We start from the raw sequence: 57,671 nt of genomic DNA, 5'->3' as shown, positions 1-57,671 counted from the left end.
AAATCAGGCTATTACAAAATCGTTTCTGAAGATTATTTCAGAAGTATGTATCCTCAAATCACAAAGAGCGAAACTAGCGAGAACTACAAGCTAAAGTTGACAGGCTCACCTTACAGGAAGGTAAAAATGGTTTTGGGGGGAACAATGACCAGCCGAAGCACCTCTAACCTGCTGGTTGGCGCACAATACAAGCGACTTGGCCAGATCTTCACCCACTTCGACGGTGCCGTCAATGCAGGCAGGTTTTACCAATCGGCCAAGGCCAGTGCCAGGCTCTACTTTCCAACGTATATCCCCTTCTACCTGGAGCCTAAATATGTTTTCAACAAGTGGGACTTCATCAATTCTACTGAAATACTTTTGAAAGACAAGGCTCCCACTATAGTCAATCAGGTAGACAGAAATTTCACATTCAACGTCAGCACACCCCTGGGCACTCACCACAAGCTGACATTCAGCCCAGGCTTGTTCTATACCCGAGATAATTTTGCGGCCATACCCGAAGTAAATACAAGCGATGTACTCGATGAGCTACGGTTAAAAGGATTTGCGGGGAAAATAAAGGTGAGCCAGAGCAATCTCAACTTCTATCAGTATCCAACCAAAGGCGAGGCCTTCGAAGCCTCTGTTGGCGGATACCATGGCTCAGAAAAATATTTTCCGGGAAGCACCTCCGAGCTTGCTTACAGAGAGGCCAGCCACTCCTGGCTGACAGCGAAGATTTCCTACGAAAAATACTACAGGTTGCTTAACTGGTATGGCATAGGCTACCAGGCAGTTGGCCATTTTTCAACATTCCCTCTCCTGAGTAGCTACCGGGGAACTCAAATTGCTGGTGGTGGCTATTATCCATTTCAGGACAGCCGCACACTCATTTTGGAAAACTTCAGATCCAATAAGTTTGCCGCTGGCGGTCTAAAACAGATGTTTTTTGTTCGTGACAACCTTCATTTCAGGATGGAGGGGCATTTTTTTGCACCATTGCAATTGCTTGAGAAATTACCAAATGAAACGCCTGCCTATCAGCAGAACACGAGCAAGTTATTTTTCGCTGCGTCAGCAGGAGTGGTCTTTCAAAGCCCAATAGGTCCCATTGCATTCGCCGCTAACTACTATGATGACGAAGAACAAAAATGGGGAGTCCTGTTTCATTTGGGCTACTTACTGTTCAATCAGCGAGCCTTTGATTAATTCAATAATTTTTTTTATTAGCTTCGAAAAAGCTTACTTTTATTGGAAAAATTACTATCGACCTTACCATGAAAATAACACCGGCAGCATATCTTGCCCTGTTTTTTATAGCAAGTGCGTGGCAGCTTAAAGCTAATGCTAGTTTTTTATCAACAGCAGGGTTTTATCAGCAGAAGGATTCCTTAGTTAAAGTATCCGGAAAAGTTGTGGATGATAAAACCGGAGAACCTATTGTCGCCTCTGTTTTCTATGAAAAGCTCCCCTATTATGATGATATGGGATCAAATAAGAGCAAGCAGCAAGATGGCTCCTTTGAGCTATTCCTATTCAATAACACTTCTTATACCATGAAAATTAAGGCAAATGGGTATGATGCTGTTGATAGGGAATTCAAGGTTGCACTGCAGGCAGGCGATTCTGCCTTTAATTTGGAGTTCCGCCTTACCCCTGACAGGGCAAATCAAATGATTACTCTCGAAAATCTTATTTTTGAAAGAGGCAGATCAAAGATCAGTTCAAGCTCCTTTGAAGAGTTGGATCGCTTAGTGGACTGGCTCAACGAGCGGCCCAACATGGTTATTCAGCTTGAAGGCCACACCGACTTTGAGGGTAGCGATGCTGCTAATATGGAGCTTTCGTTGGAAAGAGTAAATGCTGTAAAAGATTATCTAATTTCTAAAAACATAAAAAAGAACAGAGTGCAAACAAAGGCTTTCGGGGGCACTCAACCACTTACGCTTGAAAGAACTGATGAAGATAAACGAAGGAATCGCCGTGTTGAGGTACGAGTCATTCGAGAATAATTTATCCCTAATCCTAAACCTTATTGAATCGGCTTGATATGAAAAGAATTCTACTAGTATTATGTTCTTTTGCAATTGGCATAAACCTGAAAGCACAGGAATCTGTTAGTTGGGCCAGTAGAGTCATTGAAGTTTCGTCAGAGATGTCCCCACTGGAATACTCAGCAATGCAGGTGCTTCACAAGCCCAATGTGTTGCCCAATGGAGGCGATAACCCCAATGCCTGGACCCCAAACAAGGCCGACAGAACTGAATTTATCACTGTAGCTTTCGAGAAGCCCATAAGAGCACAGCAAATTGCTATTGCAGAGTCGCAAAATCCGGGTGCCATTTCACAGGTATATGCCTACGATGCGTCGTTCAACGAGTTTTTGTTGTTTGAATTGACGCCAAGAGCCATTCCTATCGAGAGCAGGCTGCTAAACCTTTTCTTCGAAAGAACGAGTTATGAAATTGCGGGCATCAGACTAGTAATTGATGGTCGTTCTATTAAAGGGCCTAATAGTATTGACGCCATCGGAATAAGCGACTCAAACATCCCCATTACAGTATTGGTCAACATTGCTCAGAATGTAAACCAAAACCTGGAAACGGTTGAGAAACTGGGAGAAAACGTAAACAGCACCTACGTAGAACATAGTCCTATTATATCCCCTGATGGAAAATACCTCTTTTTTAGCCGTCAATACCACCCTCAAAACGTTGGAGGCGTGGATGATGCTGAAGACATCTGGTATTCGGAATGGAATGAGGAAAAGCAAGAATGGAATATTGCTAAGAATGCAGGCCCTCCGTTAAATACAAAAGGCCCAAACTTTGTTTCTTCAATTACTCAGGAAAATGGAGAGATGATACTGTTATTGGGCAACCAATATGGTAAAAAAGGAAAAATGTTTGCCGGCGCTTCAATGAGCAAGCTTGTCAATGGTGAATGGGCTGAACCTGAAAACATCGAGATTGAGAATGACTACAACTACAATTCCAGAGTAGACTATTCGCTTTCAGCAGACGGTAAAGCAATGGTTATCTCATCAGAGAGGGACGACACCTACGGCGGGCGAGATCTCTATGTCTCATTCAAAAAAGGGAATGGCACCTGGTCAGAGCCCAAGAACCTTGGTGGTGATATCAACAACGCTTCAGATGAGCAGGCCCCTTTCCTCACCAACGACAATAAAACACTCTACTTCTCTACAAAAGGCATAAGTGGATACGGTGGTGCCGACATCTTTGTAACTACAAGGCTGGATGACACATGGCAAAACTGGTCGGAGCCCGAAAACCTTGGTGCGGGTATTAACACGGCAAGTGACGATATCTATTTCAATATGCCCACTTCAGGCAAGCACGCCTATTTCTCCAGAGGGGCTGAAAATGAGGATACTGATATTTACAGGTTCGAAATTCAGGAGTTTTTCATCGAGTCCGACAAACTTTTGGCTACCTCTGAGTTAGACGGTGTTAAGAATAAGAACCTCAAGATTAACCCACGGGACGTTGTCATTGCTCTGAACGGTAGGGTGCTTGACGAAAAAACCCAAAAGCCAGTTATTGCCACCATCATGATAGAAAGGCTTCCTGACGGCGTCGACATCGGTGCAGTAAGGACCAATCCTGAAACAGGTGAGTTTCACTTTAGCCTAAGGGGCGGTGCCCACTATGGTGTAATTACTGAGGCTGCCGGTTATATTTCTCTCGATAGAAACCTTGACCTTAATCAGCCAAACCCTGAAGAAAAAACAAGGCAACTTGATCTTTATATGGTTAAGCTGGAAAAAGGTGCGGAAATATCGTTCAACAACATCTTTTTCGATCTTGAAAAATACGAGCTGAAGACCGCTTCTTACCCCGAGCTCGAACGAGTAAAAGAAATGCTTGAAGCACAAAAAATAGGAAAGATTGAAATTTCCGGACACACCGACACCTCAGGCCCGGAAGATTACAATCAGCGACTATCCGAACTTCGTGCCAGGGCGGTTTATAATTACTTTATAAACAATGGCATTGATAAGGCACGGTTGACGGTTATAGGCTATGGTGAAACGAAGCCCAAAGTACCCAACGACACGAGAGAGAACCGTGAGAAGAACAGAAGGGTAGAGTTTAAGATCATGGAGTAAATCAGTTTTTTGCCCGACTTTAAAAAAATCAGAAATGCCCGGCTTCGTCCGGGCATTTTTATTTAACACCTCCCGCAAACTCTGGCGAAAGCCGCAATGGTGAAAAACATCTTTGCTGGGATCCAGTCTGAAGTCTGCCTCTCCACAAACCCGCTTCTGGAAGCGCTTCAAATCCTATCAAGACCTCGGATCAATCTGTATTTCTCGGGATTGAATGTTTCGTTTGTGGTTAAATAAAAAAGCAAAACTGGTTCAATGCGTCTCGCCCGGCCGGGTTAGGCTTGGACCTTTTGCTTTTTTATGACCGCTCGGAATATTGGGGTTGAAGGGTAATCCCCCAGATTTTTCGCTTGATCCAAGACTTCGTCGTTTTAAAAAATGCGGCCATAGACACACATTGTCCTGATAGAGAAGGGCGAAATTTTCTAATGAAGGGGGCTTAAGAGGCAGTAAGGGGGATCGACTAAAGCAGGGGGTGCTCAGCTTTGCAAGGGCAGGTTACTTGCTAGCAAGCAATTCGCTTTGTCCCCGGAAGTAATCTCTTACGTTCGAAATACGATCAGACGGGTAAAGAAAATACGACTTGTCTACGAGGGCAACAGCCTTTAGGACGTCTTTGGCATTCCAGGCAACAATAGCACGGTTGTAGTAGTTAAGTCCAGCCAGTTCCTTCTTGGTTAACTCGTCGTTCAGGATGTAGCTTTTCTGCCCATCAGTGGTGTTTGAAGAAATGCCCGATAAGTTCTGGCGCTGTGCACTGAGGTATTCTTTTTCCTTCTCGGAAATTTCAATCTCCGAAGAGATGAATCCTGCAATAGGGTCGGTAGACTCAAACAAGAAGCTTCTTTCGCCCGCATTAACCTTCAAGTAAATGTGATAGTCTGTTTCTACCAGATTCACTTTATAGCCCAAATCCGTGAGGTACAAGTAGTAGAGCGATGTAGCGGTGAGACAATCGTATTGTCCTGTCTCGAATTGGCTCGCCAGACTAACATACTGCTCATAACTTTTCAGTTCCTTTCTGTGAACCCTGTAGAAGAAGAATTTCAAGAATTGCTCTTCGCTCCTGTACTTACTCTGTTGGTTTTGATAGAAAGCAAGGTTGGCCTGATAGGTATTCAAGGCCGATTTTGCTCGCTCATGGTCAACTGACTGATCAGCTACCAGCAATAAACTCAAAGTTGGTTGACTGGAAGTGTTAACGAGGACCGCTTTTTCGAGCTCAGAATGAAAACGCAAATCAGACATATTGACCTCCTGCCCGAAGCTTAAAAAAGCCTTTACAGTTAGAAAAATCAATATGTAAAACCTGTTTATCATATGCCGCTTGCTTACTAGCGCTATCTCCTTTATGAAGTTGCGTAACATAAAGTTAACATTAAATTAATATAACGTATGCCTCTCGTAGTCTTTTTCGACGAATTCGTGCCTGTAGCGGGTATATGTGCTTTGATCTGGTGCCACACATCACTCAATGTTACCCTAATGTTACCACAAACAGTTTTTGATTATCTTCAGGTAGATAATGAGGCTTATTTGTGGTAATTTGTTAGTAAGGATTAACAACACCCGAAATTGATAGACGAGAAACAACAAACAAAGACACCTGACGCTGATCTGTCCGAGCTCTTTTTGCGACAGTCACAGAAGGCCCTTTTGCTCAGGCAGGAAAGCTACCGGCCGAGAATTGAGCGGCTCAAAAAAGTCAAGGCCTGGATTCTTGCCAACACGGCGAAAATTCGTGACGCCGTATACAGCGACTTCAAAAAGCCTGGGTTTGAAGCCGACCTCTCCGAAACCTTTGTTGTGTTGGCAGACATCAATCTCGCCCTGAAAAGCCTTAAAAAATGGACGAGACCAGCATCGGTGCCCGCTGGGCTTACTTATTTTGGTTCGTCGGCTTTTGTGCACTATGAGCCGAAAGGCGTTTGCCTGATTATCTCTCCCTGGAATTATCCTTTCAATTTATGCATGGGGCCGTTGGTTTCAGCTATTGCTGCAGGCAACACCGCTATCATAAAGCCATCTGAACTGACTCCCAACACTTCGCAGCTTATTGCGCAAATGGTAGGCGAGCTGTTTCCGCAAGAGGAGGTAGCCGTGTATCAGGGTGGGCCCGAAATAACCAAGCGACTACTTCAGCTTCCCTTTAACCACATTTTCTTTACAGGAAGCTCGGCAGTAGGCAGAATAGTGATGGAGGCAGCAGCCAAAAACCTAAGCTCCATTACCCTGGAACTTGGGGGCAAGTCGCCCGTCATCATCGACAAAACGGCAAACTTGAAAGATGCTGCTGAAAAAATCGTCTGGGGAAAGCTTCTTAATTGTGGCCAGACGTGTGTTTCACCTGACTACCTCTTCATTCACGAGAGTGTGAAAGAGCCGTTTTTGGAACACCTGAAATATTTTCTGGAGACGCTGTTCAAACAGCCAGGCGAAAATTTTAAAGAATCGCCTAACTACGCCCGAATCATCAATAAAAAGCACTATCAGCGACTCTGTCAGGCTTTGAGCACGGCCATTGAAGACGGTGCCAGCCTTGTTTACGGTGGCGACGTTGATGAAACCGAAAACTTCATTTCTCCCACAGTTCTCGACAATGTGCCTCTTCACACCACACTAATGAGAGAAGAAATTTTCGGCCCTATACTTCCGGTTAATACGTTTAAAAACCACGACGAGGTCATCCAATACATAAACGGACAGCCCAAGGCCTTATCGCTTTATCTATTTTCGAACGATAAGCGCATTCAAAAAAAATATCGACTGGAAACCTCGTCAGGAACAGCATGTGTGAATGACGTGGTAGTCCAATTTCAGCAGCCGCACCTTCCCTTTGGTGGAGTGAACGAAAGTGGCATCGGTAAGTCTCATGGACATTTTGGGTTTCTGGCCTTTTCAAATGAAAAAGCCTGGTTGAAACAAAGGGTCGGTTTCACCTCTGCCAAATTGCTTTACCCGCCTTATACTGCCGCAAAAAAACGGATTCTCAATATCCTTATGAAGTATTTCTGAAATGAAGCTTACAGAAAGACAGTGCAACATTTTGGAGGAAGTGGCCAACACTTTCATCGCTCCCGACACCACCAGTGGCGAGCACAAAGGTTTTTGGACCTCGAAAGGAGCTGACAGGGTTGCCCCAGGCAAAATTGCAGAGGTGATTGCCTCCCAGCCCCGGCCAGCACGTGAGGAATTTATCCAACTGCTGAAAATATTGGACAGCAACCTGCTCGGCATGACCTGGGCGGGGCCTATGAAGAAGTTTCTGGATCTGACTTTTCAACAAAGAGAAAAACTTTTCATCACCTGGTCCAATAGCCCTGTAAAAAAGCTCCGGAAGGCATTTTCGTCTCTCAAAAAACTTTCAACTTTCATCTATTTCAGCTCCACCGAAGATGGTTACCACCCCGACTTCAAGGCAATTCAGTATCCGGGCCCACTGTTGGGCGATGCGGACAAACTCCCCCGACTTTTTGAATTGCAGATTGAAAACGATAGTGTCTTAACCTGCGAAGTACTCGTGATCGGTAGCGGTGCGGGGGGTGGTGTGATAGCAGGTGAGCTGGCAGGCTCAGGCAAAGACGTTATTATCGCCGACAAAGGCCCTTACCTGCACGGCGCTGACTTCACTCAGGAAGAAGGAAAGATGATTGAGACGTTGTATGACGGAAAGGGCGCTATCACGTCTTCCGACGGGCAGGTGAGCATTTTTGCTGGTAGCTGCGTAGGTGGCGGCACCACAGTCAACTGGGCTGGTAGCTTCAGAACACCTGACTATGTTCTTCAGGAATGGGCCAGCGAACATGGTGTACCTTTTCTAACCTCCCAATCGTTTCAGGACAGCTTAAATGCTGTAGCAGCAGAAATAGGTGTTAACACCAATTACTCCCTTCACAACCTGCAAAATCAACTTCTGTTGGACGGCTCCAGGAAACTAGGTCAGCAAGTTGAACTCATTCCAAGAAATGAACGAAAGCCTGGCGAAGCAGATTTTCAAAAGCTCGGCTTCAGCAGCCTGGGCGACAGGTATGGGATCAAACAAGGCACTGCTCAAACGTATATTCGAAAAGCGACAACTGCTGGTGCCCGCCTTCTTTCTCAGTGCCAAATTGAAAAGATAGCCATTAAAAATGGAAGAGCAACTGGTGCCGAAGCGGTTTGCTATTCACCAAAGGGCCACAAGAAAAAGGTTTTTATACAAGCAGAAAAAATCGTCATAGCCGCTGGGGCTATTCAGACACCAGCGTTGCTGAAAAGAAGTGGGCTCAAGCATGACCACATAGGAAAACACCTCCACCTTCACCCCACCGTAGGTGTTAGTGCCAAGTACACTCAAAAATCAGAAGCCTGGTTTGGGCCAATGATGTCTGTTGTCAATGATCAATTCGCCCGGTCGGACGGCAACTACGGCTTCAAGCTTGAGACACCGCCCACTCACCCCGGCCTCATTGCCATGTCTCTTCCCTGGTCAGGTGCCCGCCAATTCAAAGAAGACATGTTGAAGGCATCGCACATTGCTTCTTTCATAGCCATTGTACGAGACAAGTTTCCCGGATACATCACTATCGACAAGGAAGGCCAACCCATTGTGCATTACAAACTTCACGGATTCGATTTGAAGCACCTCATTAACGGCATGGAAGAAGCGAGCCGACTCCATTTTGCCAATGACTGCGAGCAGATCATCTATCCGCATTTCGGTAATCATCGCTTTAATAATACAGGCAAAAGAGCCGATCTTGAGAAATTTATCCACAACCTGCCGGTCTGGGGTTGGCGCCCAAATCAATTTTCGCTGTACAGTGCACATCAAATGGGCACCTGCCGAATGGGGGAAGATAAAAAGACGCACCCAACAGCACCTGATGGCAGCCTTTATGAAGTGCCCAACATCTACATTGGCGATGGGTCAGCTTTCCCGTCGGCCAGTGGTGTGAACCCCATGCTGAGCATTATGGGTCTTGCCCATCACACTGCCCAGGGACTAAAATAGATGAGTGCAAAAGCAATTCCATTTTTATAATTTCGTTCATCCAATTGTGACCAAAACTATATGCGCCGTCTTTTAACATACGCTGTCGTACTTGTTGCCCTTACCCTTACCTTCTGCTCTGAAGGCGACAAAACCCAAAAGGCCCTTCAGGGAAAATGGAAAGCTAACTGGACGACAAGCAAAGAAGCCTTCCCCGATGTTGGCGATGACATCGCCTTGACCATGGAAGGGTGGATTGAATTCAATGCTGACGAAGTAACTATCACGGCCTATGGTTACCCTGGCTGCATATTTTCAGCCGACACACTTAAGCACTCGCAAAAATGGGCTTTGAGGAACGATACGCTGGAGCTGTTGAATGAAGGCGACAAACACGGCATTGCCTACTTAATGAAAGAGAAGTCCGATGACCATATCCAGTTGGTACTGATGGGTGACATCTTTCTGGATCTCACCAGATAATCAATTGTGCAGAATGATCTTTAAGCTCTTATCCAGCTTCTGATCAAAAATTCTGTATCCTTCTACGCCTTGCGCTAAGGGGAGCCTGTGAGAGATAATTGCCGACAGGTCAATTTGCTGATCGCCAAGCAAAGGAAGCAGTTTTGACATGTAGTGCCTGGCAGGGCACCTTCCGGTTTTATAGGTGATGTTCTTGTTGTAAGCATCAACCGGCGAAAAGGTGAAGTTACTGGCCGTATGCACGCCCACAGATGAAATAATTCCGCCGGGGCGCACCACATCGAAAGCTAGTTGCTGCGCAGAAGGATTCCCAACAACTTCCATCACAGCGTCAGCACCAATTCCATTGGTTTGCTCAAGAATAAACTGCTTAGCATCAGTTTTTGACAAGTCCACCGCTACGGCGCCATACCTTTGAGCGATTGCCAGGCGCTCGGGCACGCTGTCCACGGCCCAAATTTCATCTGCCCCCTGTATTTTTGCTGCCAGAATAGCCATCAGCCCGACAGGGCCACATCCCAGCACCACATATCTTCCACCTGGCCTGACGCCTGCGTTTTCAGCACAGAAATAACCTGTACTGAAGATATCGCCGGTGAGCAGTACCTGTTCTTCGCTAAGACCTTTAGGAGATTTAACCAGCGTACTATCGGCAAGTGGCACTCTAACGTACTCAGCCTGAGCACCATGCAGGCCATGGCCATGCTCCACCCAACCATAAAGCTGTCCTTGCTGACATCTGCATGTAAGACCGATTTTGCAGAAATAACATACACCACAACTCGTCGTGAAAGGGCTTACCACCCTGTCGCCCTTTTTAAGACCAGTGACAGCACGTCCAATCTCCACCACCTCCCCGAAAAACTCATGGCCCATGACAGTTCCGTAGTCCAGCCCCTTTTCATGTTCCCGATAGACATGCAAATCAGAGCCACAAATAGCGGTCAGCGCTACTTTTACAATCACATCTGTTGGTTGAATGATCGTTGGATCCGCTACCGTTTCAAAGCTCAGCTTCTCCTTTCCCTGAAATGTGATGGCTTTCATCAGACTCTTAGTTAAGCTTTTCCTTCAAATATTGAGCAGTGTGGTTACCCTTCAGCTTTACCATGTCTTCCGGCAAGCCGGCAAACCCAATGGTACCCCCATCAATTCCGCCCTCCGGGCCAATATCTATGATCCAATCGGCATTTTTCACAATCTCCATGTTGTGCTCGATAATCAACACTGAATTCCCCTGGTTCACTAAAGCATTGAGAGCATCGAGTAGTTTTTTGATGTCATGAAAGTGAAGGCCAGTGGTGGGTTCGTCAAAAATGAAGAGAATGTGCTCGCTACTGCCGGCATTTCGCTTTCCAATGAAAGAAGCCAGCTTCACTCGCTGTGCTTCACCGCCAGACAGTGAGTTAGAAGACTGACCGAGCTTCACATAGCCAAGTCCAACTTCAAACAACGGCTTCATTTTGTTGATAATGCCCGGCTTGTCTGAGAAAAAGCTTATGCTTTCTTCCACAGTCAGGTCAAGCACTTCGGCAATGTCCTTGTCTTTATATTTTACTTCCAGCACCTCGTCTTTGAAGCGCTTGCCATGGCAGGTATCACACAACAGTCGGATATCTGCCATAAACTGCATTTCAATTTTTACTTCGCCCTCACCCTGGCAGGTTTCGCAACGGCCTCCTTCCACATTGAAAGAGAAGCTAGCAGGTTTCAGACCTCTTTGCTTAGCCAGCGGTTGCTCGGAGAACAGTTGTCGGATCACGTCGTACGCTTTCACGTAAGTCACCGGGTTGGATCGTGACGACTTGCCGATGGGGTTCTGGTCTACGAACTCTATTTGTGTGATCCGTTTGTAATCTCCTTCCAGCTTATCAAACTTGCCGGTGGCCTCATTCACGGTTCCGAGTATCTTCCCTATCGCCGGGTAAAGAATCCTTTTTACCAAAGTCGACTTGCCTGAGCCACTCACCCCAGTCACCACAGTCATCACGCCTAGTGGCAGCTCCATCTTCACGTTCTTGAGGTTATTCTCTCTGGCTCCGGAAATCAATACCGACTCATTCCACTTTCGTCTCTTCTTGGGCACCTCAATCACATCTCTGCCGTTCAGAAAGCGGGCGGTATGAGACACATCTTCCGTAAGTATCTGAGCCCAGTCGCCCTGAAACACAAGCTCGCCTCCATGGCTGCCAGCTCCGGGCCCAATATCAATGATCTGGTCGGCGGCTTTCATCACCTCCTCCTCGTGTTCTACTACTATTACCGAATTGCCCAGATTACGAAGGGTTAACAGTACATCAATAAGCCTTGAGGTGTCTCTGGGGTGCAGGCCAATGCTCGGTTCATCCAAAATATACATGGAACCCACTAGTGCACTGCCGAGTGACGTGGCCAGCTTTATTCGTTGAAATTCGCCCCCCGAAAGTGTGCTGGTTAATCGGTTGAGAGTCAAATAACCGAGGCCTACCTGATCCAGGTAAGTCAGCCTGTTGATTATCTCTGTTAATATGCGCTTGCTCACCTTTCTGTCGTGATCAGAAAGTGCAAGGCCTTGCAAAACTTGCAACACCTGTGAAACCGGCATTAGCACGAGGTCGGTGATAGAGTGGCCGTCGATTCTCACATAGGCCGCATCTTTTCGCAACCTTGTGCCCCTACAGTCAGGACACACAGTTCTGCCTCTGTATCTGCTGAGCATCACCCTGTACTGAATCTTGTGAGTCTGGCCCTCCAGGTATTTAAAAAAAGCATGAAGGCCTTCAAAGTATTTGTTGCCGGTCCACAGCAACTGGTACTGCTCGGGCGTGAGCTCGTTAACGGCCCTATGGATGGGGTAGTCAAACCTAATTCCGTTTTTCAAAAGGGGTTGTGCCCAGGCTTGCATGGTTTCGCCACGCCACGGGGCCACCGCCCCTTCATACACAGACAGGCTCTTGTCTGGAATTACCAGATCTTCGTCGATGCCAAGGATTTTCCCAAACCCTTCGCAGGTTCTACAGGCTCCGTATGGGTTATTGAAGCTGAACAGATTAACACTCGGTTCTTCAAATCGAATACCATCAAGTTCGAACTTATCTGAAAATTCACGTCTCCCGACTCCTATCACATCCACATAGCAGGTGCCCTCTCCCTCGAAAAAAGCTGTTTGTATAGAATCTGAAAGCCTGTACTGGTTATCTTCATCTTCGGGCTGTGCCGATGCCCGGTCGATAAGTATTTCAAGTTTCTCGGGTTTTTCTAAACCTTCCTTTTTCTCAACCAAATCCTCAATTTGAAGTATCTCTCCATCGAGAACTAATCGGGTGTAGCCTTTACTAAGTAAAATCCGAAACTCATCGTCCAGCGTCCTCTCAGCTTTCAAACGCAGCGGGCAAGTGACTACCAGCTTCGCCCCAGCCTTGTGACTATATATCCAGTCCACCACGTCGGTAACCGAATCTCTTCTAACCACCTCACCACTAACCGGCGAATAGGTCACACCTATCCTGGCAAACAACAGCTTCATGTAGTCGTAAATCTCCGTTGTTGTCCCAACCGTCGACCGTGGGTTGCGGGTGTTCACTTTTTGTTCGATAGCAATCGCCGGGGAAACTCCTTTTATGTACTCCACCTCAGGCTTCTCCATCCGACCTAAAAACTGTCTGGCATAGGAGCTAAGGCTTTCTACGTATTTTCTTTGACCTTCGGCAAAAAGGGTGTCAAATGCCAGAGAAGACTTGCCCGAGCCCGACAGGCCGGTGATCACCACGAGCTTGTTTCTCGGGATGGCGACGCTAACATTCTTCAGGTTATTTACTTTGGCACCCTTTATGATGATATACTTACGTGGGTCAAGGTCATCAAAGGCCACTGCCTTGTCATTCAATATGCTTACTTCCATTTATTCCTGGGGGTATTACAACGCAAACTTAAGTCTATAATGGTGAATTGCAGTTCAATTGTTTCATTTAAGGTAAACCAAGATAAACGAAGCTTATCCACACATTATTATCTATACAAAACTTTTGTGCAAAAAATTTTTATGTGCGGAAATGAATGACTAAAATTCACATCTTAACATAGAAATAATAGTGCACGAAGCACATAGAATTAACCACTTTAAACCTCTAACTGTTACAATATGGCATAAACCTCTACGTTACTAAAAGTGAAGTTTGATGAGCAAGAATGAAATTAGTGACAGCCAATTAGTAACGCTGTACAGAAACGGGGACGAAGAAGCCTTTAGTACACTGTTAAACAGGCACAAGAACAGAGTTTATACAACGATTTATTTAATTGTAAAAGACCGTTATGTGGCTGAAGATTTATTGCAGGATTCATTTATAAAGGCCGTTAAGACGATTAAGTCTGGCCGGTATAATGAAGAAGGAAAGTTCCTGCCATGGATACTTCGAATAGCCCATAATTTGGCCATAGATTATTTTCGAAAGGAGAAGCGCTACCCTGTGGTGGTGATGGAGGATGGCTCCAAGGTATTCAACACCCTTGAGTTTGCTGAAGACCCGATCGAGAATAAACAGATTAAGATGGAAACCCATCAAATGCTCCGGCAGTTGATACAGGAGTTGCCCGAAGCTCAGAAGGAAGTATTGATTATGCGTCATTACATGCAAATGAGCTTTCAGGACATTGCTGATTCGACAGGTGTTAGTATCAACACCGCTCTGGGCAGAATGCGGTATGCTCTCATTAATCTGAGGAAGAGAATGCAGCAAACAAGTATAGCCTATGACAAAAACATTTACAGAAAATGACCTGATACGGTATGTATATGGAGAGACTTCAGAAATAGAAAATAACGAAATCGAAAGTGCTTTGCTATGCGATAGCGAAGTGCAGGAGCAGTTTGCTCAGCTGATTGAGATCACTCAGCAGCTTAGCTGCGTCGACTATTTTCCTTCTGAAAACTCGGTGAAAAATATCCTTGATAAAGCCAAAGAACTAAATTTGCAGTCTATCGCTAAATAGTGAGAGACTGATGACACGCAAGGAGCGCTACGAGGCTTTTATAAATTTCTTTACTGAGCACTTTCCTGAGCCAGAAACGGAGTTGCACTATGGCAACCCCTTTGAATTACTGGTGGCAGTGGTTCTGAGTGCCCAGTGCACAGATAAAAGGATCAATCTGGTAACGCCTGCTCTTTTCAAGGATTTCCCGACGCCTGCTCACTTGGCGGCTACCACTTTCGACGAGCTTTTTCCGTATATCAGAAGTGTGTCTTACCCCAATAACAAGACCAAGCACCTGATTGGATTGGGCAAAAAGCTGGTGGAAAACTTCAATTCCGAAGTTCCGGGCACAATTGAGGATCTTCAAACCCTGCCTGGTGTGGGGAGAAAAACTGCCAACGTAATTGCTTCGGTGATATACAATCAGCCTACAATGGCCGTAGACACCCATGTTTTTCGGGTATCGAAACGGCTTGGGTTGGTAACCAAAACCGCCAATACACCACTGGAGGTAGAAAAACAGCTTGTAAAATACATCCCCGAGGAGCATATACCCAAAGCCCACCATTGGCTGATCCTGCACGGCAGGTATACATGCCTGGCACGAACTCCGAAATGTGACGAATGCGCCATCACGTCCTTTTGCCGCTACTATGAAAACTCGCTGAAGCAGCGTTAATCCATGCGGGTGATCCTTCTTCATCAGTACTATAAAACGCCAGAAGAAGGCGGAGGCATTCGTTCGTGGTACTTGTGCCGGGCCTTAAAGGAAGCTGGTCATGAGGTGGAGGTAGTGACTGCCTGGAATAAAAAAGAGAGCAAAACGGTGTTGATCGACGGCTACCCCGTTCACTATCTTTCGATCCATTACTCTAACGACCTGGGTTTTTTTAGGCGGATTTGGTCCTTCACTGCCTTCTTTATTGCTGCCTACAAGAAAGTGAACTCATTATCCCGGCCGGACTTCATTTATGCTATCAGCACCCCTTTGAGCATTGGTGCGCTGGCCAAGTGGATCCGATGGAGAAAAAGCATTCCGTATTTCTTTGAAGTCGGCGACCTTTGGCCCGATGTGCCAGCACAAATGGGGTATTTGCTCAATCCGCTATTGATTCGAATCCTTAAGAGCCTGGAGCTTTCCATCTACAAATCAGCGAAAGGCATTGTGGCCATGAGTCCTGCGATGGTAGACTGTTTTAATGACCTGGGCTATGGCAGTAAAACCACTTGTGTTACCAATTTTTCTGACCTTTCTCTTTCCAACACCCCCTCGCATGAGAGAGAACCGACAGATCTTTTTACTGTCGCCTACGTGGGCACTTTGGGCAAAGCAAACCACCTCAGCTACCTGATCGATTTGGCTGAAGAAGCTCAAAAAAGGGGCTTGAGGAATTTCCGGTGCATTCTTATGGGAGAAGGTGCGGAGGAGCCCTTGCTTAAAAAAAGGATCGCCGAAAAAGGGCTTTTTAATGTTTCGCTTTTGCCGCACTCCAGCAAGGAGGCCGCTATAAGTGTGCTCAAAACTGCTTCGATGGCCTATTTATCTTTTGGACCATATGACAAGTTATGGACGGGCAGTCCGAACAAGTACTTCGATGCCCTGGCGATTGGAAAACCCATCCTCTGCAACTTCGGCGGATGGATCGGTGATGAAATCACAGACAAAAAATGCGGAGTTGTTTACAGCCCTTTTAATCCCCAATCGTTTTTTGACAAGCACTGGCCATCACTTCAAGCGGAAGATACACTTGAAAGCATGGGTCAAAATGCGCTAACCCTTGCGAAAAGGAGCTACAGTCTTAACAAACAAATCCCAAAGTGGCTAACGTTCCTTGGCCGTTAATGCGGATTAGGCCTGTATTTAGACAGCGTGAAAATCTTCTTCGGATCATCTTCCTCCATTAGTTGCTGCAGGGTGACCTTCGGGTTGTTCTCCATGTAAGACCTTACAATTTCCCAACCCACCCAGGCGCCTATACGTCCGGGACATTTCTCTCCTATCTCATACACATTTGGCCGCTCGCCCATGAACTTGTTGATGAGTTTTGGCTCAGTTTCATACAACAGCTGGTTTTGCACAAAATTTGCCCAAACCACGTCCTCATTCTTGTGCACTTCTCTCAGCTCTTCCTCAGAAAACCCTATGATAATAGAATCGGGTACACACGGCACCATTCGCTCTGTAAAATAGTACGTCTTACCAGCGGTGATCATCTCATTCAGCAGCGTATTATCGCCGTAGTCAACCTTGTTGTAATAGTCGGACAAAAAGAAAAAAGAAGCCGGCACGATATAATCAGGCTTAAAGCGGCGGGCAATATAGGCTGGTACATTGTTGGGTTTGTACTTCGAGTCGTCGCCGATGAAGAAGTCCAGCCCGATGACCAGCAGACTGTCCGAAAAATAGATGTCCCGATAAAAACCCGTGATCATGGTTTGCACCTTCGGCGTTTTAGCGGTTGGGTAGTAATACTTGAGGTGCTGAAACGCAGAAGCGTACTGCGACTCCAGCCAACTTATGTCCACAAATTTTCCGTCTACTTCCATTTGCAATGAATCGAGGTGGGGAATTAGCTTGATCATTTGATTGGCCAACACGCTGTCGGACGGATACTGATTGGCATCCAAAAAGTAGTCAGCTAACGTCGGATTGTCTTCAAGAAACGCCCTCACCTCACCAGAAGTAGTCGACTTAAAAAGTGGAACTTCCTTCCTTTCAATAGAAACCTCCATGGGTATCGCCGCTATTTCGGGATTGATCTCACATTCCTTGTTTTCGCAAGCAGCGAAGGCAAAGAAAATGAGTAGAAATGCATAATTTCGATTCATAGTATCAACTTTGGACTAAAACTATAGATTATCCCACTTTGAAAAAACTGGGATACATTGAATTAAACTATTTTTCAGCAAGGTCAGCGACTTTGCCCCTTTGCGTAAAGAAACGATCATTTATGAAAAGAATTTTTATCCTTTCCATTTTTTGCCTCATTTCTGGTGTTGCCTTTTCGCAGGTAAAAATCGGGCTCAGGTTTTCTCCCTCTTATAATATTAACAGGGTATCCAGCCTGTCCGATACTTTGATTCTGTCGCCACAGCAAGCGAGTTTCAAAATGGTGCTGGGTGTGGTGACAGAGATTGCCTTTACGGATACCTACAGTTTCACGACAGGGCTTGCTTTTGCACCAAAAAGTGTTGGGATCAATTTTGCCGGAGAAGACGGCGGCTCATATGCCAATGCCACCGAAGAATATAAAATACAATATCTCCAGATTCCTGCATTGCTGAAATTGTACACGGATGACTACCTGCCGGGCAGTAGAATTTACTTTCATGTGGGGGCCATGATCGACGTCAAGATATTTGACTCGCCTGAAAACAACGACTACTTTTTTGTGGAAAAGTTTCTGCCAGTGGATGCGTCGGCAGTGCTGGGTGTTGGTACAGAAGTGGAACTTGGAATATCCACTATTGTGTTTGGGGGCTTGAGCTACAACCGGGGGCTGACCAACATGGCCTCAAAAACAATCGCTCTTGACGCAAAACCTATTGTCAAGAGCGATTACTTCCAATTGGAGCTCGGTTTAAAGTTTTAAACCAGCTCTATTTCTTCTCCTGTAGAATTAACAAAGTGGAAATCCGTCAGTCCTAGTGATGAGTCCTCAATAAGGTGAACCCACTTGTAGTACTTCATGAACCACTGTACTCTCTTGGAGTAAATCCCTTTGGTGAAATAGGCATAAAGATACGGATGAAGGCTAATGGTTAGCTTCTTCTCGTTTTGCTTGCCAAAGATGTGTTCTATGTTTTTCTCAATCTGATCGGCCACTATTACTGAGGCAGTGATTTTGCCGGTACCATTACAAGTAGGGCAAACCTCTCTCGTGCTGATATTCATCTCTGGCCTTACCCGCTGCCGGGTGATCTGCATCAGACCAAATTTTGAAAGAGGAAGCACAGTATACTTGGAGCGGTCGGTGCTCATCTCCTGCTTCATCCTCTCATAAACCTTCTTCCGGTTATCCTGCTTTTTGAGGTCAATGAAATCGATCACAATGATACCACCCATGTCCCGCAGCCGGAGCTGCCTGGCTATTTCCGATGCGGCGTCCATGTTCACACGCAAGGCCGTCGACTCCTGGTCTTCTTCGGCATTCGACTTGTTGCCGCTGTTAACGTCAATTACGTGAAGCGCTTCGGTGTGCTCAATGATTAAATAGCCTCCCCCGGCTACACTTACAGAGCGGCCAAACGACATCTTGAGCTGTTTTTCTACGTGGAAATGCTCAAATATTTTAACCTTACCGGTGTATTGTCTGAGGATTTTTTCTTTGTCGGGTGCTATTTTGTTAACGTAGGCACGGACGTCGGCAAAGGTTTTTTTGTCATCGATGTGGATGGCATCGAACGACTCGTTGAGGACATCTCTCAGAATAGAGTTAGTCCTGCTCATTTCGCCGATGATCTTGTCCTTCGATTGGGCTGTCTTCAGGTTCTTCATCCCTTCCTCCCAAATGGAAACAAGGTTTCTTAAGTCCTTGTCGAGCTCAGCAACATCTTTGCCCTGAGCGACAGTCCTGATGATAACACCAAAGTTTTCGGATTTTATGGACGACACCAAACGAACAAGTCGTTTGCGCTCATCGCTGCTGTCAATTTTCTTAGAAACATTGACAGTATTTGAGAATGGTACAAGAACTAAGTACCGTCCCGCAAGGGACAATTCACAAGAAAGCCGGGGGCCCTTTGTGGAGATTGGTTCTTTTACAACCTGTACAAGTATCTTTTGACCCTTGGTAAGTACCTGGCTGATTTTGCCAAGCTTATCAATATCTTTTTCGGGTTTAAAGCCTGCCAGCTTGTGGCTTATATTTTTGTTTGTAAGTACAAGTCGTGTGAACTTATTCAACGACTGCACTTGCGGGCCTAAATCGAGATAGTGCAAAAACGCATCTTTCTCGTAGCCGACATCAATAAAAGCAGCATTTAGGCCCTGTACGATTTTCTTTACAGTGCCTAAATATATATCTCCAACATTAAATTGATGATCATCACTTTCCTGATGATACTCTACCAATCGCTTGTCTCTTAGTAAGGCAATCCGGGATCCCTGTGGAGTCGAATTTATTATTAATTCATTGCTCACACTGATTCCGTTTTAAAAAGTAAATTACTTCTTCTTGTGCCTGTTCTTTCTGAGTCTTTTCTTTCTCTTGTGAGTAGCGATCTTATGTCTCTTTCTTTTCTTTCCGCAAGGCATATGCGAATGTCTTTATTTGTTAAACAATTTTTTTAATTCAACTCCTGAAGGTAAGAGTCAACTGCGGCGCTTACTGCCGGATCGTTTTCCGTTACCTTCGCTTTGATAAGCCAGGCTTTAGCTTTCTGCTTGTCGCCTAACTCCTTATAACTTACACCAAGATAAAACATGGCCTGGATGTTCTCAGGGTCAATTGTCAAGAGCTTTTCAAGTCTCTCTACCGCCTTATCGTACTGTGCCGACTGCATCGAAAGAATACCCATGTTGTAAAGGGCCTCTTTGTTGTCAGGGTCCTTATCCAGAATTTCTCTCAACATCAAAATTCCCTGCATGGGATTCGGTGAAGAGATGTAGGTCATGGCTATTTTTGACTTAGCACTCAAATTGTCCGGATTGGCTTTTAAAACCTCCCCAAGCAATTCCTGAACCTTACTTCCGAGCTTTTTGGCCCTGGCATCATCCGCCGCAAAACCGAACGCTTCGTAATAATAATTACCCGCTTTCTCCTTTGCCTCTATTGACGGATCGACCTCCGCAAGGAGGTCAGCGTACTTGGCAACACTGTCCAATTGTTGTACCAAAAGGAAGGTGTTCGCCAAAGAGTCTGCAAAGATAGCTGAATTGTTTGGATTTTTTAACTGCTCCTTGAAATATTGTATCTTTTGCTGGTCAGAATCAGACAGTTCTACTTCGTGGGCTCCTGGTATTTCTTCAGCTCCTGCATTTTCTTCCTGCGTAGCTGACGGTACTTCAGCCATATCACTGTCATTGTCTACGACTACCTTGGGAAGACTGAAAAGAACGATGATCAGCCCAACCCCTAATATGGTTAAGACAATTTGTTGTTTTGACATGAAGTTTGTTTGCTGGAAATAGGACTTCCTATTTCAGTTTGTTGCTGCTTTTTACCTTCTCAATAAAAACCTTCGACGGCTTAAAGCTAGGCACATAGTGCTCATCGATGACGATAGCCGTGTTCTTAGAAATATTTCTGGCAATCTTCTTGGCTCTTTTCTTGTTTACAAAACTTCCGAAACCACGAACGTAAATATTACTGCCATCTGCCATCGAACTTTTTACCACAGTGAAAAAAGCTTCTACGCTAGTTTGCACATCTGCTTTATCAATCCCCGTTTTCTCTGCAATTTCGTTTATTACGTCTGCTTTAGTCACCTCTTCTATATTTTAATTATGCTTTGCTACTCGATTTTTTTAATGGGCACAAATTTAAATGAGCGGGGTAGAAATAAAAAAGAAAGAGTTAAATAAAAGCGCTTATTTTGTGCCCTCAACGAAAGTATTTCTCTCATCGTGGCCGAAAGTAATCAGGCATTTTCAAACATTTTAATAAGATGGTACGAAAGGCATAAAAGGGATCTTCCGTGGCGTGAAACGAAAGACCCGTATGCCATCTGGCTTTCGGAGATCATACTTCAGCAAACACGTGTTGCTCAGGGCCTTCCTTATTTTCAGAAATTTATTAGCAGGTTTCCCACCGTCGGCTCGCTGGCTGAAGCAAGCCAGGAAGAAGTGCTGGCCTTATGGCAGGGGCTAGGCTATTACTCAAGAGCAAGAAACCTCCATGCATGTGCTCAAATGGTGGCTTTGCAGTACAATGGCAATTTCCCTGCCAGCTATAAGGAGCTTCTGAAACTGAAAGGCATAGGCGCCTACACAGCCGCTGCGATTGCCTCCTTTGCCTTTAACGAAGCAGTGCCTGTAGTCGATGGAAATGTTTACCGGGTGGTTTCCAGGGTATTTGGGTTACACGACGATATTTCTAATGCTTCCACTAGAAAGGTATTTGAGGGGCGGCTCGCCTCACTTATTCCATCCGATGCGCCGGGTGAATTCAACCAGGCCATTATGGAGTTTGGAGCACTTCATTGCACACCATCTGCTCCCGACTGCAAAAATTGTATTTTCAATCACTCGTGTTTCGCATTCAAAAACAACGAGGTGGCCAACTTACCAGTAAAGACAAAAAAAGTGAAGGTGCTCAACCGGTATTTTAACTACTTTGTTTTTCAATTCGGTGAGGAGGTCCTTATGGGGTCAAGAAAAGATAAAGATATCTGGCTCGGCCTTCACGACTTCTTCATCCGGGAAAAAGAGGAATTGTTGGATGAGGATGCTGCGCTGGGGGAAGTCAAGCGTTTGATTTCGCCGGAAAGTTGGGAACTAATAGATATTTCAGCGACTTATAAACATGTGTTGACTCATCGCATCATTTATGCCCGTTTTTTCAGGGTGAGGGTTTTGATGCATGAAGACTTTAGGCTATTGAGCGAAAGGCTGGGGTTGAATGCAATCAGTATTAGTGACACGGCTGGTATCTCTAAACCAGTCTTAATCACCAATTATTTGAATGATACCTTATTTTAAATTATTTTTAATATCCCTATCTATCAAAACATCACAAAAAACAAATCTTTATGTCAGGAGTAAATAAAGTGATTCTGCTTGGAAACCTTGGAAAAGACCCGGAAATACGGCACCTCGAGAACGGACGGGCCGTGACAAACTTCACTTTGGCTACCAGTGAGGTTTACAAAAACAAGGAAGGAAACAAAGTCACCAACACTGAGTGGCACAACGTTGTTTTATGGACTCCGTTGGCAGAAGTAGCTGAAAAGTATCTGAAAAAGGGCAGCCAGGTGTATATTGAGGGGAAAATCACAACCCGCTCTTACGACGATAAAGACGGAAACAAGCGATACATTACTGAAGTGGTGGGAAGGGAAATGACCCTTGTTGGAGGAAGGCCAGACGGCGGCGGAGGCTCATCAGAACCCCAAAGCAGTGGCTCCACCCAACCAGCTCCGGTGGCAGCAGAGCCAACCGATCTGGATGATTTGCCGTTTTAGCACTATATTGCAGCTTTTATCCATCAATGGAAGACCCATACCCCAGTATATACTTGACATTAATTGGAGACTTAGGTATCACTTATGTCTCCTTTTACATTTTTAGCGGCGTTCTATTTGCGTTGCTGCTCTACCTTTCTGCCCTTATTTCGGGGTCGGAAGTAGCTTTCTTTTCCCTGAATCACGGTGATCTTGCCACGTGCCGCACGTCTGCCAACTCTCAGGACAAGCGAATTATGAGCCTGCTCCAGGGGCCGCAGCGCCTTTTGGCCACCATTTTGATCATGAACAACCTGGTCAACATCACCATTGTGACATTGGCGACCTATGTCACCTGGGAGATAGTGGGTTCGAAATCAGCCGACGGATACATTGTGGCTGTGCTGACTGTAATCACCACGTTGGCCATTGTCTTTTTTGGAGAGGTGGTGCCAAAAGTATATGCCAATCAAAACAACCTGAGCTTTGCCAGGAGCACGTCGGGCTTGCTGAATGTAGCCGATACTATTTTCAGGCCTGTGTCGTGGTTGCTACTGTCGATCAGTTCAATCGTTGAAAAAAGAGTAGAAAGAAAGGGCTACAACGTGTCGATTGATGAGCTCAATCATGCATTGGAGCTGACCGCAGAAACTGAAGCCACGGAGGAGGAAAAGGGCATATTAAAGGGTATCGTAAATTTTGGCACACTCACCGTGACCCAGGTAATGCGATCCCGTGTAGACATCACGGCCATCGATTTTGAGACCGACTTCCATGAGCTGATGGATCAGATCAACAAGACGGGCTATTCCAGGATTCCTATATATAAAGAAACTGTTGACAAGATAGAAGGAGTTCTTTACATCAAAGACCTGCTTCCTTTTGTGGACAAAGACGAGAACTTTCTGTGGCAGAACCTGATGCGCCCGGCGTTTTTTGTGCCCGAAAGTAAAAGAGTTGATGCACTATTTAAGGACTTTCAGGAGAAGCGGGTGCATATGGCCATCGTTGTCGATGAATATGGTGGGACCTCCGGGCTTGTGACCCTGGAAGACTTGATCGAAGAAATTGTCGGAGAGATTAACGACGAATTTGACAACGAAGATGAGATCGCTTACAACAAACTCGACAGCAATACTTACGTGTTTGAAGGTAAAATTTCGCTGAACGACTTTTGCAAAGTAGTGAGTGTGGAAGGCAACATCTTTGACACAGTGAGAGGCGACAGTGAATCCCTTGGTGGATTAATTCTAGAGATCAATTCTAAGCTTCCCAATGTTGGAGAGAAAATTCGCTTTGAGAGATTTGTTTTCACGGTAGTGTCGGCAGACAACAAGCGGATCAAAAGAGTGCGGGTTTTCATAAACCCCTCCTTCCAGGCGGAAAGTCTCCAAAAGGATAAGTAATTTAAGGGCATGAAGCTTAAATTCTTTCTTCTATTCTTCCCGGTCGTTCTTGCTTTGAGTGTTGCCTGCGAAGGCACCTACCTACCCAAGCCGAAAGGATACAACCGTATCGACCTTCCGCCAAGTGAGTATGTTGCTCTGCCAGACTCCTTTCCTTATCAGTTTCAGTACTCTGCTCATGCAAAGCTTCTGAAGGACTCTTCGTGGATGGCCGAAAGGTATTGGATTGATTTGTACTACCCAACAATGGAAGCATTGGTGCAGGTGACCTATAAGCCTGTGAATAATGACACCAGTTTGCTCGGAGAGTATTTTGAAGATTCATACAAACTCACTTCCAAGCACAATATCAAAGCGTATTCCATTGAGCAGATGGATTTGGTTATACCAAATGGTGGGTGGGCCGTAGTGTCGGAGCTGACCGGAGAAGTGCCCAGCCAATTTCAGTTTCACGCCACTGATTCTGCCAATCACTTTATTCGTGGAGCACTCTATTTTGAGACTTCCACAAAAAACGATTCTTTAAAGCCCGTTATTGAGTACATTAAGTTCGATATCATCCACATGCTCAACACCATTGAGTGGAAATAGGCATACAGTAGAGAACCATTACCCATCGCATGTCCGGCTTTTTTGAAACCAGAATAGAGTTCCTGAAAGGCGTTGGCCCTCAAAGAGCGGAGCTGCTGAACAAAGAGCTGTCTATTTTTACCTACGGTGACTTACTCCAGCACTATCCGTTCAGGTACGAAGACCGGACAACCTTTCACAAAATCAGAGACATAAGAGACGAGGAATCCTTTGTGCAAGTGATGGGGAAAATCCGATCAATGGAAACTGTTGGTATTGGCAGAAAGAAGAGGCTCGTGGCCCAATTCTATGATGAAACCGGAGAAATGGAGCTGGTTTGGTTCCAGGGCGCTGTCTGGATTTCTAAGAAGCTCCGGGTAAATACACCCTACCTTGTGTATGGCAAGCCTTCCGCTTTTGGCAGCAAGTTCAACATTGCCCATCCGGAAATTGAACCGCTTACTGTTGAAAACAGGAAAGGTGGGTATCTGCAACCCATTTACCACACCAGCGAAAAGCTCAAGGCCCGCTTTATCGACAGCAAAGTGATCTCGAAGTTTCAGGAGCAGCTATTGCTGGTTGCTTTGCCGTATATCCACGAAACGCTTCCTGACTTTTTGCTGCAGAAATTTGGCCTGGTGAGCAAAAAAGAGGCGATGGTAAATGCCCACTTTCCGAAGAGCAGTGAATGGTTAGAAAGGGCGAGAAAGCGGTTGAAGTTCGAAGAGCTTTTCTACATTCAACTCAGGTTAGTAAGCCTTAAGGGCTCCCGAAAGGACTTGTACAAAGGCCTGGTGCTGGCCGACACCTCTCTGCTCACCACTTTTTACAATGACCATTTGCCGTTTGAGCTGACTGGCGCCCAAAAAAGGGTTATCAGGGAAATTTACCTCGACATGCGGTCGGGCAAGCAAATGAACCGCCTTTTGCAGGGCGATGTAGGAAGCGGAAAAACGATGGTGGCCTTTATTTGCATGCTGCTGGCTATCGGCAGCGGCAGCCAGGCTACCCTCATGGCACCGACTGAAATTCTGGCCGGTCAGCACTATACCGGGCTCAAAGAATACGCCGACAAAATGGGCCTGAGCATTGCCAAACTTACCGGCTCCACCAAAAAGAAGGAGAGGACAAGGATTTTGGCAGAACTGCTCTCTGGCGATATTCACATATTGGTGGGTACCCATGCGTTACTGGAAGAGCCTGTGCAATTCAAAAGCCTCGGACTGGCCATCACTGATGAGCAACACCGCTTTGGCGTAGCACAACGAGCCCAGCTTTGGCAGAAAAACGAAGAGTTTTATCCGCACGTGCTGGTGATGACGGCTACGCCGATCCCTCGTACGCTGGCCATGACGGTATACGGTGACCTGGATACGAGCACGATTGACGAAATGCCCGCAGGCCGGAAGCCCATCAAAACGATTCACAGAACGGACGCCGCCAGGCTCCAGGTGTTTGGGTTCATCAGGGAACAAATTCAGTTGGGTCGACAGGCCTACATTGTTTATCCGCTCATAGAGGAGTCGGCATCGCTCGATCTCAAGGACCTGATGGATGGCTACGAAAGCATTGCCAGGGCTTTTCCGGACTTCCAGCTCAGCATTGTGCATGGCAAAATGAAGCCAGAGGCAAAAGACTTTGAAATGCAGCGATTTGTTGACGGCGTTACTCAGGTGATGGTCGCCACCACAGTGATTGAGGTAGGTATCAACGTACCCAATGCCAGCATGATGGTGATAGAAAATGCGGAGAGGTTTGGACTGGCCCAGCTACACCAGCTCAGGGGCAGGGTGGGCCGGGGTGCTGACCAATCGTATTGTATTCTGATGACAAAAGACAAGCTAAGCCAGGAGGCCAGAACCCGTATTCAAACCATGGTGGGCACCAACGATGGGTTTGAAATTGCCCGGGTCGATTTAAAACTAAGAGGGCCGGGCGACTTGATGGGCACCCAACAAAGTGGTGTAATGGATCTTTTGGTGGCTGACCTGGTGCAGGATGGAAAAATACTTCAGGCAGCAAGGGAGGAAGCACAGCAAATCATTGACAATGACCCTAAGCTGGCTCTGGACAAACACCGGGTGATCAAATCTCACATTTCTTCTCTCAAAAAGTCAGTGACTAATTGGAGCCGGATCAGCTAGTAATCAACCAGCATCATTGAACCAGTCTTTGAAAGCACTTACCTTCTCCCGGCTTACCACAATCTCTTCAGGCCAATCCACCGTCGGCACTATTCTAAGCCTGGTAACGGAGTAGATCAGCACATCTTTTATGGCATCGATGTTGATAATGTAAGTCCGGTTGACCCTAAAAAACATTTTCGGGTTGAGTATCGCCTCCAACGTCTCCATTTTATAATCTATCACATACCTCGCTTTGGTATTGGTAACAATGAAGCCATTTCTCCCCTCGGCGTAAAAGAAGGCCACGTCTTCGGTCTTCACGGATCGGATATGTTCCCCAACCTTCACCATAAACCTGTTTTTGAAGTCTTTCTGAAGGTAGCTTTTGAGTACGTTTTCAATGGCATTTGCCGGTTGCACCGCTGCGCCTTTCTTCAGCTGTCTTAGCTTCTCTATGCTTTGCTCCACCGCATCTCTGTCGATAGGCTTGAGCAGGTAATCCACTCCATTCGAGCGAAAAGCCTCCAAAGCATAATTGTCGTAGGCAGTAATGAAAATGACCGGCACATTGACGGGGTGCTTTTTGAATGCCTCCAGGCTTAGGCCGTCTTTCAACTTAATATCTGTCAGTATCAGTTCTATCTCGCCTTCTTTGGCTTCGAGCAACTCCAACATAGCCACCACAGTCGTCGCTTCGCCTATCAGCTCAATTTCCGGAGCTATTTCCGCCAATATTTTCTTGAGCTTGTCTGATGCTGGTTTCTCGTCTTCTATAATGATGGCTTTCATGCTGCTTTCTCGAGTTTTAGAAGAGGTAGTTTTACAAATCCCTTATTGTCGGCTTTGACTATCAGGAGGGGTCGCTCTGTAAAATGCTCAAACGACTGGAGCAATTCCATCATTTTTTCCTTGCCCTCCACCGTTGGCATCAGCCTTTCCCAAAGAGTGTATTCAATGGTCAAATAGTCCTCCTCTCGCCTGACAAATATTTTCAACGGTCGGCTTTGGTTGATCATGTTCGAAGCGATGATCCACTCCATCACAATCATCATACTTCCGGGCAAAAGGTAAGCCTCTTCTTCGATAGCTTCGCTGTCCGGCAGCCAATGAATATTTCCATCATACTGCTGGTTATAAAGATATACTATGCTTTCAGCGATCGTCAATTCAGACTTCATTTCCGAAAGGTCTTCGTGCCGGCTGTCGAGCACACTTCTGTACACATGCGAAAGCTTCTGGATAAACTTATCGGCGGCTTTGTCCTTTTTATAAAGAATCGAAATCAGGGTTTCGAGCGATTTGTAAAGAAATTCCGGGTTAATGACCCTGCTAAAAATCCTCAGTTTCAGGTCTATGTTCTTTTTCAGTACCCCTTCTTTGTCCAACGCCCTGTTTGTTTCAAGTGTAAACAGAATGACGGAGGCGAGCACTATAAAGTAGAGAGCATAAATAAATCCGTAGATGGATAAAAAGGTAGACAATTCGGTGGTGAAGGTGCCAAAGCTATAGCCTATTGCCCACACAAAGTAAGCGCTGATGCTGGCGAACACCACAAGCAGGGTCACCAGCAACCCTGCAAGAAATAATAAGCCAAACGAGAGCTTGATAAAGTCACTGCTTTCAATTCGTGGCACAAAGCCATTGGCTATGGCCCGTAGCAATTCAGCAACCAAATAGGTAATTCCTATGCACAACAAAGCTTCTTTTTCGAAAAACACCTCACCAAGTGAGCCCAGGTTATCAAACACAAGCAGCACAAGCATGTAAATGAGCATACCCAAAGGGAGAGGGGCAAACAACCGAGATATCAAGTGATTATAAAAAAGTTTACGCTTCATAAATGAGGAAGTAAAGGAACGGAGACGCTAAAAAGCTTGTCGTTTACAATCCGAACTGGTAAATCGGTAAAAAAAACATATCGCTTTTGGATATTGGCCAAGCCCACCTGTAGCGACTCTGCCTCATCCACTATGCCCCGGTTTTCATTGGTCACACAGATATAGTTACCCTCCTCTTCCTGAATCACTATCTCCATTGGATCCAGCTCCGAAAAGTCGTTGTGTTTAATGGCGTTTTCGACCAGTAGCTGTATCGTAAGCGGCGGTATGTTAGCCGAAAACTTATTGGCCCCGATTGAAATTGTGTGAGTAAGCGCATTGCCAAATCGTACTTTTTGGAGAAACAGATAGGCTCTTACAAAAGCCAGCTCTTCCTCTACAGTTACCAGTTTTTTATCCTGAGAAGCAATAAGATACTGGTAAGACTGCACCAGCCGTCGAATGAACTGCTCGGCTTGTTCTGACGAGTCGTCGAGCAGAGAGGAGATGGTATTGAGACTGTTAAACAGATAGTGGGGACTTAGCTGTGTTTTCAGGAGCTCGTACTGAAGCTCAAGCTGCTCTCTTTCGTGCTTAAGCTGGTTGAGCCGGCCTTTAGAGTATTCGCTGAAGCTAAAGTACGACAGATCAAAAACTCCATTGACGATGATCAGAACGAAAAGAAGCAGCGCTAATTTGATCATTTCCGGCTTCAGCGTTTCGAACGAAACCGGTTCAGGAAAAAGTCCTTTGGACAGCTCAAGGCCCAGGAGAACAATGCCAGCCAATATTGCAGCCTGCACAAGTGAACCGGCAAGAAACCGGACGCCCAGCGACTTCCTCCAGGAAATGACTGCATTTAACCTGATGTTGGAGTAGACTATTGAAATGCCAGCTACAGCGCCCATGGCCACTACCAACAAATAGGCAGCAAGGTGGGCTGTAAGGTCGGGAAGCTCTCCGGTTTTACCGTAATAGAGATAGTTGAATATCCCTACTGCGATAAATGCCATTCCTGATGATTTCAACAACCATTTTCTCATGGGTGGCTGTGGTGCTTAATAAAGTTTCTCCATCACCCTGCGGTACTCGCTGCTCGAAGGTATTTTAGAGGCAGCTTCCGACACAGCTTTTCTGAATGTGTCATTTCTTGGCATAACTTCAGCCACTTTCACCAGCACGTCGCCCCTTGACGAGGAAGAAGCGATATGTTCAGAAGCGTCAATTACTTTCATAAGAAAATCAGGGTGTACGTTACCGTCTTTCATGAAAGTTAGCAAAACATTTCCTTGTTCCGAAGAGCTTGGTATCCTTGTGACCGTTTCAAAAATAAGATCGCTGAGCTGGGGGTCGTTGCGCATTTTGGCCGACGCAGCTCTTAAAACCTCCCCCTGAGTAGAACTGCTGGCAATGCTCTGCACCGCTTTGATCAATGGCACCAACTGCGACGGTGTAGGTTCTTTTTCGATGATGGCAAACTTCAAGACCTCACCCTGTGTGGAGCTGCTGGCAATTCGGCTGATTGTAGAAGCTAGTTCATCAAACAGCTCGTTCGAAAGTTGGCTGGAGTTGTCAATGGCGTATTTCAGCACTTCACCTTGTTCTGAGCTGGAAGGGATATGACTGACGGATGACAGCACTTTGCTGAAAGTATACGCTTCCAAATTTTCGTCCCTCATCAGATCTCTCAAAACACTGCCCCTTTCCGAGCTGGAAGGAATATCGTCGACCACGTCAAAGTATTTGTCTTGTATGCGCTGGTCTTTATCAAACTGCCTGTTGTACAGTCTTAACACAGACCCCCGCTCGGAACTCGAAGGGATATGATCCACCGCATCCAGCAACGCAATTTTAGTAGAGATCTCCAGTTTGTGCTTTTGCAACGCATGGCGCAGCGTATAGGCAGATTCTGAGCTCGATGGGATGCTATTTACTGCCTCAAAATAGGCTGCGGCGCTCTTGCTGTTCGAAAAAAACTTATAGTCATATTCCCTGAGTAGCTCGCCACGGGTTGAACTGGACGGAATATCTCTGCCAATGGCGAGTGCAATTTTAGACAGCCCGGCTTCAGAGAGTCCATTGGTTTCCAACAGGAACGAAAAGTATTCTCCCTTACCGCTTGAGCTATTGATTTCCTCTATTTCGTCAATCACTGCATCAACGCCACCCTTCCTGTAGAACCTCTTTACCCTGTCCTCAGCCGCCACGCCGGTAGAGTGAATCACATCGAGGAGAACATCGGCCAGCCATTTTCTTCCTTCTGGCTCAAAGTTGATTTGGGTTCTGTTATCATAAAACTCGTAAGACAGCTGGCCTGCATCGTTACTACTGATAGTGAGTTCCTTCTTGTTCCCAAAAGTTGTTTTTCTTATTGTTAGATAGCCACCAGGCGTAATGGCCGTCACCTCGGTATCAGCATCATTTACTTTGACTGAGCCCCTTACTTTTATTTCCAGACTGGAAGCGTTCCCAACAATTTTGAAGTCGTTTCTGTAGGTCTTTGTTTTGAGGGAATCCTCCCCGGCAGCCTGCGCCACAACAACAGCAAAGCAGAATACTGCCACAGTTGTAAAAGTTTTCATCATTAGCGTTTTCATAAGCTTGTCCTTTTTTAAGCTTCACTATCCAATAATTCTGACAGGAAGCTATTCTTAGAAATTCATTTTGAGTTGATGATACAATGAACGGCAAATGACCGGCGAAAGTAAACGGCTATGTAGCCAACCGGAGAATGTTTGTAGCCAACCGTTCAATTCGATTATTCATTTTTATATCAAAGTTTTCAGTGCCATTGGATTTTGGGCTATCTTAAATGAAATTTCCACATTCGAACCACCGACTAAGCACGTCACGAAATGAAAAACACAATTAAGCTTGCCTTATTTTCAGCTGTTGTCATTGGGTACATCACCAGCTGCACTCCTTCAACAAAAGAGACCAATGACGGCCAAAGTGAGTTTGTCGAGAACCCACCGGCTGAAGGTTTCGATGAAAAAAACTCTGACGCCATTGCCATTAAGCTTGCCGATGATGTGATGACCAGCATGGGAGGGCGAAACAGCTGGGACGCCACCCGGTTCCTTGCATGGAATTTCTTTGGTGCCCGCAAGCACCTGTGGGACAAGCAAACTGGTGATGTGAGAATTGAGGCACCGAGAGACTCCACCATTATTTTGATGAACATCAATACCATGACAGGCCGGGTAATGAAGAAAGGCCAGGAGTTTAACAGCCCCGACTCGCTTTCAAAATATCTTGAGAGAGGTAAGTCCTGGTGGATCAATGACTCCTACTGGCTTTTCATGCCATTTAAACTAAAAGACAGCGGGGTAACCCTGCAATACGTTGGCGAAGACACAACAATGGATGGCCGCAACGCCCATGTGCTAAGCCTGCTGTTTAAAGGTGTGGGTGTGACGCCCGACAACGGCTACAAAGTATATGTTGATATGGAACAAAGCCTGATAACTCAATGGGCTTACTACAAAGATGCCTATCAGGACGAGCCCAACTTTGTGCTGCCATGGGTCAACTACAAGCCCTATGGTAAAATTCTTCTATCGGGTGACAGAGGTCAGCGACAAATCACCGAGATAAGCGTTTTGGAGACTGTTCCTGAAGGGTCATTCACTGAGTTTAGCCCTATAATCCTGTAGTTTATTGAATCAATGCATCATTCAAAGCCCGGTTGGTCAACTAAAGCTATCTGCTGCTGGGGGTTACCTAATGCGGATTGATTTTATTAATGAACAGGAAGCTTGTTCTCTTCCAACCGATTCTGTGTTAAAAGAGTCTGTTAAGCAGCTTCAAGCCTATTTTAATGGTAAGCTTGAGTTTTTTGATCTGCCACTGAAGCCTATCGGAACTGATTTTCAGTTGCGGGTTTGGGAGGTATTGGGAAAGATACCCTACGGTACCAGTTGGTCTTATCTTCAGCAAGCTACTTTTTTGGGAGATGCGAAGTGTATCAGAGCAGCAGCAAGTGCCAACGGAAAAAACCCTTTGCCAATAGTTATTCCTTGCCATAGGGTGATTGGAACAGATCAAAAGTTGGTTGGATTTGGCGGCGGGCTGTGGCGAAAAGAGTGGCTTTTAGGTCATGAAAAACACCCTAATTACCAGTACAAACAGGGTATGATTAAGTTTTAACCGTTAGCAGCATTATATTTTTGATTACATTTGAACCAATATTTGACCAGCTATACTTGTTTTCGAGTATTTTTGATGAAAATCTACCTGCTTCCTACGATTCGTTTTCGAATGAATTAATTTGGCATTATTAGTGCAGAGAGGGTTAAGTAAAGGATCACGGTATGTTTAAAAAGACTTTAGTTTCGTTGGTACTATTCACGATAGGCGTTTTCATGGCGCTTTTCCGTGCCGACTTATCGCTTGAAGACCTATCGATAAAGTATGCAGGGAGAACGTCCCGATTTGTGAAAATTGATGGCCAGCCTATTCACTATAAATCAGAGGGAAAAGGATTTCCAATCATTCTTCTTCACGGCACTGCCTCATCACTGCAAACCTGGGACAAGTGGTCGCAGGAGCTTTCGCAGTATTATCAGGTGGTGCGCATCGATCTCCCTGGTTTTGGCCTAACGGGCCCATTCCCTGACAACGACTATTCCATGAAACACTACAGTGAGTTTCTGGAGAAATTCATTAGCACTGTTGGATTGGGTCGTTGCTATATTGCTGGTAACTCTCTCGGCGGCGAAATTGCGTGGAATTTTACCATCGATTATCCGGAAAGGGTTGAAAAGCTGATTCTGATCGATGCAGCCGGCTATCCAAATGACGCCCCCCCACCATTTATTTTCAGACTCGCCAAAGCACCAGGCTTCAACACATTTCTAAGGTTTTCAACGCCAAGGTTTATGGTGAGAAACAATCTCGAGGAGGTGTACTATGACGACTCGAAAATTGATGAAGACCTTGTGGAAAGGTACCAATCCCTTTGCCGCAGAGAAGGCAATCGCCGGGCTTTCATTTACCGAATGAATACTGCACATATAGACAGAAGCGATGAGCTTTCGAAAATAAAGCAAAAAACCTTGATTCAATGGGGAAAGCACGACAAATGGATTCCGTACAACGTTGCTGACTCCTTTGCCACAAGTATTTCTCATTCAGTTGTAAAGATCTACGAGAATGCCGGTCACGTTCCTATGGAAGAAATTCCTGAGGAAACCGTAGCCGACGCCATTCAGTTTCTTCAGGAAGATTCTCCGTTCCATTTCCCCTTCATCTTTGCTAATTCTCAGGAAGTGAGAAGAGGCAACAATTGATAGGAAAAACAACCCATTCAAAAAGTTATTTTCTGTAATCAAGCGCTGGTGGCCTGCTACCCAACAAAGGGTCGTAAACAAAGTCTGTGCCTCTTTTAGCATTAAACTCAGCCTTTGCCTGCTCAAGTACTTTAGGGGATTTGAACAGATCGTAGCCTGTTATTGCCATCGCCTTTGCAGCCACCATCATTCCCTTAACGCCGATTGACGTGCCACCACTGGCGACCGCCTGCCAACTATGTGCTGCAGTGCCCGGCACCCAGGTAGCAGCGGCAAGGCCTACGGTGGGCACGTTCCAGCTAACATCGCCTACATCGGTAGAAGCGCTTCCAGCCCTCATCTCATAGGGCATAATTTTTTGTGTGTAATCCAGCGACATGGCATTCTTGCCAAGCGTAGTAGATAGTTTTTCAGCAAAAGCCTTTTCCTCAGCAGTGTAAGTGTAGCCTCCTACTTTTTCCAGGTTAGTCTGCATTATTTTGGCCAGCGTTTCGTTGGGCAGCAGGCTGTATACACCTCCCGTTACTTCTATTTCGACCTTTGTGTCTGTGCCGAGGGCAGCCCCTTTAGCGGCGTTTTCCAGGCGGTTCCACATGTCCTTCACCTCATCGTTGTCTTTATGGCGAACATAGTAGTAGGCCTCTGCAAAGTCAGGAACAACGTTCGGTGCTGTGCCGCCATTGGTAATCACGTAATGTATCCTTGCATCCTCTTTAATGTGCTCCCTCATCATATTCACCATCATATCCATAGCTTCCACGGCGTCCAACGCTGACCGTCCTCTTTCGGGAGCCGCCGCCGCATGAGAGGCAATTCCATAAAACCTGAACTTGCCAGTTTTGTTGGCCAATGACGTACCAGGGCTGGCGCTGTTCACACTTGCAGGGTGCCAGTTAATGACGGCATCCACATCGTTGAATAAGCCTTCTCTCACCATGTACACCTTTCCCGAGCCACCTTCCTCTGCAGGCGTGCCGTAAAATCTGATCGTTCCGGAAGTTTTGGAGGAAGCCAGCCAATCCTTAAGAGAAATTGCGGCAGCGGCCGATGCCACCCCAAATAAATGATGCCCACAAGCGTGGCCAGCTATTCCCCCCTCTATTGGAGACTTCTCCGGTACAGCCGCCTGGCTAAGTCCTGGCAGGGCATCAAATTCGCCTAGTATGGCTATCACGGGCTTGCCATTTCCGAAACTAGCCGTGAAAGCAGTTGGAATGCCGGCAACGCCACTTTCGACCTTAAAGCCTGCGTCTGCCAACACTTTTTGCAGAGCCTCTGAGCTCTTGTATTCCTGATAACCAACTTCAGCGTACGACCAGATGTCCAGAGCGGTTTTACTATATAAATCCTCTTTCTGATCAATGCTGCGCATGATATTATCCTTGTCTTTTTGAGCAAAGCCGGTTACGCCTAACAACAAAAGAAAAACGACTGGTAGAATCCTCTTCATAATAGATGGGTTTAATTGATTGGATAAAATAAGCAGGAAAAGCCGCACCAAAAAGTAGCACTTTCGTCTAAGGTCGAAAAAGTAAATACAAGGCGCCAATGCAACCCCGGGCATATTTTGGCGTCTTTAATTTATTTCCATCAAAGACTCATCATGTTTAAGAACTACCTCAAACTCACCGTCCGAAACCTGCGTCGCAACAAGCTTTACGTCTTCATCAACGTGCTGGGGCTCGGAATCTCCATGGCCTGCTGCATCATCGCCTACCTCAATACCCGGTTTGCCTATGATTTTGACAAACAGCATGTTAACAGGGAAAACATCTACAAGGTGCAAATCAACAAAGATGTGCAAGGGCAGCATGTTCCCTATGGCATCACACCTGTTGCATTGGGGCCAAGAATAGCTCAGGACATCCCCCAGGTAGATGAAGTAGTGAGGGTTACTGGTGATTCTTATATTTTAAAGGTCGACCGAAAGGTTTTCAACAGGTACATAACGTTTGCAGACCCCAACTTCTTTGACGTTTTCTCTTTCAAAATGAAGGAGGGTTCTTTCGACAATTTTGATAATAAGTCGCAGCTCCTCCTTTCTGAAGAAATGGCCACAGCCTATTTTGGTGACGAAAGCGCCACTGGTAAGATTATTACCCTGGTGACATCCGATGAAAAGACCAGGGAATTTATCGTGGGTGGAGTACTCGAAAGCACGCCTGAGAACTCAACCTTTCAGTTTGACGCTATCACTGTTTTTGAAAATTTGCTGGATCTGAATGGAATCGCCGACAATAGCTGGAGACCCTTTGTTGGAGGCACATTCCTTTTCTCAAAAAATGGCTTTGCTCCTGACGAAGTAGCTTCCCTTCTTACCAAATATGTGCCGGAACAAAATCAGGCCAGGCCCGATTGGTTGATAGGGTCGTTTTATTTAGAGCACATGCCAGACATGCCTTTCTCCGGCAGGGATACCTATTCCTACTGGTTTCCTCAGGCCATGCACCCGGCGGCCATTATTGCTCCCATTGTGATGTCTGCACTTATACTACTCATCGCATGCTTCAATTTTACCAACACCTCCATTGCCACCTCCAGCAAGCGACTTAAGGAGATCGGCATCAGAAAAGTAATTGGAGGCAACAGGCAGCAGCTTATTATGCAATTTATGGCCGAAAACCTTGTTCTGTGCTCATTGGCCATTGTGGTTGCTCTGGGCCTTGCATCGTTTCTTGTGCCAGCCTACAGTGCTATGTGGGAAGGCATGACGCTGACACTCGATCTCTCTCAAAACACCGAGATTTACATGTTTCTGGTTGGCCTAATGATATTGACAGCGATTATCGCAGGAGCCTATCCATCCATTTATGTGAGCCGCTACGAACCAGTGAAGATCTTGAGAGGCAACCTGAAAGTAGGTACCACAAGTTCTCTTTCACGAGGGCTGTTGATGATGCAATTTGCCTTCACTATTATGGCCCTGGTGGCAAGCATGGCCTTTTATCAAAATGCAATTTTTCAGGAGAATGCCGATATGGGGTTTGAAAAGGAAAGCGTAATAGGCGCCAGGGTGAGTTCGCTGCAGGAATACACCACGCTAAGATCGGCGATGGAAAAGAACCCCGACATCGTTAGCCTGGCGGCCTCGGCCAGTCATATTGGTTTTTGGAACTACGGCAGAACTATCAAATCGGGTGATGTGGAACGGGAAGTGATGATGATGGACTTTGGCCCCGAGTACTTCGAAACCATGGATTTGAAAATGGCTGAAGGGAGGCCTTTTGGAAAAGACCTTGCCGAAAGCGACAGACTTGGTTCCATCATTGTCAACGAAAAGTTTGTGGAGGCGTTTGGTTGGAAGGAGGCGGTGGGCCAAAGAGTATCTATTAGCGATACGCTCCACTTAACTGTGGTTGGCGTGATCAAAAATTTTTATTCCGATAACTTCTTTTCCCCTATTGAGCCCTATGCCTTCAGGCTTTCCAGGGAAGATAATGTCAACTTTCTCATCGCCCGGGTAGCAGGAAACAAAATTGTAGAGAGTTTCAAGGCCATGGAACAAAACTGGCTGAACCTGTTTCCAGACAAGCCTTTCAACGGCTTTTACCAGGAGGATACTCTCAAAGAAGCCCATGAAGTCAATGCAAATATTGTCATCATCTTCGTTTTTCTTGGCGTCGTCAGCGTGTTGCTGTCGGTGATTGGCCTATTTACCCTCATATCACTTAATGTGATCAAACGGGTGAAAGAAATCGGCATAAGAAAGGTGATGGGAGCCGAAATTCCGCAGATTCTTTGGCTCATTAGCAGAAGCTTTCTTTTGATGGTGGTGGTAGCCAGCGCATTGGGTGCAGTAGGCGGCTACTATCTTACTGACATGCTGATCGAGTCCATTTTTAAGTTCTACAAACCAATTGGGTTGGTCAGCTTTCTCGTACCATTTCTTATCATTCTCAGCATCGCAGGCTCTACTTCATTTCTGAGGGTTTTTGCTGCGGCAAGGAAAAACCCCGTTGATAGTTTGAGGTACGAATAGACCGGCTCTCTACGGAGGTGGTTGTCCTTAAAACGACCCTTGTTGGTCAAACCTTACATTCCAACAAGAGCTGGGTGCTTTGGTTGGATCATTTATGGCAAAAATCGTTAAATCGGGGGTTTATCATGCTTTAACCAGCCTTATGCAACCTTCTGAAAAAGAGGTGGATAAATTATTTCTTCTCAGCAATGCCTCATATAAGTTGAAGCAAACGATTGCAATGAATTGTTTTGAATATTTCTTACATTATTTATAATTATTCTGTTTGCATTAGTAATTTTGCACTGAAACAAAACGATGTGCTGTTTCGTTATGGTAATTGTAATATTAAGAGTGAGGTGTTTATGAATTTCGGCGCAACGCTAAACAACAATGGTTGGCAACAGTCAACAGGAAATAAGAAGACGAAGGGAGTTATTAGGATGTTTGGTTCCAGAAAAAATGTTTCGGCCCTTGTGGCTATTCTTTTAGGAGTACTAATCGTGTCTTTAGCGATCAATGTTAAAGAGACTCCACAATCTCAGGCAAAGGTTTACTCTCAAATGAAGTAAACCGAACGGTTACCGACAGCTATTCTTTGTCGGGAAGTAGCATAAGGAGCTTGCCACTAGTGGTGAGCTCTTTTTTGTTAATGGCCATCTTCCTGAACTTTCCCTCTACATACATTTGGGCCTGGTCGTCGTAGTGTCTGCTGTGAAAAACGCCGCTTTGGCCTGTTGGCAAAATGCTCTCCGAGTTTTCTATGTCTGAAAAATCAACAACTCGCCGTGTACTGGGCCCAAATGACACCCTGTACTTGTTTTCGCTTGTGACAGGATAGCCCCAGTTGTTGATCACCTCCTCACCCGAAGAAACATGGAAATCGCCTACGTTTAAAACCTTTCCCAGCAGTGGCACCACACCCAGGGCATGGTTATGTGTTAGCGTATGGATATTCTCCCATCTCCATTTGTCAACGTTCCTCCCCAGGTCGTCTTCCAGCGAGGCCACTGCACTTATAAGCGCTCCGTAAATCACGTCTTGCCGGGGTTCAACAGTTTTCTTGTCGGCATTGTACCACCAGGAGGAACTATCGTTGGCAATGAGAAGTGGAAAGGTTCGCTTCCTGAGGTCAGTAGTTGACATGAAGAGGTCAAACTTGTCCTGACCAAGCTCATCCTTCATTGCTTTTTCCAAAATGGTGTACAGCCACCTGGTGTAGATAATCGGCGCAGCACTTTGCCCACCAAACTTGCCATCCCAGGCTCGCAGCAGCTCGAGTGCTTTTTGATCATTTCCTAATAAAGATGCGTTCTCCATTGCCGTTAGCAGCACGCCAATATTTTGAACCACGGCTGGCGAAGTCTCGTCCATGAGCATTTTTTTTACATCCTCGCTATCCCAATCATTTTTGCTGTCGATCAGTTGCTTTATCCTTCTGGCCCTGTCCTCCGGCAAATAATAGCCCGGGTAATAGTAACCATTTACACTGTCAGGCTGGTTGTTGGCAGAAAATACATAGCCCATTGGTGGGTTCACAGAATGGGGATTCTCGGCAAAATCGAAATAGCCAAGCGGGTCATCTTCCCCTGTGGATCCGTTAAGAATGGTGAAGGAATTGACGTGCTCTGGCCGTTTTATCAAACGTGCAGTTGCCCACCAGGCCACATTTCCTTTGGCATCTCCGTACATCACATTGAGGCCTGGGGCATGTATAAGCTTGAGAGCGTCGGTGACATCGCCCGGCGACTGCGCATTGTTTAGCTTGCGTGTGGCGTCCAGCACCTGATTGGGGAGTTTGTTGTATGTCCACCACATGGCTACCGGATCAGGCCCAACTATCTCGCCCAACATTCCATTGACAACGGGGCCGTGGAGGGAGGTTTTCACTTGAAAAACTATGTCTTCCTCGTCTTTAACTTTGATTATTTCGTCCCGATAGTCAAAGCTTTTCCATTCTCCCTTGTACAGGTACTGATTGCTATCTGCTTCGTTTTTTGTTTCTCTGAAAAAGTCAACATCATCATTTTCGAGCATCGTCAGGCCAACGGCCACCTGACGATTGTGTCCCAAAATTGCGAACGGGTAGCCAGCCAGGTGGTAACCGTAAAGTTGAAAGTCGGGCGTTTCCAGATACGCCTCGTACCACACAGAAGGCTGAGAGAACCCAATGTGAGGGTCATTGGCAAAAAGCACCTTGCCCGACTTGGTCTTTGATGGCCCCAATACCCAGCCATTGCTGCCTATGAAAGGAGACACAGGCAATTGGTTAAGCATTTCCAGCAACTTAGCAGAAGACTTTTCATTCAAGCCAATGGGATCTCCAAAGTAGCTCGGGATCATTTGCCTGGTGGTGTCTGCTTTTAGTCCCAGGTCTTTCAGGTAGCTGGCACCGAGTTCGGCATTAATAAAGCTCACCAGTGGGTCGGTTTTATGCGCCGCTGCAAAACTAAACGACATATAGCCTACGGCGTTATAAATATCCTCCAGGGTAAAAGGTGTTTTTTCAATGCCAAGCAGCTCATACTCCAACGGTGTTGGGCCCTTTTCCAAAAATTCATTGATCCCTCTCAGATAAGCCTCTGCTTCTTTCAGCGTGGGGTTATTGGTTTGAGCTCGCAGCTTCTTCGCCGCTTCCTGCGACGACAGATGTATCCCCAACGTGCGGAAAAACTTATCGGTCGGCAAAAGATCTTTTCCAAGTATTTCCGACAACCTCCCTGGCGCAATTCTCCTCACCAGCTCCATTTGAAACAGCCTCTCCTGTGCATGAAGGTAGCCCATGGCCAAGTAGAGATCACTTTTGTTTTCCGCATAGATATGTGGAATGCCATAGCTATCAAACCACACCTCCACTTTGTTTTCAAGCGGGCTTAGGGTTAAGTCGCCCTTGTATTTTGGCTTAATGTGCTGCAGATAAAAATATAAGGAGATGACTAGTAAAATAATCAAGACCAGGATGCCTTTCAGTAGCCTCTTGATGGTTTTCATGTGGGTGGTTTTTTGAAATTTAAGGGTTTTTGAATTTATTCCATCAGACAGCCCACTATTTGCTGAAAAGACAGGTCTATATTATCTGTCAAATAATACTTCCGCTGAAAAATTCAAACGCATAAACGACCACGTTTTTATCTATCTTCCAAAAGTAAACCAACCCGAGTATGAAAAAAACTGTATACACTGGCCTTTTGGCCCTATTAATGCTCACCTGCCAGGCATGGATTTCGCCAGCGCCTGCTGGTTCGAAGCTGAAAACAAAAGCCTATCAATTGGCCGAAAAGGTAGAACCCAAAGTCATCGATTGGAGACACGACATACATGAGCACCCTGAGCTATCAAACAGAGAGTTTAAAACTGCCGAAAAAATTGCAGCCCACTTAAAAAGCCTCGGTATGGAGGTAAAAACCGGTGTGGCTATTACCGGCATTGTCGGAACACTGGTGGGAGGAAAGCCCGGCCCGGTAGTGGCCCTTAGGGCGGACATGGATGCCCTTCCGGTGCCTGAAAGAAACGACCTTCCCTGGAAATCAAAGGTAATGGGAGAGTACAACGGCCAGTCAGTTCCGGTGATGCACGCCTGCGGACACGACACCCACGTGGCGATTCTGATGGGCGTGGCCGAGGTGCTGAGCCAAATGAAGAGCGAATTAAAAGGCACCGTGAAGTTCATCTTTCAGCCAGCTGAGGAAGGTGCGCCGGAAGGTGAAGAGGGTGGCGCCGAACTGATGGTAAAGGAAGGGGTGCTGGAAAACCCAAAAGTAGACGCCATCTTTGGTTTGCACATCAACTCCGCCACTGAAGTAGGAAGCATTCGCTATAAGCCAGGCGGAGCCTTGGCCAGCGTAAACAGTTTCACTATCAAAGTGAAGGGGCGCCAGGCACACGGCTCGGCTCCCTGGAGCAGCATCGACCCAATAGTAACCGCTGCTCAAATCATTAACAACGCCCAAACCATCGTGAGCCGAAATATGATGCTGACCAAAGAAGCTGCCGTTGTCACCTTTGGCAGTATACATGGTGGTGTTCGAAGCAATATCATTCCTGAAGAAGTGACACTCGTTGGCACTATCCGGGCGCTGGACAATGGCATGAGAGACCAGATTCACGAGAGATTACGCTCCATCGCCACGCATACGGCCGAAGGAATGGGTGCCACCGCCGAAGTGACGATCGACAAGGGATACCCCATCACCTACAACGACCCGGTACTGACTGCCAAGATGCTACCGAGCCTTGAGGAAGTGGCTGGTAAAGAAAATGTGATTTTGTCGGCGGCCAGCACAGGTGCTGAAGACTTTTCATTCTTTCAGGAGAAAGTACCGGGCTTTTTCATTTTTCTGGGAGGCATGCCAAAGGGGCAGGACGCCTCAAAAGTGGCCTCTCACCACACACCTGATTTTTATGTAGATGATGAAGGAATGCTGCTGGGTATAAAGTCTCTTTGCGCTCTAACGCTTGACTACATGGAAAGCCCGAAATAGGTTTCAGTGCGGCTGCGGCAGGTTTTTTCCACCGCAGCCGGACTCCCTCACAAGGTTTCTCTTTTGAAACAACAGCTTCTTCAGATGGATATTGATAAGTACTTGCACCGGATAGACGTTTCAGCCAGGGAGGCTCCAGGCGCCCGTTTCCTCAAGCACCTTCATTACCAGCATTTACTACATATTCCATTCGAAAACCTCGATATCCATTGGGGCAGGGAAATTCTGCTTGATACGGACAGGTTGTATAAAAAAATAGTTGAGCAAAAGCGAGGCGGTTTCTGCTACGAGCTCAACGGTCTTTTTTACATATTGCTTTCCCAGCTGGGGTTTACCTGCTACATGGCCTCCGCCAGAATGCCAAAGCCTGACGGAAAACTCTCTCCCGAATTCGAGCACATGTGCATTTTGGTGCAGTTGGAAGGCGAAGTGTTTCTTTGCGACGTGGGCTATGGCAAAGGGCCTGTCTATCCCCTCAAAGTGCTGGAAGAGAACATGCAAATGAGTCTCAACCAATTTTACCGAATCAGGAAGAAAGACGACGAGGGCTGGTGGCTTGATGAGTCGGATGACGGTCAATCCTTTGAGGAAAAATACCTCTTCTCACCAAAAAGAAGAACACTTATAGAGTTTATCCCCCGTTGCCTTTATCAGCAAACTGAGCCTGAAAGTCATTTCAGAAAAGGAAAAATGATTACTCAGGCCACGCCAGATGGCAGAAAAACTTTAACAGAGAAAATGTTGATCGTGAATAGCCGGGGGCAAAGAACCGAGCACTACCTCCTCAACCAGGATGACTTTTACATCAAACTGGAAGAACACTTCAATATTCGCCGCCCTACAAGTTAGGCTTTAGCTGCCTTACCAACTGATCGAGCCCTTCTTTATAAAATGCATATACCCTCTTTTGCTGCTGCGCCGGATCTTCGATGTCAAAAAGAGACTCTGCAGTTAAAACAGCGCCCAGCCAGTCTTTCTCGTGCCATTTACCATGACTCATGGGTGTGAGATTCTCTCTGGAAGGGTATGGCCAGGGAGAAAGGTAGAAGTACGGCTGATCATAGAATTGATCGCCAGGAGACATGCCTATACCAATACTGCTGGTCGTTTCCGGGTCGCCTGTGTCATTCAGGATGATAAGTGTCGCTATGTCGAAATGATGCGGCCAGCACCTCACGTCGGTGGACTGTGGGAACTCCCTCTTCAGCGGCCGTAAAATATGATCAGCGTTGTGAAAATACCAGGCAAGCTCTTCGAAAGCCCGGGCGTCCTTTTGCTCAAATGGCTTTCCATGGGCTGTCGGGTAATCAGGAATTTCATACGGAAGGTTGATGGCGAACTGGGCCGTGTCCAGCCCCAATCCTTCCAGCTGCTCTTCCAGCCAAACCATCGACTGGGCCTGCGTTTTCCCTTTGAGGTCATATTCCCCTATCGTCTTTACCTCGTCGTCGACCAAATGAATGGACAGATTAGCCAGATCCAGAGAAACCCGAAATTTAGTTGAGCCCTCTACCCAATTACCGGCCAGCCTTTGGAATTGCGGCACCCACACGAGGTTGGCATGTTTGTCGTCCTTCACCTTGGGAAGGTATATTCGCCCCACAACAGACACCTGCTGAACGGCCTGATGTAACTGTTTTCGAGCAACACTCAGGGCCTCAAAATTTTGGTAGGTTAGCGGTTTCCACGCAATGGTATCCATATTCACGACAAGTTAACGAATCGGCTATTGATTCAAAATCAAGCATTTGTTAATTGATTGTCAACAATGCGGTTCGCTTGTACTCCAATGCCGCTTCTCTAGTATTTTACCAGCAAAAGCTACGGTTGTTCTCCAAATGCACAGCAGTAGACTAAGTCATGATCAATCTCTATCAGCGATGAACATATTTTTACTGACCTATGAAGGTAAAATGGCTGGCTCCACCAACTCCATTTCGTTTCTGGCTCTTGGCCTGGCCAAAAAAGGGCATAACGTTTACGTTGGGTGCAGAAGAGAATCTCTTTTATACGCCCTTCTTGAAAATTCAGGCGTCAACTTAGTCCCGATGAAGTTTCGTGGCAGGTTCAGTCTCAAAGACGTTCTTTTTCTAAAGCAGTTGATCCAGCAAAATAACATTCACATAATTAATGCACAGTCGAGCAAGGACAGATACATCTCCATTTTTACCCGATGGCTGATGGCAAAGAAGGTGATAGTGGTTCATACCCGTCGGCAAAGACCCAGAAGCATGGGAGGATCCCTTCAGAATTGGTTTTATGTGAAGGGAACAGATAAAGTTGTGGTGGTGGGAGACGAACTGAAGAAGGTGTTTATCGAAAATGGATATCCACCAAGCCACCTCGAGGTGATTTACAACGGCACACCAGCCAGTCAATATGATGTTGTGTCCTCTGAAAAGGTGGAGGAGCTGAGAACGAGGTTTGGCTTGAGAAAAGGGGACAGGATAGTTGGTTGCGTATCCCGAATGAAAGCACAGCCCCAGCTCATTCAGGCACTTGCATTGCTGCCATTCGACATCAGGGTGGTGTTTGCCGGAATAAAACCAGGCAGCCTTGATAAATGGATTGAAATGCATCACATAAAAAATGAGGTCATTTATGCTGGCTTGCTTGACCGAACAGAGGTGTTGAACCTGTACAAGCTGTTTCAAGTAAATGTGTTGGCATCGACAATGGATGGCTTTGGTCTGGTGCTGGTGGAGGCGATGGCCCTGGAAGTGCCAGTGGTGGCTACCAATGCGTACGGGATTAAGGACGTGGTTAAAAATGAGGTGAACGGGCTTCTTTTCGAAGATGGCGATATCAGTGGCCTTGCCAGGCAGATACTGCGAACGTTTAACGACGATTCCCTACGCAATACTTTGATACAAAATGGAAAAATAACCGCATTCGAAACTTTTTCGATTCAAAAAACAATAACCAACTACGACGCCTTTTTCACGGCCCTTATTAACGACAAACAATCTCGCTGAATTTTGCGCTTCTTTTAGTCACTTGCGCTTTACTTGGTGCACAAAAAAAGCCCGGTCAGTGACGGGCTTTTAATTGGTTATAGGTTAGTTTAGTTCATTTCTTGTATTTCATCGCCTTTTGTCTCAGCAATGTTCTGTCTGAAGTAATTGCAGGATCGGAATAGATATTCGCAGAAAGCTCAGAGATTACTTTTCTGCTGAATCCAAGCTTCTCGGCCACTTCCTCGCAAAATTTGATTTCACTCAGGAACACCTCATTGTCAATCTTCATCAGCTGCACCACGTTGTAGAGCAGTTCGAACCGATCGTCGTCGCTAAGGCTGTCTGGAATATTCAGATCCAAAGGATTTTCCAGAAGCTCTTCAATCTGCTTGTGGCTTAGTCCACCAGATTCACCAATTAAAAAAATCAACTCTCTTTCCTTATCAGCCAAATCATCGTCAGCTGACGCAAGTTGGATTAGTGCACTTATGTGTGTTTTGATACTCATGGATTAAATGTGATTCGTAAATAACTTGTTTTGAGTGGTAAGCCTTTATGCTGTTTCAAATTAAATAAAAACCCTGAAGTACACAACATTCAGTTTGAAGAGGGTCGATTTAGGCTGGTAAGTCTGGCCGCCCTAACCGCTCTTCTTCGTACAATAATAAAACAGATATTCTGATTTTTGGCATAAAACCATTGTTTTCATAAGTAAAGCGCCTAAAATAGGGAGCGTTGGTTAACTAATTCTGATTTTTGTAGTATATTCATTCTCTGACCTGTGAGGGTGCTTCCCATGAATAGCGGAGCAAGTCTATATCCTGTAAAAAGGCGAAAGACTTGCCGGATTCGAGAGAATTTTTTGACCTGATAGCCGATATCGGGAGCACCGGTTAACGATTAATTTTCTGTTACTATTTTTTAAATCAATACCATGCAAGAGCTGATAAAGATCGCTTGTGCTGAGATTGGCGTAAAGGAAATTCCTGGGCAGGCACACAATGCACGCATTCTCCAGTACGCCAGCGAGGCGGGATTCCAGGACGTAAAAGACGACGAAACCGCCTGGTGCAGTATTTTTTTGAGCTGGTGCTGCCTGAAGGCGGGCCTCAAGCGGAGCACCAAGCTGAACGCCCGGAGCTGGCTGGCCGTGGGCACCGTGACTACGCAACCCGAGCCCGGAGACATCATCGTTTACTGGCGCAAGGCCATCGAATCGTGGGAAGGCCATGTCGGCATTTACATGGGTACTTCCTCCGACGGCAGCCGCTGCTACACCCTGGGGGGCAATCAGGCCAATATGGTGTCCATTTCCGGCTTCGACTCCTCCAAGGTGCTGGGTTACCGCAGGCTTACCACCGAAAAACAATTCATTCTTCCCAAGCCTCCTCTTAAAAAGGGCAGCAAAGGGGCGACAGTGGTGCAGCTACAGGATGCGCTGAAAATCGCCGGCTTCGATGCTGGCACTTCAGATGGCTTTTTTGGCGAAAAAACAGCCGAAGCCCTGCGCATGATGCAAAGCCAAAGTGGCTTCCTCAAAATTGACGGCGTGTATGGAGCAAAAACCAAAGACTACCTCGAATCTCTTCTTCAAGCATAACCTTTCCTACCATGGCAAAAACTGTTAAATCAACCTCGTTTGGGTTTAGAAACCTCGTATTTGAAGGCGGCGGCGTTAAAGGCATCGCTTATGGCGGTGCGCTGGAAGAGCTGCAAAAGCTGGGCATGCTCGATCACCTGCAGCGGGTGGCCGGTACCTCCGCCGGTGCTATCAATGCCTGCACGCTGGCTCTCGGTTGCACGCCTGCCCAGGTAGGCGAGCTGATCAGCACCACCAACTTCGCCGATTTTCAGGATGGCAACGGGCTGATTGGTAACGCAGTTCGGATGTTCAATAAGTTTGGCTGGTACAAAGGCGACGACTTTATGGACTGGATTGGCGAGGTGGTGAAAAAGCAAACTGGCACCAAAGACTTCACTTTCGGCGACCTCGACGACGCCATCAAAGGCGGCAACACGGCCTTCAAATACCTTTACATGGCTGTGACCAACCTGTCGGAGCAAAAAGCGGAGGTTTTTTCACATGAAGCTGAGGCACATAAGTCGATCCCTGTCAGAAGAGTTGTGCGCATGTCGATGTCGCTGCCGGTGTTTTTTGCAGCGTTCAAAAACGGCAACAATGTGATGGTGGATGGCGGAGTGAGCTATAACTACCCTGTCAACTTGTTTGACAAGCCCGAGTACGTTTCTAACCCTGTTAACTCCCTGGCCGGTAAGGACGGAAGCATTCTTAACATGGAAACGCTTGGTTTCCGTCTCGACAGCAAAGACGTGATCACCTATGCGAAACGTGACTGGGCCACACCGCCAGCCGACGTCAAAAACCTGAAAACCTATGCCGTGGCCCTGCTCGACTTTATGATGGAGGCCGCCAACAAAGCCCACCTCCAGGGGGAGGACTGGAACAGAACGGTATTCATTGATACCCTCGACGTGCGCACATCAGATTTTAGCCTGCCTGCCCACAAAATTGAAGAGCTAACAAAAAGCGGCACCAGGGCGGTGAAAGACTATTTTGACTGGAGGTTTATCAAGGCAGAGAGCCCGTGGAAGGATCATCCGGTGGTTTGATAGCTGTTGACTAAATGATCCGATATCGCCTGAAAGTGAAATGATTACCTCCCAATTTGGCCGCAAATGAGCGCATCGAACTACTAGTAGGGACAATTGATAAATCGGAAATAATTAAATTCCCTTTTCTAAACTACTGGTCACCCAAATTAAAATGACTAAACAAGAGATCGAGGACGTTATTCTTGTCAGTATTTATCTTCAGTCTCACAAAAGACGACGTTCAATTGAACAAATACTTGCAGAAAATGATGTTCCTCACAACTCCCAAGAACTCAAGGAGGTACTTGAAGCATTGGCTAAGAAAAGCCTGGCCCATATTACCAATGATCCTAAGGACGGGGCAGTGTATGGTGAAATAACCAAAATAGGCCAGGTCAGGGTTGAACGTGAGTTAAGAAACAACTATCTATTACCGAAATTGAACTTCGAGGAAATTCGAAAGGGTTTAAAACTAGAGAATTATTTGCCAGGAAGTTATGATCTAGTCAAGGTAGATGACACCGAGTTCGCTGTAACTATTAATCAGCCAGGATTCAAAACTCCACAGTTCAAATTTGTCAAAAGTGGGTTGCTCTACTTTATCAACTATAGCCCTTCCGGCGAAAATATTTCTAACCCTGTAAACCCGAGGGGAGCGGTTTCTCATTTTTATTCATGGCTCGAAGAACTAAAGAAACTTCCCTCGCCGGAAGTGTTTCAAAAATTCAAACTATCGATCGACGGACATAATACAAGTCTCGAAGATATTGGGTTCGAGAACCAAGGTCTCATCGGCTTCTTGTTGACAAATAAGAAAAAATTCACTGCTCCACTTGTCGAGTTTACATCTAAAGATGTGCCCAATAGGTTCGTTTATAATACGTCCTTAGAACGTGAATCCGCTCAAAAGTCCTACGATGCAGGTAGAACTATTGGACATGGTTATACATCTCCAATGGGTGAAGATACTATTGAGCTAAAAAGGTATGGGCTTGAAAGGTCTACACTGTTTGTAACTAACCCATTAGAGGATATTCCATTCAGTGATGAGACTACAATGTTTCAACCTCCTATCCACCTACTTAAAAAAGAAAAGGAAGGCACTGTGCCTATATATGTCTACTCAAACATTCCCGATCAAAAGTATTTCGAGCCGCTAGCAACCAAGCAAAATAAGGCTAAAGAGAAGGAAACTGAGAACCTAAACGAGGTTGTAACGCTTCAAGGCGACGGGCCGACAAAAGACGACAAGCTGCTTAGGCAACCGTTTGTTAATGCTGTTGTCGCACATATCAAAAGATACTGGGAGGAGGCAGGCAATTATGACTCCTATTCTATCCATTTGGACGGAGAATGGGGAAGCGGGAAATCAAGCATTCTTGATATGCTGGAATTAGAACTTAAAAAGGATAGTTGGGCCGTTGTAAAATATAATGCTTGGCAAAACCAGCATTTGGAAAACCCTTGGTGGATTCTCATTTACCGAGTTTATCTTGTCCTAAAGGCCGAAAGTAGCTTTCTTCCAAAGGTTAATTTGTGGTTGTATAATATTTGGTGGGGGTGGATGAAGCCGAATGTGTGGAGCCTGATATCTTTTGTTCTTCTTGGATTAACTGGCTATTTGTCTGTAAAGTGTAGTCTACCCTCACTGTTATTTCCTTCCTTAAGCAACATTAAAGATCAGACCGACACAACGATAGGCATTCTAACCTTTTCTGGTTCCGCTTACTTATTGATCAAATCATTTTTGGGGTCTATATCTCCAGGACTTTCAAGACCGGAGGACTCGTTCCTAAAAAACATAAAAGATCCAATGAATGAGCTTAAAAACTATTTCGCAGCGATTATTAAAAGATCCGATAAACATTTGGCTGTGTTTATCGATGACCTCGATAGATGCAATATTGTCGCAACCGTCAAGCTTTTAGAAGGGATTCAAACCTTATTTAAAGATCAAAAAGTTCTTTATGTGTTCTCGGGTGATGGTAAATGGATCACGAAGTGCTTCGAATTTCACTATTCCGAGTTTGCAGACTTCGGAACACAAGGTAGAGGCCTAGGAGATTTGTTTCTCGCAAAGGCTTTTCAAATGTCCATTTCTGTTCCAAAAATGTCCCCCCAGGCAAAATCACAGTATTTAAGATTTCTGTTAAATATAACTGAAATGCCCGTTGAAGATTCTCTTACCGCCTCCGAGGCTCAAAAAATTAAAGTCGCTAGCTCTGAGCAAGAGCTCAGTAATATCATTGAAACCAATAAGAGCAACCCAAATACAAACCATGTTGAGCTAAGAAAAAATGTGTCTGAGAGGCTTGCGGATATTGACCTCAAAAGTGAGCTCAGTCACGTCCTCCTTTCATACGAAAGTGACCTTGACCCAAACCCGAGAAGTATCAAACGATTTATAAACAATTACTCTTTAACAAGGAATGCATTGTTTTTGGAGGGAAAAACACTTGAGGATGTTTCTCAGCACGATTTGATCAAGTGGCTCATACTTTGTTCTCGCTGGCCCTCATTTGCTTATGGCTTAAAGAATAACCCCGAAAAATTAGACGAGTTCAAAGATCAAAACTCCACATTTAATGACTATGTCGATGGTTGGCTGAAGTCAGAGTTGGTAAGAAAGCTTTTTTGAGGCGATAGAACTATGCTCCCTTCTTCCACCACTACAATAAAGTCTAACCATTCTCACCCAGAAATTCTTTAACTTATCCAGCGTCAGTTCGATTCGAGCCAGAAAGGCGTCTGCGAGACATGAAGGCTCTTAAAAATGAGCAGGCTCTCCTGGGGGAGACCTCTCCCTCCTGCGTCGATTCGAGGTGACGTGTATTAATGATGATTATGCTTTAAACTACCTACTTATGAAAAAACATCTTCTCACCCTTCTCTTTGCCTTCATGGCCATCGGTTTTGTCACTGCGCAATCGGCCACGCCATTGCGCATCGTGGTACTGGGCGCTCACCCCGACGACTGCGACCAGGATGAAGGCGGCACAGCCATTCTTTTTGCGAAAATGGGCCACCAGGTCAAATTTGTTTCCCTTACCAATGGAGACGCCGGCCACCAAACCACTGGCGGCGGGGCGCTGGCCAAACGAAGAACGGCTGAAGCCCAGGAAGCAGCTAAACGTTTTGGCATTGCCGAATATGTGGTGCTGGGCAATCACGATGGCGAACTGGAGCCAAGCCTTGAAGTGCGCCTGCAGGTGATCAAAGAAATCCGCAAATGGAACGCCGACATCGTGATCGCTCCCCGGCCCAACGATTACCACCCCGATCATCGCTACACGGGCGTGCTGGTGCAGGATGCTGCCTACATGGTGGCCGTACCCAATATTGCGCCGGAGGTGCCTGCGCTGAAAAAGAACCCCGTTTTCCTTTACGGCTATGATGGCTTTCAACGGCCTAATCCTTTCCGACCAGATATCGCTGTGGACATCACCGAGGTGACGGATCAAAAAGGCTATGCCCTTGATGCTCATGTCTCACAGTTTTACGAGTGGCTGCCGTGGATCGGCGGCTATGCCGATCAGGTGCCCGAGGGCGCCGAGGCTAGAAAAGCCTGGTTGACCAAAAAGTCGATACGGCCTCCTTCAGCCGAGGCCAAAAAGGCCATTGAAAAGTGGTATGGCAAAGACCGGGTGGCAAAAGCCACCAATGTGGAGACTTTTGAGATCTGCGAATACGGCCGCCAGCCCACCGACGACGAGATAAGGGCGCTGTTCCCGATGCTGAAATAACGTGAACTTTTCCGGCAGTCTTCAGTTTCAATGCTATGATAAAGGTGTTGAAGATTGCAGGGATTGTTTTGTTCTGTTTGGTATTGCTGGGACCTGGTGCTGCCTGGATAGCTAGTGATCCTTTACCCGAGGGTGAACAAGGTCCGGAGGCAGAGGCTCTGGCCGATAAAATGCTGGCTGCTATCGACTATGATGCCTATCAGCAGATCAAAACACTTTCGTGGACTTTTGCCGGAAGGCATCATTATGTTTGGAACAAACCAGACAACATCGTTACTGTGACATGGGGAGACATAGAGGTAGAGTTTTCCCCGGATACCTTTGAGGGTTCCGCTTCTGAAAAAGGGAAACCTCTTGAAGGCGACGAGCTGCATGAGGCAATTCAAAAAGCATGGACCTATTTTGCCAACGACTCCTTCTGGCTGGTGGCGCCATTCAAAGTGAGAGACCCGGGCACTGAACGGCGACCGGTAGAAACACCCGACGGATCGGCACTTCTGGTTACCTATACTTCTGGTGGAGTTACCCCGGGCGATAGCTACCTCTGGCTGCTGGATGAAAATTTCAAACCCAGAGCGTGGAAGCTCTGGGTAAAAATTATCCCCGTTGGGGGAGTAAAGTTCAGCTGGGAGAATTGGCAAAACTATGAGGGCACCTGGCTCGCCAGCACTCGCAATGCCGGTTTTTACCAAATGGAGATAAAAGACATTCAGGTCACCTACTAACCGACAGCTTTACCCTCTGCCCCTGCGCCTTTGGCCTCTTTCAGGTCTGTCGCCCCTTCTGTGTGCCCTTTCTTCCTGCAATTGATCGAGCTTGGCCATCTGCTCCTCGGTTAGAACGCTCTTCATCTCTGCTTTTTGCTTGTCATTTATGCTTTTGATCTCAGTTCTTTGGGCTTCCCGATCTTCTTTGCCAGCATCCATCACGCCCTTGCGCTCTTCGGCATATTTCAAATGAATAGCGTAGAGCTCTTCCGATTGCTGATCGGTGAGGTTAAGCTCTTCCTTTAGCCGGGTGGTCATTTCCTTCGCTCTTTCTTCGGGTGTTTTTTGAGTACGTTTTTCTGTTTTTGCGGAGCTCTGTTCTTCCTGTGCCATTAGTGTGGTAGCTGCTACCATTACACCAATGAAAGTAATCATGATCCTTTTCATATTTTTCGTTTTCTAATTAGATTCACGAACACAGAAAAGGTTTAATGGAGAGTGAAATTCTGCTTCGTTTAGTTAAGAGATTCGGCCTCCAAATTTCATTTACCCCTGGCTTAGAGGGTAATACAATAATCATTGGTAGGGCCCCGCAATGCTATTAAGTTAAGAGCATTTTACCCTTAATCCCTAAAGGGCCGCTAATAGTAATTCATGCGCCCTTTAGGGTTTGGGGTAAAAATAGAATTGGCACAACGGAACCTCTTAACTTAATAGCATTGAAGGGCCCTTAAGGGGCACCAGGCAAGGGTAGTGAGATGTCTTAGCGAAAGAGCACTGAATAAAACTATCTGCTGACGGCGTACATGCCGCCTCCGATAAAAAGGAAGATAGTGCCAATAAAGGTGAGGATAATGGGCCCTATCCATAGCTCAAAAATGCCGTCGATCCTTATCTTTTCGTAGCCCTCATCGGCAATCACAAATACTGTTACCGGCTCGCCGATATCGTAGGCCGGCGGAGTGGACGCTACCGAGCCCTGCACTCTTTGTTTTTTGCCCTTGTGGGTAAATTCCACTACGGGTATGGAGCCTCCATCGGAACCGTAGGCAAATTCCGCTACCCTCCCCTGCAATTGCAGGGCATGGTTCAGTTCCTCGTTGGTGTCGTAAGCAATAGTGCCACCGATAGCAAACAGAAGAATTGCCACACCCAAAAATACCCTGGAAAGAATGTAGAAGACCTTGTCGGGCCCGGAAAAACTGCTGCGGGCAAAAGATCCCTTTTGATAGCCATCCCCCGAAAGCGGCACCTCTTTCTCCAGGGCCTCTACAAGTTTTAGTGCATCCTTAAGCGCCAACCCAAATTGTTCCTTCACGTACTTAACCGCTTCCAGCTTTTTACCGTCAGCAATCAGCTGATGTATCTTCAATTTGGTGGCTTCAGGAATATTCATGTTAAAATTTACGACGCTTCTTTGTGGTAGTCAACAACTAAAGCCCTGTAAGTGGTTTGAAAGGCGAAACCTCCTGATGCATTTTTATGGCTCGCTTTGACAGATAAAGCCCGACAACCAGAGAAACAACCGCACCCAGCCAAATGCCGGGCACGTGGTCCATGAAAAGAAAATAGTCGTAGGCGCCGTGCAAAATGGTGGCAGCCCCCAGTCCAATAAGGCCGAAAGCTGCTTTTTTGTGTTGAAACTTCGCTTTACCCAAAAAGAACCCCATGAGCACAGCAAAAGTGGCATGTGCCGGCACAGCGGTAAACATTCGCATGATGGCAATGCTTACACCGCCCTCAAACACGTAGAAAAGGTTTTCCACCGTAGCAAATCCCATACTCACCATCACTGCGTAAATAATACCATCGAACGGCTCGTTGAATTCTTTATGTGGATAAAGGAAGTACCTTACAAAAAGATATTTGCTTCCTTCCTCAATAAGTGCTACCATGCCGAATGCATAAAGTGCCAGGTCTTCAGCACTGGAGTGATCGAGAGACACAAACTTGTCAGCAATAGCCGAAACTACCAGTGTGAGCACCAGGCTGAGTATGCCAAAAAGAAAGGCCCTGAGCAAAAGCCCTTTTGGCTCTTTTTCGTGCTTGTCTTTGAGGTAGATAAACAAAATAATGGCTATGCCCGGGGCCAGGGCCAATGCCAGCAATGTAAAAATCATGTTGGTTCGCTAGTTCTATTCGTTATCAATATATCAATCAATTGTGTTATCAGCTATGAATATTTCCAACCGTATCATTACTGCAAGTCTCGCCATGTGCCTTATAGCCTTCATCTCAGGCTGCAACAAGCTCAACGACCTTGTCACTTTTAAAATGTCGTACACCTCGGAAGTAACGGTGCCTTCTTCTCTTGGCATCAACCTTCCTCTCGATATTCTTACGCCACCTATTTCTACCGATTCCGAATCGCAGTTTAGCGGCAACAACACGAGCAAAAAGCTAGTGAAAGAAATTTATCTGGAAAATGTCGATATTAGTGTGAACGCCCCGGAGGATCGGGATCTTAGTTTCTTGTCGTCGCTGCACGTTTATATCAATGCCGATGGGCTTGATGAAAAATTACTTGCCAGTGCAGAGAATATTCCTGACAATGTGGGCAACACACTTTCGCTGACCACCTCAGGAGAGGATTTTAAGGAGTACATCGTTCAGGACACTTATTCGCTGAGGGTAAAAGCAGTAACCGACAAAGTGATTTCTGAAGATGTAGATCTGAGTGTTAAGTCCGGCTTCAAGGTAAAAGCCGGTTTGTTGAACGACTAAAAGTCGGATGCCGCCTTTTGGGAATGCCAAAATTAATGTAGGCTTGTTACATATGAGATTAGTTTACCTTCTGATACTGGCTGTGTTTGTTGGTTGTGCTCCCCGGGAGTTGCCGCATCCGGCGCTGAGTCCGCAGGAAGTAGTTCATATCAACTTTCTGGCCTTGCAACAAAACGACTCGCCGGAGCTGGATCACGGCATAGAGATCGCCTGGAACTTTGCCTCACCCACTAACAAAGAAAACACAGGGCCTATTGAGCGATTCAACATCATGGTGCACAACGAAAACTTCAGGCCCCTGATTAATTGCAGGCACTTTGAAATCCGCACTCACTTTCAGGAAAAAAGCGAGGCAGAGTTTCTGGTACTCATCGAAGACAGTGAAGGCGAGGTGCATAGCTATATGGTGTCGTTGTCGCTCCAGAAATACCCCCCTTATGACGACTGCTGGATGATTGACGCAGTAATTCCCATGCGCCTTCCGTCGAAAGATGGGCCAAGGGTGGCCTTTTTTACTACATTCAACTATTGGCCTGCACCTTTTCTATAATTTCATTCGTCTTTAGTAAAGGCAAATGGTATGTTGAAGTTGTACCACACTAAGAGCACCCTGAATGGAAATAATCACCACAGACGAAGGCGTCAAGTACCTGGAAATTGGCTACGAGCCTGAAAATGGCTGGATAAGGTGCACCTGGTATGGCAGTGTTTCTATGGCGTATATCTCGAAGGGGTCGTCGCTGTACTCCGCCCTCCTGAAAACAACCGGTTGCTCCAAGCTACTGAACGACAATACCCATTTTGAGGCGAACTGGGTGGCTCTTAACGACGAGCTGGAAAAAGGACGCATGAGAGAAAGTGTTGCCAATGGCTTAAGATATATGGCGCATGTGCATTCTTCTAAGTTTATTACTCGGTTTTCTGCCGTAGATTTGGGAACCAGGGTCAAAGACTTTGAGTTTAAACTTTTTGAACAGCTATCTGAAGCGGAGCAGTGGCTCCATAGTGTTTCCAATGAATAGACATCGCATATTAGTTGCTGGGCTTTTTTCTCTCCTATGCTATTGCCATGGCGTGAAAGCGCAAGAGACTCCTGCCTTACACGAAGTATTTGAAGACAACAGAAATGGCTGGTCGCTGTTTGAACGGCCTTATGCCAAAAGCATGATTGCCAAAGGGGCCATGTATATGGATGTGGCTGATGGCGACATCGGGTTTTTCAATCAGAAGCATTTTCAGCTCGACCCCTCCAAAGACTTCAAGCTGGAGACGATAGTGGAGGTAAGAAACTTCAGGAATGGCAGCTTCGGCCTGGTGTGGGGTGCCGACGAGTACAGCAATTACCAGGCAATGGACATTAGCCAAAATGGCTTTTTTCATATCTACACGTTCAAAAAGAAAAAGGTAACACCCATTCTGCGGCCCGACTTCCTGCCTACTCCACTCGAGGAGGCTAAAAAGCATACCATTGTGGTAAGAAAAACCGGCGACGAGATTTTCTTTGAGTTTAATGGTCAGTTGTTGGCGCAGGCAAAATTCACCCCGTTTCAGGGCACCTATTTGGGGTTTCATCTCAGAGGCCAGGTGTCTGTAAAAGTTTACGAGTTCAACGTATATCAGGAAACTCCTGAGATCAGGCAGGCTGAAAGCGCCATTGCCAACACGGTAAAGGAAAACCTCGGCTCGAAAATTAACTCTCAGTATTCCGAAAAAGGCGTTGTTATTTCTGCTGACGGCGCCACGTTGTATGTGGCCCGGGGAGAGCATCCTAAGAACTTTGGCAGCCTGAAGAAGGACGACATATGGTTTTCGGAGAAAGACTCTGTGGGCGAGTGGGCGGAGTTGCAAAATATTGGGGCGCCGCTCAACAACAGTGGCAACAACTTCGTGATTTCTGCCGCCCCGGATGGCAACAACCTGCTGGTAGCCAACACCTACCTGCCCGACGGCAGGAACCTTGGTGGCGGCGTGTCGCTCACCAAAAGAAGCCCCACTGGCTGGAGTATACCTGAAAACCTGGTGATCAATGATTACTACAACAATGCCGACTTTGTTGATTACTGCCTGTCGCCCAACCAGAATGTGCTGGTGATGGCGCTGGAAAGAAACGACACCAAAGGAGACATGGATCTGTATTGCTCTTTTCTTAAAAGCGACAACACCTGGTCAGCCCCTGCCCACATGGGCCAGGAAGTGAATTCATTTGCTATGGATTTCTCCCCTTTCATCGCCGCCGACAACGAAACACTCTACTTTTCATCATATGGCCATCCCGGCTACGGCAGTGCCGACATATTTGTGAGCCGACGCCTCGACGACACCTGGACAAAATGGACCGAACCGGAAAACCTGGGGCCTGACATCAACACCAATACCTGGGAGGCCAACTATACACTCGACGCCCGGGGCGAATATGCCTACCTGGCATCGGTGCAGCATTCGATGGGTAACAGCGACATTTTCAGAATCCCCCTGCCAGCATCAGCCCGGCCCAAGCCAGTGGTGCTGGTGACCGGCATTGTGCTCGACGCCTCTACAGGCCAGCCGATTGAGGCACAAATCAAGTATTTTTCGCTGGAAGATGTGGGAAAAGAGCTTGGGCAGGCTTCATCGCATCCTGTGACCGGCCGCTATACGATCATTTTGCCAGCGG

50 protein-coding genes (2 of these 50 only partly in view) are annotated in these 57,671 nt (G+C 46.3%); 32 read left to right on the top strand and 18 right to left on the bottom strand.

Going from position 1 to position 57,671, the window contains the following annotated elements; all coding sequences use genetic code 11:
* From ACMVP2_RS11765 to ACMVP2_RS11755, 3 genes are all read left to right on the top strand, one after another.
* Positions 1-1,191, top strand: the 3' portion of a protein-coding gene (locus ACMVP2_RS11765; RefSeq protein ID WP_416867824.1) for a patatin-like phospholipase family protein. It extends 1,101 nt beyond the left edge of the window; 1,191 of the gene's 2,292 nt are visible here — the last part of the coding sequence; its start codon lies beyond the left edge, outside the window; it ends in the stop codon at positions 1,189-1,191.
* A gap of 68 nt (positions 1,192-1,259) precedes the next feature.
* A complete protein-coding gene (locus ACMVP2_RS11760; RefSeq protein ID WP_339784561.1) occupies positions 1,260-1,994 on the top strand; it encodes an OmpA family protein in 735 nt (244 codons plus the stop codon).
* A gap of 38 nt (positions 1,995-2,032) precedes the next feature.
* Positions 2,033-4,114, top strand: coding sequence for an OmpA family protein (locus ACMVP2_RS11755; RefSeq protein ID WP_416867823.1), 2,082 nt, complete (start codon positions 2,033-2,035; stop codon positions 4,112-4,114).
* A 498-nt stretch (positions 4,115-4,612) separates the two neighbouring features.
* Here the strand turns inward: ACMVP2_RS11755 and ACMVP2_RS11750 are convergent, their stop codons facing one another.
* Positions 4,613-5,482, bottom strand: a complete 870-nt coding sequence (locus ACMVP2_RS11750) for a hypothetical protein (protein ID WP_416867822.1) — start codon at positions 5,480-5,482, stop codon at positions 4,613-4,615.
* Positions 5,483-5,689: 207 nt separating this feature from the next.
* Between ACMVP2_RS11750 and ACMVP2_RS11745 the strand changes: the two genes are divergently transcribed.
* From ACMVP2_RS11745 to ACMVP2_RS11735, 3 genes are read left to right on the top strand one after another with little or no spacing between them, the layout of a single operon-like run.
* Entirely contained in the window at positions 5,690-7,129 is a 1,440-nt protein-coding gene (locus ACMVP2_RS11745; protein ID WP_416867821.1) for an aldehyde dehydrogenase family protein, read from the top strand.
* A 1-nt stretch (position 7,130) separates the two neighbouring features.
* Positions 7,131-9,107, top strand: coding sequence for an FAD-dependent oxidoreductase (locus ACMVP2_RS11740; RefSeq protein WP_416867820.1), 1,977 nt, complete (start codon positions 7,131-7,133; stop codon positions 9,105-9,107).
* 60 nt (positions 9,108-9,167) lie between these two features.
* Positions 9,168-9,569 (top strand): hypothetical protein, encoded by a 402-nt coding sequence (locus ACMVP2_RS11735; protein ID WP_416867819.1) that lies wholly within the window; start codon positions 9,168-9,170, stop codon positions 9,567-9,569.
* On the opposite strand, the gene ACMVP2_RS11730 is transcribed toward ACMVP2_RS11735, so the two are convergent.
* Both ACMVP2_RS11730 and uvrA read right to left on the bottom strand, forming a co-directional pair.
* Positions 9,570-10,616 (bottom strand): alcohol dehydrogenase family protein, encoded by a 1,047-nt coding sequence (locus tag ACMVP2_RS11730; protein ID WP_416867818.1) that lies wholly within the window; start codon positions 10,614-10,616, stop codon positions 9,570-9,572.
* A 7-nt stretch (positions 10,617-10,623) separates the two neighbouring features.
* Positions 10,624-13,449 (bottom strand): excinuclease ABC subunit UvrA, encoded by a 2,826-nt coding sequence (gene uvrA, locus ACMVP2_RS11725; RefSeq protein ID WP_416867817.1) that lies wholly within the window; start codon positions 13,447-13,449, stop codon positions 10,624-10,626.
* A gap of 277 nt (positions 13,450-13,726) precedes the next feature.
* Here uvrA and ACMVP2_RS11720 point away from each other — a divergent pair, with 277 nt between their 5' ends.
* Genes ACMVP2_RS11720 through ACMVP2_RS11705 form a run of 4 tightly spaced genes read left to right on the top strand, consistent with a single transcriptional unit; the run spans position 13,727 to position 16,365 of the window.
* Positions 13,727-14,326 carry an RNA polymerase sigma factor gene (locus tag ACMVP2_RS11720; protein ID WP_317489080.1) on the top strand — a complete coding sequence of 200 codons (600 nt, stop codon included), beginning with the start codon at positions 13,727-13,729 and terminating at the stop codon, positions 14,324-14,326.
* Entirely contained in the window at positions 14,301-14,540 is a 240-nt protein-coding gene (locus ACMVP2_RS11715) for a hypothetical protein (RefSeq protein ID WP_152001277.1), read from the top strand. Before ACMVP2_RS11720 ends, ACMVP2_RS11715 begins: the two co-directional genes overlap by 26 nt.
* A 10-nt stretch (positions 14,541-14,550) precedes the next feature.
* Positions 14,551-15,201 carry an endonuclease III gene (gene nth / locus ACMVP2_RS11710; protein ID WP_416867816.1) on the top strand — a complete coding sequence of 217 codons (651 nt, stop codon included), beginning with the start codon at positions 14,551-14,553 and terminating at the stop codon, positions 15,199-15,201.
* Positions 15,202-15,204: 3 nt separating this feature from the next.
* On the top strand, positions 15,205-16,365 hold the full coding sequence (locus tag ACMVP2_RS11705; protein ID WP_416867815.1) for a glycosyltransferase family 4 protein: 1,161 nt from the start codon (positions 15,205-15,207) through the stop codon (positions 16,363-16,365).
* On the opposite strand, the gene ACMVP2_RS11700 is transcribed toward ACMVP2_RS11705, so the two are convergent.
* A complete protein-coding gene (locus ACMVP2_RS11700) occupies positions 16,362-17,351 on the bottom strand; it encodes a gliding motility lipoprotein GldB (protein ID WP_339784591.1) in 990 nt (329 codons plus the stop codon). The genes ACMVP2_RS11705 and ACMVP2_RS11700 overlap by 4 nt on opposite strands.
* A gap of 122 nt (positions 17,352-17,473) precedes the next feature.
* On the opposite strand from ACMVP2_RS11700, the gene ACMVP2_RS11695 reads away from it, so the two are divergent.
* Complete coding sequence (locus tag ACMVP2_RS11695; RefSeq protein ID WP_339784594.1) at positions 17,474-18,115, top strand: outer membrane beta-barrel protein; 642 nt, start codon at positions 17,474-17,476, stop codon at positions 18,113-18,115.
* Here the strand turns inward: ACMVP2_RS11695 and ACMVP2_RS11690 are convergent.
* From ACMVP2_RS11690 to ACMVP2_RS11680, 3 genes are all read right to left on the bottom strand, one after another.
* Positions 18,112-19,665, bottom strand: a complete 1,554-nt coding sequence (locus ACMVP2_RS11690; protein ID WP_152001272.1) for an Rne/Rng family ribonuclease — start codon at positions 19,663-19,665, stop codon at positions 18,112-18,114. The genes ACMVP2_RS11695 and ACMVP2_RS11690 overlap by 4 nt on opposite strands.
* Positions 19,666-19,811: 146 nt before the next feature.
* Complete coding sequence (locus ACMVP2_RS11685) at positions 19,812-20,633, bottom strand: tetratricopeptide repeat protein (RefSeq protein WP_416867814.1); 822 nt, start codon at positions 20,631-20,633, stop codon at positions 19,812-19,814.
* 28 nt (positions 20,634-20,661) lie between these two features.
* Entirely contained in the window at positions 20,662-20,952 is a 291-nt protein-coding gene (locus ACMVP2_RS11680; protein WP_317489087.1) for an HU family DNA-binding protein, read from the bottom strand.
* Between the two features lie 138 nt (positions 20,953-21,090).
* Here ACMVP2_RS11680 and mutY point away from each other — a divergent pair, with 138 nt between their 5' ends.
* From mutY to recG, 5 genes are read left to right on the top strand one after another with little or no spacing between them, the layout of a single operon-like run.
* Positions 21,091-22,164 carry an A/G-specific adenine glycosylase gene (gene mutY / locus ACMVP2_RS11675; RefSeq protein WP_416867813.1) on the top strand — a complete coding sequence of 358 codons (1,074 nt, stop codon included), beginning with the start codon at positions 21,091-21,093 and terminating at the stop codon, positions 22,162-22,164.
* Between the two features lie 50 nt (positions 22,165-22,214).
* Positions 22,215-22,646 (top strand): single-stranded DNA-binding protein, encoded by a 432-nt coding sequence (locus ACMVP2_RS11670; protein WP_339784602.1) that lies wholly within the window; start codon positions 22,215-22,217, stop codon positions 22,644-22,646.
* 26 nt (positions 22,647-22,672) lie between these two features.
* Positions 22,673-24,031: a gliding motility-associated protein GldE gene (gldE, locus tag ACMVP2_RS11665; RefSeq protein WP_339784605.1), complete on the top strand. Its 1,359-nt coding sequence runs from the start codon at positions 22,673-22,675 to the stop codon at positions 24,029-24,031.
* Positions 24,032-24,040: 9 nt separating this feature from the next.
* Positions 24,041-24,622 carry a gliding motility lipoprotein GldD gene (gene gldD / locus ACMVP2_RS11660; RefSeq protein ID WP_339784607.1) on the top strand — a complete coding sequence of 194 codons (582 nt, stop codon included), beginning with the start codon at positions 24,041-24,043 and terminating at the stop codon, positions 24,620-24,622.
* Between the two features lie 29 nt (positions 24,623-24,651).
* Positions 24,652-26,745 (top strand): ATP-dependent DNA helicase RecG, encoded by a 2,094-nt coding sequence (gene recG, locus ACMVP2_RS11655; RefSeq protein ID WP_339784610.1) that lies wholly within the window; start codon positions 24,652-24,654, stop codon positions 26,743-26,745.
* Positions 26,746-26,748: 3 nt separating this feature from the next.
* On the opposite strand, the gene ACMVP2_RS11650 is transcribed toward recG, so the two are convergent.
* From ACMVP2_RS11650 to ACMVP2_RS11635, 4 genes are read right to left on the bottom strand one after another with little or no spacing between them, the layout of a single operon-like run.
* The gene (locus ACMVP2_RS11650) at positions 26,749-27,516 is read right to left on the bottom strand and encodes a LytTR family DNA-binding domain-containing protein (RefSeq protein WP_339784612.1); all 768 of its coding nucleotides are present in this window, start codon (positions 27,514-27,516) and stop codon (positions 26,749-26,751) included.
* Positions 27,513-28,565: a histidine kinase gene (locus ACMVP2_RS11645; protein ID WP_339784615.1), complete on the bottom strand. Its 1,053-nt coding sequence runs from the start codon at positions 28,563-28,565 to the stop codon at positions 27,513-27,515. The genes ACMVP2_RS11650 and ACMVP2_RS11645 overlap by 4 nt, the downstream gene beginning before the upstream one ends.
* Positions 28,562-29,557, bottom strand: coding sequence for a sensor histidine kinase (locus ACMVP2_RS11640; protein ID WP_339784617.1), 996 nt, complete (start codon positions 29,555-29,557; stop codon positions 28,562-28,564). Before ACMVP2_RS11640 ends, ACMVP2_RS11645 begins: the two co-directional genes overlap by 4 nt.
* A 45-nt stretch (positions 29,558-29,602) precedes the next feature.
* Entirely contained in the window at positions 29,603-31,141 is a 1,539-nt protein-coding gene (locus ACMVP2_RS11635) for a hypothetical protein (RefSeq protein WP_339784620.1), read from the bottom strand.
* Positions 31,142-31,399: 258 nt separating this feature from the next.
* Between ACMVP2_RS11635 and ACMVP2_RS11630 the strand changes: the two genes are divergently transcribed.
* The 3 genes from ACMVP2_RS11630 to ACMVP2_RS11620 all read left to right on the top strand — a co-directional run bounded on the left by ACMVP2_RS11630 (position 31,400) and on the right by ACMVP2_RS11620 (position 33,835).
* The gene (locus tag ACMVP2_RS11630) at positions 31,400-32,200 is read left to right on the top strand and encodes a hypothetical protein (protein WP_416867812.1); all 801 of its coding nucleotides are present in this window, start codon (positions 31,400-31,402) and stop codon (positions 32,198-32,200) included.
* A 4-nt stretch (positions 32,201-32,204) separates the two neighbouring features.
* Positions 32,205-32,693, top strand: coding sequence for a methylated-DNA--[protein]-cysteine S-methyltransferase (locus tag ACMVP2_RS11625; protein WP_416867811.1), 489 nt, complete (start codon positions 32,205-32,207; stop codon positions 32,691-32,693).
* Positions 32,694-32,857: 164 nt separating this feature from the next.
* Positions 32,858-33,835 (top strand): alpha/beta fold hydrolase, encoded by a 978-nt coding sequence (locus tag ACMVP2_RS11620; protein ID WP_416867810.1) that lies wholly within the window; start codon positions 32,858-32,860, stop codon positions 33,833-33,835.
* 25 nt (positions 33,836-33,860) lie between these two features.
* Here the strand turns inward: ACMVP2_RS11620 and ACMVP2_RS11615 are convergent, their stop codons facing one another.
* The gene (locus tag ACMVP2_RS11615; RefSeq protein WP_416867809.1) at positions 33,861-35,285 is read right to left on the bottom strand and encodes an amidohydrolase; all 1,425 of its coding nucleotides are present in this window, start codon (positions 35,283-35,285) and stop codon (positions 33,861-33,863) included.
* Positions 35,286-35,438: 153 nt separating this feature from the next.
* Here ACMVP2_RS11615 and ACMVP2_RS11610 point away from each other — a divergent pair, with 153 nt between their 5' ends.
* On the top strand, positions 35,439-37,814 hold the full coding sequence (locus ACMVP2_RS11610; protein ID WP_416867808.1) for an ABC transporter permease: 2,376 nt from the start codon (positions 35,439-35,441) through the stop codon (positions 37,812-37,814).
* A gap of 570 nt (positions 37,815-38,384) precedes the next feature.
* Here ACMVP2_RS11610 and ACMVP2_RS11605 read toward each other — a convergent pair.
* Complete coding sequence (locus ACMVP2_RS11605; RefSeq protein WP_339784636.1) at positions 38,385-40,784, bottom strand: penicillin acylase family protein; 2,400 nt, start codon at positions 40,782-40,784, stop codon at positions 38,385-38,387.
* A 170-nt stretch (positions 40,785-40,954) separates the two neighbouring features.
* Between ACMVP2_RS11605 and ACMVP2_RS11600 the strand changes: the two genes are divergently transcribed.
* Together ACMVP2_RS11600 and ACMVP2_RS11595 are read left to right on the top strand one after the other, a co-directional pair.
* Positions 40,955-42,274 (top strand): amidohydrolase, encoded by a 1,320-nt coding sequence (locus tag ACMVP2_RS11600; protein WP_416867807.1) that lies wholly within the window; start codon positions 40,955-40,957, stop codon positions 42,272-42,274.
* 84 nt (positions 42,275-42,358) lie between these two features.
* Complete coding sequence (locus ACMVP2_RS11595) at positions 42,359-43,123, top strand: arylamine N-acetyltransferase family protein (RefSeq protein WP_339784642.1); 765 nt, start codon at positions 42,359-42,361, stop codon at positions 43,121-43,123.
* Here the strand turns inward: ACMVP2_RS11595 and ACMVP2_RS11590 are convergent.
* On the bottom strand, positions 43,113-43,976 hold the full coding sequence (locus ACMVP2_RS11590; RefSeq protein WP_339784644.1) for a hypothetical protein: 864 nt from the start codon (positions 43,974-43,976) through the stop codon (positions 43,113-43,115). The two genes, ACMVP2_RS11595 and ACMVP2_RS11590, sit on opposite strands and share 11 nt — an antisense overlap.
* A gap of 178 nt (positions 43,977-44,154) precedes the next feature.
* Here ACMVP2_RS11590 and ACMVP2_RS11585 point away from each other — a divergent pair, with 178 nt between their 5' ends.
* Complete coding sequence (locus tag ACMVP2_RS11585; RefSeq protein WP_416867806.1) at positions 44,155-45,249, top strand: glycosyltransferase family 4 protein; 1,095 nt, start codon at positions 44,155-44,157, stop codon at positions 45,247-45,249.
* A gap of 94 nt (positions 45,250-45,343) precedes the next feature.
* Here the strand turns inward: ACMVP2_RS11585 and ACMVP2_RS11580 are convergent, their stop codons facing one another.
* Positions 45,344-45,739, bottom strand: a complete 396-nt coding sequence (locus tag ACMVP2_RS11580; RefSeq protein WP_416867805.1) for a TerB family tellurite resistance protein — start codon at positions 45,737-45,739, stop codon at positions 45,344-45,346.
* Between the two features lie 426 nt (positions 45,740-46,165).
* Here ACMVP2_RS11580 and ACMVP2_RS11575 point away from each other — a divergent pair, with 426 nt between their 5' ends.
* The 5 genes from ACMVP2_RS11575 (at position 46,166) to ACMVP2_RS11555 (ending at position 52,312) form a co-directional block, all read left to right on the top strand.
* Complete coding sequence (locus ACMVP2_RS11575; RefSeq protein ID WP_416867804.1) at positions 46,166-46,831, top strand: TIGR02594 family protein; 666 nt, start codon at positions 46,166-46,168, stop codon at positions 46,829-46,831.
* A gap of 11 nt (positions 46,832-46,842) precedes the next feature.
* Positions 46,843-47,862: a patatin-like phospholipase family protein gene (locus ACMVP2_RS11570; RefSeq protein ID WP_416867803.1), complete on the top strand. Its 1,020-nt coding sequence runs from the start codon at positions 46,843-46,845 to the stop codon at positions 47,860-47,862.
* Between the two features lie 154 nt (positions 47,863-48,016).
* Positions 48,017-50,482, top strand: coding sequence for a P-loop NTPase fold protein (locus tag ACMVP2_RS11565; RefSeq protein WP_416867802.1), 2,466 nt, complete (start codon positions 48,017-48,019; stop codon positions 50,480-50,482).
* 226 nt (positions 50,483-50,708) lie between these two features.
* Positions 50,709-51,587, top strand: coding sequence for a PIG-L deacetylase family protein (locus ACMVP2_RS11560; protein ID WP_416867801.1), 879 nt, complete (start codon positions 50,709-50,711; stop codon positions 51,585-51,587).
* A gap of 35 nt (positions 51,588-51,622) precedes the next feature.
* Positions 51,623-52,312: a hypothetical protein gene (locus ACMVP2_RS11555; protein WP_416867800.1), complete on the top strand. Its 690-nt coding sequence runs from the start codon at positions 51,623-51,625 to the stop codon at positions 52,310-52,312.
* Between the two features lie 9 nt (positions 52,313-52,321).
* Here ACMVP2_RS11555 and ACMVP2_RS11550 read toward each other — a convergent pair whose 3' ends face one another.
* The 3 genes from ACMVP2_RS11550 to ACMVP2_RS11540 form a co-directional block, all read right to left on the bottom strand.
* Positions 52,322-52,741, bottom strand: a complete 420-nt coding sequence (locus tag ACMVP2_RS11550) for a hypothetical protein (RefSeq protein ID WP_416867799.1) — start codon at positions 52,739-52,741, stop codon at positions 52,322-52,324.
* Between the two features lie 340 nt (positions 52,742-53,081).
* Positions 53,082-53,690 (bottom strand): DUF3592 domain-containing protein, encoded by a 609-nt coding sequence (locus ACMVP2_RS11545; protein WP_416867798.1) that lies wholly within the window; start codon positions 53,688-53,690, stop codon positions 53,082-53,084.
* A gap of 37 nt (positions 53,691-53,727) precedes the next feature.
* Complete coding sequence (locus tag ACMVP2_RS11540) at positions 53,728-54,414, bottom strand: YhfC family glutamic-type intramembrane protease (protein ID WP_416867797.1); 687 nt, start codon at positions 54,412-54,414, stop codon at positions 53,728-53,730.
* 55 nt (positions 54,415-54,469) lie between these two features.
* On the opposite strand from ACMVP2_RS11540, the gene ACMVP2_RS11535 reads away from it, so the two are divergent.
* From ACMVP2_RS11535 to ACMVP2_RS11520, 4 genes are all read left to right on the top strand, one after another.
* Positions 54,470-55,018, top strand: a complete 549-nt coding sequence (locus ACMVP2_RS11535) for a hypothetical protein (protein WP_416867796.1) — start codon at positions 54,470-54,472, stop codon at positions 55,016-55,018.
* 52 nt (positions 55,019-55,070) lie between these two features.
* Positions 55,071-55,568, top strand: coding sequence for a hypothetical protein (locus tag ACMVP2_RS11530; RefSeq protein ID WP_416867795.1), 498 nt, complete (start codon positions 55,071-55,073; stop codon positions 55,566-55,568).
* Positions 55,569-55,632: 64 nt separating this feature from the next.
* Positions 55,633-56,040, top strand: coding sequence for a hypothetical protein (locus ACMVP2_RS11525; protein ID WP_416867794.1), 408 nt, complete (start codon positions 55,633-55,635; stop codon positions 56,038-56,040).
* On the top strand, positions 56,033-57,671 hold the 5' portion of the coding sequence (locus ACMVP2_RS11520; RefSeq protein ID WP_416867793.1) for an OmpA family protein. Its footprint extends 467 nt past the window's final position; the window shows 1,639 of its 2,106 coding nt (coding positions 1-1,639); it begins with the start codon at positions 56,033-56,035; the stop codon falls past the right edge of the window. Before ACMVP2_RS11525 ends, ACMVP2_RS11520 begins: the two co-directional genes overlap by 8 nt.

This window comes from Imperialibacter sp. (assembly GCF_048007035.1).
Classification (GTDB): domain Bacteria; phylum Bacteroidota; class Bacteroidia; order Cytophagales; family Cyclobacteriaceae; genus Imperialibacter.
Note: the sequence above shows the minus strand (reverse complement) of the source record. Positions and strands in the feature narration are given on the sequence as shown.

What these genes read in the sequence shown, in the direction of transcription:
- ACMVP2_RS11760 (WP_339784561.1), top strand. Translation starts at nt 1,260, where the DNA reads ATGAAAATAACACCGGCAGCATATCTTGCCCTGTTTTTTATAGCAAGT.
- ACMVP2_RS11755 (WP_416867823.1), top strand. Translation starts at nt 2,033, where the DNA reads ATGAAAAGAATTCTACTAGTATTATGTTCTTTTGCAATTGGCATAAAC.
- ACMVP2_RS11750 (WP_416867822.1), bottom strand. Translation starts at nt 5,482, where the DNA reads ATGTTACGCAACTTCATAAAGGAGATAGCGCTAGTAAGCAAGCGGCAT.
- ACMVP2_RS11740 (WP_416867820.1), top strand. Translation starts at nt 7,131, where the DNA reads ATGAAGCTTACAGAAAGACAGTGCAACATTTTGGAGGAAGTGGCCAAC.
- ACMVP2_RS11735 (WP_416867819.1), top strand. Translation starts at nt 9,168, where the DNA reads ATGCGCCGTCTTTTAACATACGCTGTCGTACTTGTTGCCCTTACCCTT.
- ACMVP2_RS11730 (WP_416867818.1), bottom strand. Translation starts at nt 10,616, where the DNA reads ATGAAAGCCATCACATTTCAGGGAAAGGAGAAGCTGAGCTTTGAAACG.
- uvrA (WP_416867817.1), bottom strand. Translation starts at nt 13,449, where the DNA reads ATGGAAGTAAGCATATTGAATGACAAGGCAGTGGCCTTTGATGACCTT.
- ACMVP2_RS11720 (WP_317489080.1), top strand. Translation starts at nt 13,727, where the DNA reads ATGAGCAAGAATGAAATTAGTGACAGCCAATTAGTAACGCTGTACAGA.
- ACMVP2_RS11715 (WP_152001277.1), top strand. Translation starts at nt 14,301, where the DNA reads ATGACAAAAACATTTACAGAAAATGACCTGATACGGTATGTATATGGA.
- nth (WP_416867816.1), top strand. Translation starts at nt 14,551, where the DNA reads ATGACACGCAAGGAGCGCTACGAGGCTTTTATAAATTTCTTTACTGAG.
- ACMVP2_RS11705 (WP_416867815.1), top strand. Translation starts at nt 15,205, where the DNA reads ATGCGGGTGATCCTTCTTCATCAGTACTATAAAACGCCAGAAGAAGGC.
- ACMVP2_RS11700 (WP_339784591.1), bottom strand. Translation starts at nt 17,351, where the DNA reads ATGAATCGAAATTATGCATTTCTACTCATTTTCTTTGCCTTCGCTGCT.
- ACMVP2_RS11695 (WP_339784594.1), top strand. Translation starts at nt 17,474, where the DNA reads ATGAAAAGAATTTTTATCCTTTCCATTTTTTGCCTCATTTCTGGTGTT.
- ACMVP2_RS11685 (WP_416867814.1), bottom strand. Translation starts at nt 20,633, where the DNA reads ATGTCAAAACAACAAATTGTCTTAACCATATTAGGGGTTGGGCTGATC.
- ACMVP2_RS11670 (WP_339784602.1), top strand. Translation starts at nt 22,215, where the DNA reads ATGTCAGGAGTAAATAAAGTGATTCTGCTTGGAAACCTTGGAAAAGAC.
- gldE (WP_339784605.1), top strand. Translation starts at nt 22,673, where the DNA reads ATGGAAGACCCATACCCCAGTATATACTTGACATTAATTGGAGACTTA.
- gldD (WP_339784607.1), top strand. Translation starts at nt 24,041, where the DNA reads ATGAAGCTTAAATTCTTTCTTCTATTCTTCCCGGTCGTTCTTGCTTTG.
- recG (WP_339784610.1), top strand. Translation starts at nt 24,652, where the DNA reads ATGTCCGGCTTTTTTGAAACCAGAATAGAGTTCCTGAAAGGCGTTGGC.
- ACMVP2_RS11650 (WP_339784612.1), bottom strand. Translation starts at nt 27,516, where the DNA reads ATGAAAGCCATCATTATAGAAGACGAGAAACCAGCATCAGACAAGCTC.
- ACMVP2_RS11645 (WP_339784615.1), bottom strand. Translation starts at nt 28,565, where the DNA reads ATGAAGCGTAAACTTTTTTATAATCACTTGATATCTCGGTTGTTTGCC.
- ACMVP2_RS11640 (WP_339784617.1), bottom strand. Translation starts at nt 29,557, where the DNA reads ATGGCATTTATCGCAGTAGGGATATTCAACTATCTCTATTACGGTAAA.
- ACMVP2_RS11635 (WP_339784620.1), bottom strand. Translation starts at nt 31,141, where the DNA reads ATGAAAACGCTAATGATGAAAACTTTTACAACTGTGGCAGTATTCTGC.
- ACMVP2_RS11630 (WP_416867812.1), top strand. Translation starts at nt 31,400, where the DNA reads ATGAAAAACACAATTAAGCTTGCCTTATTTTCAGCTGTTGTCATTGGG.
- ACMVP2_RS11620 (WP_416867810.1), top strand. Translation starts at nt 32,858, where the DNA reads ATGTTTAAAAAGACTTTAGTTTCGTTGGTACTATTCACGATAGGCGTT.
- ACMVP2_RS11615 (WP_416867809.1), bottom strand. Translation starts at nt 35,285, where the DNA reads ATGAAGAGGATTCTACCAGTCGTTTTTCTTTTGTTGTTAGGCGTAACC.
- ACMVP2_RS11610 (WP_416867808.1), top strand. Translation starts at nt 35,439, where the DNA reads ATGTTTAAGAACTACCTCAAACTCACCGTCCGAAACCTGCGTCGCAAC.
- ACMVP2_RS11605 (WP_339784636.1), bottom strand. Translation starts at nt 40,784, where the DNA reads ATGAAAACCATCAAGAGGCTACTGAAAGGCATCCTGGTCTTGATTATT.
- ACMVP2_RS11600 (WP_416867807.1), top strand. Translation starts at nt 40,955, where the DNA reads ATGAAAAAAACTGTATACACTGGCCTTTTGGCCCTATTAATGCTCACC.
- ACMVP2_RS11595 (WP_339784642.1), top strand. Translation starts at nt 42,359, where the DNA reads ATGGATATTGATAAGTACTTGCACCGGATAGACGTTTCAGCCAGGGAG.
- ACMVP2_RS11590 (WP_339784644.1), bottom strand. Translation starts at nt 43,976, where the DNA reads ATGGATACCATTGCGTGGAAACCGCTAACCTACCAAAATTTTGAGGCC.
- ACMVP2_RS11585 (WP_416867806.1), top strand. Translation starts at nt 44,155, where the DNA reads ATGAACATATTTTTACTGACCTATGAAGGTAAAATGGCTGGCTCCACC.
- ACMVP2_RS11580 (WP_416867805.1), bottom strand. Translation starts at nt 45,739, where the DNA reads ATGAGTATCAAAACACACATAAGTGCACTAATCCAACTTGCGTCAGCT.
- ACMVP2_RS11575 (WP_416867804.1), top strand. Translation starts at nt 46,166, where the DNA reads ATGCAAGAGCTGATAAAGATCGCTTGTGCTGAGATTGGCGTAAAGGAA.
- ACMVP2_RS11570 (WP_416867803.1), top strand. Translation starts at nt 46,843, where the DNA reads ATGGCAAAAACTGTTAAATCAACCTCGTTTGGGTTTAGAAACCTCGTA.
- ACMVP2_RS11565 (WP_416867802.1), top strand. Translation starts at nt 48,017, where the DNA reads ATGACTAAACAAGAGATCGAGGACGTTATTCTTGTCAGTATTTATCTT.
- ACMVP2_RS11560 (WP_416867801.1), top strand. Translation starts at nt 50,709, where the DNA reads ATGAAAAAACATCTTCTCACCCTTCTCTTTGCCTTCATGGCCATCGGT.
- ACMVP2_RS11555 (WP_416867800.1), top strand. Translation starts at nt 51,623, where the DNA reads ATGATAAAGGTGTTGAAGATTGCAGGGATTGTTTTGTTCTGTTTGGTA.
- ACMVP2_RS11550 (WP_416867799.1), bottom strand. Translation starts at nt 52,741, where the DNA reads ATGAAAAGGATCATGATTACTTTCATTGGTGTAATGGTAGCAGCTACC.
- ACMVP2_RS11545 (WP_416867798.1), bottom strand. Translation starts at nt 53,690, where the DNA reads ATGAATATTCCTGAAGCCACCAAATTGAAGATACATCAGCTGATTGCT.
- ACMVP2_RS11540 (WP_416867797.1), bottom strand. Translation starts at nt 54,414, where the DNA reads ATGATTTTTACATTGCTGGCATTGGCCCTGGCCCCGGGCATAGCCATT.
- ACMVP2_RS11535 (WP_416867796.1), top strand. Translation starts at nt 54,470, where the DNA reads ATGAATATTTCCAACCGTATCATTACTGCAAGTCTCGCCATGTGCCTT.
- ACMVP2_RS11530 (WP_416867795.1), top strand. Translation starts at nt 55,071, where the DNA reads ATGAGATTAGTTTACCTTCTGATACTGGCTGTGTTTGTTGGTTGTGCT.
- ACMVP2_RS11525 (WP_416867794.1), top strand. Translation starts at nt 55,633, where the DNA reads ATGGAAATAATCACCACAGACGAAGGCGTCAAGTACCTGGAAATTGGC.